General features: G+C 40.9%; 52 protein-coding genes and 1 pseudogene (1 of these 53 running past the window's edge). 8 read left to right on the top strand and 45 right to left on the bottom strand.

Going from position 1 to position 57,671, the window contains the following annotated elements:
• The 3 genes from RDN93_RS06495 to RDN93_RS06485 all read right to left on the bottom strand — a co-directional run.
• Positions 1-106, bottom strand: partial view of a histidine kinase gene (locus RDN93_RS06495; RefSeq protein ID WP_308744738.1) — the 5' end (the start) only. The gene continues 938 nt to the left of window position 1, outside the view; the window shows 106 of its 1,044 coding nt (coding positions 1-106); the start codon lies at positions 104-106; its stop codon lies off the left edge, out of view.
• Positions 103-1,182: a histidine kinase gene (locus tag RDN93_RS06490; RefSeq protein WP_308744755.1), complete on the bottom strand. Its 1,080-nt coding sequence runs from the start codon at positions 1,180-1,182 to the stop codon at positions 103-105. Before RDN93_RS06490 ends, RDN93_RS06495 begins: the two co-directional genes overlap by 4 nt.
• Positions 1,183-1,317: 135 nt before the next feature.
• Positions 1,318-3,795 carry a TonB-dependent receptor gene (locus tag RDN93_RS06485; RefSeq protein WP_308744737.1) on the bottom strand — a complete coding sequence of 826 codons (2,478 nt, stop codon included), beginning with the start codon at positions 3,793-3,795 and terminating at the stop codon, positions 1,318-1,320.
• Between the two features lie 270 nt (positions 3,796-4,065).
• Here RDN93_RS06485 and RDN93_RS06480 point away from each other — a divergent pair, with 270 nt between their 5' ends.
• On the top strand, positions 4,066-4,287 hold the full coding sequence (locus RDN93_RS06480; protein WP_308744736.1) for a hypothetical protein: 222 nt from the start codon (positions 4,066-4,068) through the stop codon (positions 4,285-4,287).
• A gap of 180 nt (positions 4,288-4,467) precedes the next feature.
• Here RDN93_RS06480 and RDN93_RS06475 read toward each other — a convergent pair whose 3' ends face one another.
• The 19 genes and pseudogenes from RDN93_RS06475 to RDN93_RS06385 form a co-directional block, all read right to left on the bottom strand.
• Positions 4,468-4,899 carry a hypothetical protein gene (locus tag RDN93_RS06475; protein ID WP_308744735.1) on the bottom strand — a complete coding sequence of 144 codons (432 nt, stop codon included), beginning with the start codon at positions 4,897-4,899 and terminating at the stop codon, positions 4,468-4,470.
• A 61-nt stretch (positions 4,900-4,960) separates the two neighbouring features.
• Positions 4,961-5,362, bottom strand: coding sequence for a hypothetical protein (locus RDN93_RS06470; RefSeq protein ID WP_308744734.1), 402 nt, complete (start codon positions 5,360-5,362; stop codon positions 4,961-4,963).
• Positions 5,363-5,671: 309 nt separating this feature from the next.
• Positions 5,672-6,115 carry a hypothetical protein gene (locus RDN93_RS06465; protein WP_308744733.1) on the bottom strand — a complete coding sequence of 148 codons (444 nt, stop codon included), beginning with the start codon at positions 6,113-6,115 and terminating at the stop codon, positions 5,672-5,674.
• A gap of 85 nt (positions 6,116-6,200) precedes the next feature.
• A complete protein-coding gene (locus tag RDN93_RS06460; protein WP_308744732.1) occupies positions 6,201-6,950 on the bottom strand; it encodes a hypothetical protein in 750 nt (249 codons plus the stop codon).
• A 76-nt stretch (positions 6,951-7,026) separates the two neighbouring features.
• Positions 7,027-7,722: an Imm19 family immunity protein gene (locus RDN93_RS06455; RefSeq protein ID WP_308744731.1), complete on the bottom strand. Its 696-nt coding sequence runs from the start codon at positions 7,720-7,722 to the stop codon at positions 7,027-7,029.
• 61 nt (positions 7,723-7,783) lie between these two features.
• Entirely contained in the window at positions 7,784-8,323 is a 540-nt protein-coding gene (locus tag RDN93_RS06450; protein WP_308744730.1) for an Imm42 family immunity protein, read from the bottom strand.
• A gap of 19 nt (positions 8,324-8,342) precedes the next feature.
• Complete coding sequence (locus RDN93_RS06445) at positions 8,343-8,936, bottom strand: DUF4304 domain-containing protein (protein WP_308744729.1); 594 nt, start codon at positions 8,934-8,936, stop codon at positions 8,343-8,345.
• Positions 8,937-9,004: 68 nt separating this feature from the next.
• Positions 9,005-9,268: a hypothetical protein gene (locus tag RDN93_RS06440; RefSeq protein ID WP_065739937.1), complete on the bottom strand. Its 264-nt coding sequence runs from the start codon at positions 9,266-9,268 to the stop codon at positions 9,005-9,007.
• Positions 9,269-9,299: 31 nt separating this feature from the next.
• Entirely contained in the window at positions 9,300-9,638 is a 339-nt protein-coding gene (locus RDN93_RS06435; RefSeq protein WP_195473254.1) for a hypothetical protein, read from the bottom strand.
• A 79-nt stretch (positions 9,639-9,717) separates the two neighbouring features.
• A complete protein-coding gene (locus RDN93_RS06430; protein ID WP_032536038.1) occupies positions 9,718-10,062 on the bottom strand; it encodes a hypothetical protein in 345 nt (114 codons plus the stop codon).
• Between the two features lie 75 nt (positions 10,063-10,137).
• Positions 10,138-10,665 carry a hypothetical protein gene (locus tag RDN93_RS06425; protein WP_195473252.1) on the bottom strand — a complete coding sequence of 176 codons (528 nt, stop codon included), beginning with the start codon at positions 10,663-10,665 and terminating at the stop codon, positions 10,138-10,140.
• A gap of 71 nt (positions 10,666-10,736) precedes the next feature.
• Entirely contained in the window at positions 10,737-11,663 is a 927-nt protein-coding gene (locus RDN93_RS06420) for a tetratricopeptide repeat protein (protein WP_308744728.1), read from the bottom strand.
• Positions 11,664-11,729: 66 nt separating this feature from the next.
• Positions 11,730-12,683, bottom strand: a complete 954-nt coding sequence (locus RDN93_RS06415; protein ID WP_308744727.1) for a hypothetical protein — start codon at positions 12,681-12,683, stop codon at positions 11,730-11,732.
• An 84-nt stretch (positions 12,684-12,767) separates the two neighbouring features.
• Positions 12,768-13,364, bottom strand: a complete 597-nt coding sequence (locus tag RDN93_RS06410; protein WP_308744726.1) for a hypothetical protein — start codon at positions 13,362-13,364, stop codon at positions 12,768-12,770.
• 79 nt (positions 13,365-13,443) lie between these two features.
• Positions 13,444-14,163, bottom strand: a pseudogene (locus RDN93_RS06405) (tyrosine-type recombinase/integrase); the annotation flags it as partial.
• 989 nt (positions 14,164-15,152) lie between these two features.
• Positions 15,153-16,049, bottom strand: a complete 897-nt coding sequence (locus RDN93_RS06400) for a hypothetical protein (RefSeq protein WP_308744725.1) — start codon at positions 16,047-16,049, stop codon at positions 15,153-15,155.
• Positions 16,050-16,508: 459 nt separating this feature from the next.
• Positions 16,509-17,474: a sialidase family protein gene (locus RDN93_RS06395; protein WP_308744724.1), complete on the bottom strand. Its 966-nt coding sequence runs from the start codon at positions 17,472-17,474 to the stop codon at positions 16,509-16,511.
• 110 nt (positions 17,475-17,584) lie between these two features.
• Positions 17,585-17,806 carry a hypothetical protein gene (locus tag RDN93_RS06390; RefSeq protein ID WP_308744723.1) on the bottom strand — a complete coding sequence of 74 codons (222 nt, stop codon included), beginning with the start codon at positions 17,804-17,806 and terminating at the stop codon, positions 17,585-17,587.
• A 445-nt stretch (positions 17,807-18,251) separates the two neighbouring features.
• Positions 18,252-19,187, bottom strand: coding sequence for an IS1595 family transposase (locus RDN93_RS06385; protein ID WP_308744722.1), 936 nt, complete (start codon positions 19,185-19,187; stop codon positions 18,252-18,254).
• 159 nt (positions 19,188-19,346) lie between these two features.
• Here RDN93_RS06385 and RDN93_RS06380 point away from each other — a divergent pair, with 159 nt between their 5' ends.
• From RDN93_RS06380 to RDN93_RS06370, 3 genes are all read left to right on the top strand, one after another.
• Positions 19,347-19,475, top strand: coding sequence for a hypothetical protein (locus RDN93_RS06380; RefSeq protein ID WP_308744721.1), 129 nt, complete (start codon positions 19,347-19,349; stop codon positions 19,473-19,475).
• A gap of 182 nt (positions 19,476-19,657) precedes the next feature.
• Entirely contained in the window at positions 19,658-20,518 is an 861-nt protein-coding gene (locus RDN93_RS06375; protein ID WP_308744720.1) for a serine dehydrogenasease, read from the top strand.
• Between the two features lies 1 nt (position 20,519).
• On the top strand, positions 20,520-20,726 hold the full coding sequence (locus RDN93_RS06370) for a hypothetical protein (RefSeq protein WP_308744719.1): 207 nt from the start codon (positions 20,520-20,522) through the stop codon (positions 20,724-20,726).
• Between the two features lie 490 nt (positions 20,727-21,216).
• On the opposite strand, the gene RDN93_RS06365 is transcribed toward RDN93_RS06370, so the two are convergent.
• The 21 genes from RDN93_RS06365 to RDN93_RS06265 all read right to left on the bottom strand — a co-directional run bounded on the left by RDN93_RS06365 (position 21,217) and on the right by RDN93_RS06265 (position 49,890).
• Entirely contained in the window at positions 21,217-21,705 is a 489-nt protein-coding gene (locus RDN93_RS06365; RefSeq protein WP_308744718.1) for a hypothetical protein, read from the bottom strand.
• A gap of 55 nt (positions 21,706-21,760) precedes the next feature.
• Positions 21,761-22,351, bottom strand: coding sequence for a sugar O-acetyltransferase (locus RDN93_RS06360; protein WP_308744717.1), 591 nt, complete (start codon positions 22,349-22,351; stop codon positions 21,761-21,763).
• A gap of 18 nt (positions 22,352-22,369) precedes the next feature.
• Positions 22,370-22,912: a hypothetical protein gene (locus RDN93_RS06355; protein WP_308744716.1), complete on the bottom strand. Its 543-nt coding sequence runs from the start codon at positions 22,910-22,912 to the stop codon at positions 22,370-22,372.
• A gap of 34 nt (positions 22,913-22,946) precedes the next feature.
• Positions 22,947-25,139 carry a glycosyltransferase gene (locus tag RDN93_RS06350; protein WP_308744715.1) on the bottom strand — a complete coding sequence of 731 codons (2,193 nt, stop codon included), beginning with the start codon at positions 25,137-25,139 and terminating at the stop codon, positions 22,947-22,949.
• On the bottom strand, positions 25,136-26,167 hold the full coding sequence (locus RDN93_RS06345) for a pesticidal protein Cry7Aa (protein ID WP_308744714.1): 1,032 nt from the start codon (positions 26,165-26,167) through the stop codon (positions 25,136-25,138). The genes RDN93_RS06350 and RDN93_RS06345 overlap by 4 nt, the downstream gene beginning before the upstream one ends.
• Positions 26,167-26,298: a hypothetical protein gene (locus RDN93_RS06340; protein WP_308744713.1), complete on the bottom strand. Its 132-nt coding sequence runs from the start codon at positions 26,296-26,298 to the stop codon at positions 26,167-26,169. The genes RDN93_RS06345 and RDN93_RS06340 overlap by 1 nt, the downstream gene beginning before the upstream one ends.
• A gap of 224 nt (positions 26,299-26,522) precedes the next feature.
• A complete protein-coding gene (locus RDN93_RS06335) occupies positions 26,523-28,067 on the bottom strand; it encodes a PKD domain-containing protein (protein ID WP_308744712.1) in 1,545 nt (514 codons plus the stop codon).
• A gap of 31 nt (positions 28,068-28,098) precedes the next feature.
• Positions 28,099-29,208, bottom strand: a complete 1,110-nt coding sequence (locus RDN93_RS06330; protein ID WP_308744711.1) for a sialidase family protein — start codon at positions 29,206-29,208, stop codon at positions 28,099-28,101.
• A gap of 12 nt (positions 29,209-29,220) precedes the next feature.
• Positions 29,221-30,648 carry a RagB/SusD family nutrient uptake outer membrane protein gene (locus RDN93_RS06325; protein WP_308744754.1) on the bottom strand — a complete coding sequence of 476 codons (1,428 nt, stop codon included), beginning with the start codon at positions 30,646-30,648 and terminating at the stop codon, positions 29,221-29,223.
• A 47-nt stretch (positions 30,649-30,695) separates the two neighbouring features.
• On the bottom strand, positions 30,696-33,920 hold the full coding sequence (locus RDN93_RS06320; protein WP_308744710.1) for a TonB-dependent receptor: 3,225 nt from the start codon (positions 33,918-33,920) through the stop codon (positions 30,696-30,698).
• Between the two features lie 109 nt (positions 33,921-34,029).
• Complete coding sequence (locus tag RDN93_RS06315) at positions 34,030-35,454, bottom strand: sialate O-acetylesterase (protein WP_308744709.1); 1,425 nt, start codon at positions 35,452-35,454, stop codon at positions 34,030-34,032.
• A 19-nt stretch (positions 35,455-35,473) separates the two neighbouring features.
• On the bottom strand, positions 35,474-36,709 hold the full coding sequence (locus tag RDN93_RS06310; RefSeq protein WP_308744708.1) for an MFS transporter: 1,236 nt from the start codon (positions 36,707-36,709) through the stop codon (positions 35,474-35,476).
• A 3-nt stretch (positions 36,710-36,712) separates the two neighbouring features.
• Positions 36,713-38,353, bottom strand: a complete 1,641-nt coding sequence (locus RDN93_RS06305) for an exo-alpha-sialidase (protein WP_308744707.1) — start codon at positions 38,351-38,353, stop codon at positions 36,713-36,715.
• 117 nt (positions 38,354-38,470) lie between these two features.
• Positions 38,471-39,382: a dihydrodipicolinate synthase family protein gene (locus tag RDN93_RS06300; RefSeq protein ID WP_308744706.1), complete on the bottom strand. Its 912-nt coding sequence runs from the start codon at positions 39,380-39,382 to the stop codon at positions 38,471-38,473.
• A 26-nt stretch (positions 39,383-39,408) separates the two neighbouring features.
• On the bottom strand, positions 39,409-40,431 hold the full coding sequence (locus RDN93_RS06295; protein WP_055256265.1) for a hypothetical protein: 1,023 nt from the start codon (positions 40,429-40,431) through the stop codon (positions 39,409-39,411).
• Positions 40,432-40,478: 47 nt separating this feature from the next.
• Positions 40,479-41,231: a FadR/GntR family transcriptional regulator gene (locus RDN93_RS06290; protein ID WP_005677981.1), complete on the bottom strand. Its 753-nt coding sequence runs from the start codon at positions 41,229-41,231 to the stop codon at positions 40,479-40,481.
• Between the two features lie 417 nt (positions 41,232-41,648).
• Positions 41,649-44,069 carry an ABC transporter permease gene (locus RDN93_RS06285; RefSeq protein WP_308744705.1) on the bottom strand — a complete coding sequence of 807 codons (2,421 nt, stop codon included), beginning with the start codon at positions 44,067-44,069 and terminating at the stop codon, positions 41,649-41,651.
• Positions 44,066-44,782: an ABC transporter ATP-binding protein gene (locus RDN93_RS06280; RefSeq protein ID WP_308744704.1), complete on the bottom strand. Its 717-nt coding sequence runs from the start codon at positions 44,780-44,782 to the stop codon at positions 44,066-44,068. Before RDN93_RS06280 ends, RDN93_RS06285 begins: the two co-directional genes overlap by 4 nt.
• Before the next feature lie 21 nt (positions 44,783-44,803).
• Positions 44,804-47,209, bottom strand: a complete 2,406-nt coding sequence (locus tag RDN93_RS06275) for an ABC transporter permease (RefSeq protein WP_308744753.1) — start codon at positions 47,207-47,209, stop codon at positions 44,804-44,806.
• 12 nt (positions 47,210-47,221) lie between these two features.
• Positions 47,222-48,469 carry an efflux RND transporter periplasmic adaptor subunit gene (locus tag RDN93_RS06270; protein ID WP_308744703.1) on the bottom strand — a complete coding sequence of 416 codons (1,248 nt, stop codon included), beginning with the start codon at positions 48,467-48,469 and terminating at the stop codon, positions 47,222-47,224.
• A gap of 119 nt (positions 48,470-48,588) precedes the next feature.
• The gene (locus RDN93_RS06265; protein ID WP_308744702.1) at positions 48,589-49,890 is read right to left on the bottom strand and encodes a TolC family protein; all 1,302 of its coding nucleotides are present in this window, start codon (positions 49,888-49,890) and stop codon (positions 48,589-48,591) included.
• A gap of 376 nt (positions 49,891-50,266) precedes the next feature.
• Between RDN93_RS06265 and RDN93_RS06260 the strand changes: the two genes are divergently transcribed.
• Genes RDN93_RS06260 through RDN93_RS06245 form a run of 4 tightly spaced genes read left to right on the top strand, consistent with a single transcriptional unit; the run spans position 50,267 to position 55,196 of the window.
• Positions 50,267-51,625: a sigma-54 dependent transcriptional regulator gene (locus RDN93_RS06260; RefSeq protein WP_308744701.1), complete on the top strand. Its 1,359-nt coding sequence runs from the start codon at positions 50,267-50,269 to the stop codon at positions 51,623-51,625.
• 7 nt (positions 51,626-51,632) lie between these two features.
• The gene (locus RDN93_RS06255; protein WP_308744700.1) at positions 51,633-52,886 is read left to right on the top strand and encodes a HAMP domain-containing sensor histidine kinase; all 1,254 of its coding nucleotides are present in this window, start codon (positions 51,633-51,635) and stop codon (positions 52,884-52,886) included.
• 56 nt (positions 52,887-52,942) lie between these two features.
• Positions 52,943-53,968, top strand: a complete 1,026-nt coding sequence (locus tag RDN93_RS06250) for an AI-2E family transporter (protein WP_308744699.1) — start codon at positions 52,943-52,945, stop codon at positions 53,966-53,968.
• 55 nt (positions 53,969-54,023) lie between these two features.
• Positions 54,024-55,196 carry a glycosyltransferase gene (locus RDN93_RS06245; protein WP_308744698.1) on the top strand — a complete coding sequence of 391 codons (1,173 nt, stop codon included), beginning with the start codon at positions 54,024-54,026 and terminating at the stop codon, positions 55,194-55,196.
• Positions 55,197-55,233: 37 nt separating this feature from the next.
• Here the strand turns inward: RDN93_RS06245 and RDN93_RS06240 are convergent, their stop codons facing one another.
• Complete coding sequence (locus tag RDN93_RS06240; protein WP_308744697.1) at positions 55,234-56,478, bottom strand: FtsX-like permease family protein; 1,245 nt, start codon at positions 56,476-56,478, stop codon at positions 55,234-55,236.
• A gap of 30 nt (positions 56,479-56,508) precedes the next feature.
• Positions 56,509-57,671, bottom strand: a 1,163-nt coding sequence (locus RDN93_RS06235) for a pyridoxal phosphate-dependent aminotransferase (protein ID WP_302323865.1), incomplete at its 5' end; no start/stop codon positions are given.

The raw sequence follows: 57,671 nt of genomic DNA, 5'->3' as shown, positions 1-57,671 counted from the left end.
GCTCGTACCAAAATACATTGATTGTAATCAGCAGGACAGCCGATTGCAACAGGAGATGCCTGTGTATCCTGCAATGAGGACTTAGCAGAAAAGAATTGATTGTCATGCTTCAGCCCCTTTCAGTTCCAGTCGTATGCACTTCGTTGTCAATAACAGTTCGTAACGGTTGCCATACAGCAAGTTCAGTCTTTGCCTGATTCGCTCCAGTCCTTTGCCCGCAGAGAGGTCAAGTTCCGGGCAAAGGCAAGTGAATATAACCGTACCCCTCTCCGCTTGCAAATGGATTTTTAAGGAAACGGAAGCCGATAGCTGCCGTTCGTGCAGCAACTTTACGACATACTGCACAAAAGGGATGAAAAGCAAAGGCGGAACCAACATTCTGTTCACTTCTCCTTCCGAAGTAAGTTCATAGTTCAATCTCGCCGATGAACCCTGTTCCAATGTCAGATAATTGGTGAGAAAAGCGATTTCACTGCTAAGAAGCACTTTCTGCCGGCTACAATCATAGAGTTGGTAACGAAGCAACTGGCTCAACTTCATCAGCATTTTCGACGCCTTATCCGGCTCGCTTAATGTCAGTTCTCCCGAATGATGCAAGGTCTTGAAGAGGAGTTCCGGGCTGACTTGTTCTTTCAGTTGCTCCACTTCGGAAAGCACGTGGGCTTTCTCCATTTGCGAGACGCGCTGATGGTCTATCATCCATTCTTTCAGGAGCACGGTCATCGTTCCGCCTATCATGCAAAGCGTCGACAGTATAAAAGAAGAGATATAGTCCATTATCATGGGGACTGAAAAGTAGGCCCCCCGTGCATGGAGTTCCGGCCAGTGAGAATAAGCCAGATATTCTACTATCATCTGTATCAACAGCGCAATTACCATTGCAGCAGAGAGTAAGAATGAATAGGCGAGGTAACGCCTTTTCAGCAGGAATTTCGGGAACAGCCAAAAGAGGTTCAGACAGACGACAGCGACATAGGTGAGCAGGTAGATGAAAGTAAATATATAAATCCAGTCGCCCAATATCTCCCGGTAGTCCATAAAAAGAATAAAGACCTGATTGAAGGAAATAGTACCCAGCACCATAATGAGCACCAGATACCGTACCCACCGGAATTCCGGACTGACGAGTAATTTATATAAAAAGGCAGAGTCATTGCCTGTTGCGATATTGCTTGTTGCCATTGATTCGGTTGCCATACGCTTTATTAAGGGATTTATTAAGGAATACATTGTTACCGGAATCTGCTATTCCCAGCGTACACGGCTTCCCGGGCACGAAGATAAAGCTTTTTCCGGTAAGGCTTCTATACCCTTTGGCTAAAATTCAAGTTTATAACTCACATTTGTCAGTATCGTGGAACCGTTGCTGACATCAATCTTTCCGGTTTTCACGTTATATTCATGTCCGTAGTGCTCTTTCGCTCCGGTAAAGTTCAGTCCTTTTACGGCAAACTCATGGGATACTTTCTTCTTGTTGATACGGTAGCTGACGGTGTAGTTGCCGATAAACATGGGGGAATATTGTTTGGAGAATGCTCTTGTTTCGTCATACTGCACTTCTTTGTCGGGGTGGTTCATCGTCGCTTCCACGTTAATCGGGGAATAGCGGTCGCCGCCTTGTAAGGTCAGCTTCAGATTGACGCTAAGGATATTCTGCTTGTTGCGTCCCAACATCCATTCTTTGCCGACAAGTCCGTTGATGACATAGTTCCGGTTGAACTTCGTGTTGTACCATTTTCCGTCTCCACCACGGTAGCGGGAATCGAACAGGGAGCCGGAAATCATGTAATAGAATCCTTTCTCCAAGAAGCGTTCGAGGGTGATGTCGATTCCGATGTTACGGCCTTTTCCTTTGTTGACAAGGGCGTCTTCCACGTAGAAGTCAGAGCGGTTGAGCACGGAATAAGAGCTGTCCGCCATTACAGGAACGTCGTGCAGGAACTGGATATACGGTTCTATTTTCAGATTCATACGGTTGGAAATCTTGTAGCCGAAAGATAACATAATGTGCTGGGCTTTCGTGAAGTCGAGGTCTTTGTTGACGGACTTGTCGCCTGTGGTTTTCGTCTTTACAAAATAGACGTCCATTTTTTCCATGCGGCTGTACATTCCGTAAGCGATGGCAAAAGTAGCTTTCGGGGTGGCTTGCCATTTCAGACCGGCACGGGGTTCGACAGACCATTTATTGTTCAGGGTCAGAAATTGTCCGTAGATGCCGGCGTTGAGAGTCCAGCGGTCGCCCAGTCCGACAGAGGAACTGTTGTAGGCGGAAATCAGGCTCGTACTGCCGTCACCTTGTGAGACGGTTTCCAGCAGATGGGCTTCATAAGGGGCGATGGCGAGGTTCATATTATAGAACATGGCGTTGTAGGTGAAGCCTGTCTTATTGGTGAACCGGTTACTGAATTTACGGTTGAAGGTACTGGTCAGTATCAGGTTGGTATGTTTCGATTCCAAGTCCATATAGGGAGTGGATTCCAAAGCATGGTTGAACATGGACGCCCCGCCGTCCAGTTGCGAGTAGGTGGCGGCAACGGTTGTTTTCAGTGATGCGTCGCTATTGAAGAAATAGCGGTGGCTGATACCGCCGGCTGCCATATATTGCTTGTCGCGTGACTCGCTGCGGTCGCCAAGATACTCCCATTTTTCAGTATTCTTCTCCATGTCGCTTTTAAATTTGTCTATCAGGCTGGTTCCCCAGATGGAGAAAGTTCCGGCTTTCTGCGTCGGGAAGTTAAGTTTGAAGTTCAAGTCCTGATAGTCCATTGTTCCTCCGTCAAGATTGAGCAGTCCAGTGGTGGAGTAACGGTAGTTGAAGATATACGATGCTTTATGTTTCTTGCTCAAAGGACCTTCGGATGCGACGTCAATGCCCATGATTCCTACCTGGATGGTATTTTCATTCTTCTGGTTGTTTCCGTTGCGCAACTTCATGTCAAACACGCCGGATACAGCATTTCCATATTCCGCCGGGAAAGCTCCGGTGAAGAAATCGGAATTTCCGAGTACTTGCGAGCTAAGGGAAGAAAGGATTCCGCCGCCTAACGTGGCTATATCCGCAAAATGATTCGGATTAGGGATTTCTACGTCTTCCAGTCTCCATTGCAACAGATGGGGAGCATTGCCATGAATGGAAATCCCATTCGAGGAAACACTGGGAGCTACTCCGGCAAAAGCGGAAACCAGGCGTGCAGGGTCGTCAAATCCGCCCGCATAACGGCTTGCCTCTTCCACGCTCAACATACGTGCTCCGGTGGTAGCCATTTTGTTCATCGCTTCTTCTTTGTTCGTCCGGGCGCGAACTACTACTTCATTCAGTTCGTTCACACTCTCTTTCAGAGGTATCTCCAAGTAGATTTCTTTGGCGGAAGTCACTAGTATTTCCCTAAAAACACCGGTTTCATAGCCCATAAAGGCTGCCTCTACCGTATGCCGTCCGACAGGGACTTGCCGGATGGCGAAACGTCCGAGACTGTCCGTTGTCGTCCCCATTCCTTCTGTGCCTGCCAACTTCACCGTAGCATACGGTATAGGATACTTCGAGTCTCCGTCGACTACAATCCCGCGAATCGTCTGAACGGGGCGGCTTTTCCGTTCCGATGTCTGCCCGAAAGCAGCTACGGACACCAATAAAGCAATTAATAAGAGTATCCACCCCCCATAACGATACATCTTCCGTGTGAGTTCTTCGCTCAACACTCTTTCCAACGTTTTAAGCACTACCCCACATTCATCTACTGATACTCCCGAACGGGTTGCTATCTTCTCCAACAACATAGTTTTATTCATCTTCATGACTTATTCTGTTTTTTATTTCGACACGAAGATAAGGGACAGGACAGCATGCATTTTTCAAATGAGACGAACAGGCTTTGTTTGTAGACAAGATATGGGATTGGCAAGACATACTGCATATGGAAACCTCTATCCAAACAAACTTATTTGTAAGGTAAATCCAGAATATGTTATGTGCTTCAATACCATATTCTGATAATGTCCGGTAACTAATCAACCATTAGGGCGATTCATCCGCTTGTTTTCTGTATTATTTTATATCTAAACAATATGTATGACACCAATAAACAAAGTAAAAATGGTATTGTAGTATCATACAAGCACATTGTTCCAGAAAATAAAATCATCAAAATAGGAATAAGAAAAAATGATAGGGAACTATACAGTATGCTGTTTCTAACTCTTGCAAAGCAGTTCAAGAACAAAGTGATTGCTCCGGTAGATAATGCCAAAATTCCCAAAATTGACCAAACTAATGCCATGCCTCTATAAGAAGTTTCCATATCTGGTACAGGTTTTATATTTTGAGTCTTTAGCCAAATAATACCCGTAGTACACAATAGACTAATACATAATATTCCAAACCATATTTTCAATAAGAGTTTGATTATATAATATTTCTGTTTCATTTTTCGTTTATGTATTTACAAGTTAATGTTCGGTGGCAGCATTTTAATTCAAGCTATCTTTCATCATTATTCGTAGTTGTTTTTGTGTAGGTAATGTTTTCCATCCTTTATCCGGTGCTTTTAGAGTAAACCAAGATGGTACGCTGTCTAATATAAGATGTCGGTCGGGGGCTTTGGCTAAGAATGTTACAAAGTAACGGGTTCCGATTGGAGTGTTTTTACTCTCGGCAAATGATATAAAAAAACTTCCTTCATATAAAGTCTTATTATATATAAATTCATATTTTGCACTTTGCCCTCTATAAGCAGAACCGTATTTAATAAGAGTTACGATAGAATATATGCCATCCTTTCTTACATTGTTGTTTCTAATTGTTGAGACAGTATACAATAGAATGAATACTACAATAGGGATTATAAATTTTAAAATCTTGGTTTGCTTAATCATATTTATTGCTATTCTATATACTTTCATTTTTTTACTCTGTTGGTAATGGTTGCCAGCGTGCCGTATTAAGCGGTGTTGCTGTATGTTATCATTTTGTTTCCTCTTTATTTATTTCCCATTCTTGAATTTCTGTTCTGGCAAAGTCATAATCAGTATAGACATCCACTTCAACTTTAAGTATTCCTTTGTTTTCGTCCACTTCTAAAATCCGCCTTGCATACCCTTTTTCATACTCAATATCTGCGGCGTGACGTATGCTTATCAGATGTTCAACAAGCGATGCTTTTCTATACAGATAAAACCTTTCATTATTGTCGGTATAATTTACATCCTCCCATTTGCGAATAACATAAGTAGCGTTCTCGCACTCTATCGGTTTGGGTATCAGAGCTTGCACAAAACAATCCTCTACCACCCACAAACGCCACCCTTCGGGTACAAATGCAGCCATTATAAACAAGATAACTATTGCCAATGGATATAATGCCATAAAGCATGTATTAAAAAGATAAACCCCAAAATACCGTTTAATCCACTTTCGCAAAGATATTGTTTGAGGTACACAGAAAAAGGCAAGAACAGCAGTTATAACGATTATCCAACATACTGTATGCCCGATACCATATCGTAAATGGTTTTCGAATGGGACGAAGCATAATCTCAATATGGCTAATGCCATCCCTATCAAATGTATTGTTGCCAATATTCTAAATTTCATTAGTATTAGTGTTTATGATAATGTTTGGCAGCTTGCCGCTTTAGACGGTGTGCTGTTTGTTAGCATCATATTTTTTATCCCTTATTTAATAGCTGGCATTTTGAAACTCTTAAGAATAGTATTGATATTGTCATCAGTCAATTCTACACTTTTTAGAATTTCTATGATTCTCAATGTGTCTTTGTTGTCTATTGCGTTATCAAATTCATCCATTTTGTTAGCAATAACAAGACGTTCATTGACGGTCATACCACCATATCTGTTTTGCGGTACGAGAACTTTTTCTAATTGAGTAATTAGAATATCTGCTTGTACTTTACAATCTGAACTTAAAGTATCAGCATTCTTGAATATTAACTCCTTAAACAAATTTAGGAAGTCATACCAACCATCAGTCAAGCCATTGACATGTAATTTTGCATTTATAAGTTGTTCTGCCAACTGATTATTTTCAGACTTTATATTACTACATAGGGTATCATACCTTTGCCAATATTCAGACCTGCTATTTATTCTTTTGTTCATAATTCATTCATTGATGCTAATGGCTGGCGGATAATCGACCTTTAGGGGAGATTCATCCGTTTGTTACCGACGTTTTTGTTACTGATTATCTTTTATTCTCCTTGTCGTAATAGTATGTACTACAATACCGTTCATATGAAATATTATTCTTATTCAAATAATCTTCAAAATCGGCATACCGTTCCAGTTGTTGTAGATATTCTCTATATGCGGCATAAAATTTTCGGCAATCTTCTATAAGGATTTTGTCATTGTCAATTTTTAGTTTGTTTGAAATGGTTTGGAATCTATCAACAGAACTTAGCATATCCGGTATATCCGAAATATTTGCTCCATTCACACCATTCAAAACGCCATATGGAATTTCATGTATTGAATACCATAAAATCTCTTTCCCAATGAAATATTTTACTTTTAACGCATCTTCATTATCCGGCTCTTTTTCAAGCACCATATCAGCTAACTGAAATGGGCTGTATTTATAATTCCTCTCATTAGAAAAGATAGATACGGGACTATCAGATGACCTATATAAAAACGCATCCTTACCACGCAGACAGTAGAATAGGAATTTCAATCCTTCAATGCCTTCATTTCCAATATCAACATTAACTGCTGGGACTATTACCTTCTCGATAAAAACTTTATTATAGCTTACATCTTTGTGATTATCCCAAAATTCATATAATTCAGGGATAGTTGGATTGCCGTCCGCATATTGAGCCTTATCCCATTCCGTTAAAAGAATGTGCCGCTGCTTCCGTTCTGGCTTGCTAAGATATTCCTTTCGGAATTTCAAGCATATATCAAGATAATCAGTTAATATTTGTTTCATTATTTTTGTTTTCTCGTCGGTAATGAGATGCAGCTTGCCACTGTTTAGGTGGCACAGGTGCTTGTTAGTTGCATATTTACAATTTTGACAAAAGTATATTTAATTCTTTAATTTCCTGTTTATCATCATCGTATTTCAAAGCATTCCTATAAGAATGATTACTTGTACATATAGTTCCAATTTCGGGAATATCTTGTATATCAGAGTTGGGTATTAACAACCCATTCAAGACACATTTGCTAATATACCCGGAATGTTTTTGAAATAATGGAACTTGCTGCAATCTTTGGACTATTTCATTAAGTGCTATGTCTTTTTCCTGTTCTCTGATTGCAGACAAAGGCAAAAGTAGATGAAATAGTATATCTCCATATTTTAACTTTGTAATCCGCATTAGTTCTGGATATGTGAGATATTTTAAGTGATAATTGCCGCTAACCTCGCCAATCAGAACATCATTCAAAAAATAGTATGTACAACATGGATGATATTCTATTGTTAATGTAATATCATCTCCGATAGGAAGTATTAGGATATTCGGATTTTCTATCTCACCTTGATTTTCTGATGTTTCTAAATCCATTTGAGATAGCTTACTCCAATACTCCATAAATTCCTTTTTGTCTAATGATGCAGGTGCAAGTTTTTCATCCCACACTTCATCAAAATTTTCATTTCTTACCTTATCAAATGCTTGTATATGATGATGTAATATTACGTCCCAAAAGAGCGCATTTGAGAACGAATATTCTTTTTCCGGTATTACATTCATTTTTTCTTCATTTTTTTTATTGCAACTAATGTTTGGCAGATAATTGCCATTTAAGGGCGATTTATCTGTTTGTTATTGACGCTTTATCAATTCGTAATGCCAAGATTGTTGAATCTCTAATCCATTTTGAAAATTCTTCAAAATATGAATATATCATTCCTGCGGGCAACTTGATGTTATAATACCGATTATCTATGTTATCTTTTGTTAGTAGCCATTCATGACCTTGTTGTTCTACAAGAAACACAAAATAACCTTCAAAGCACTCTCCATGCTGCGAAAGTATGTCAAGATTAGCAAATGTTGGATTTTGCGTGAAATCACATTCGTTAAGCCAGATATTTTCAATTAATTTGTCTGTGAACGCATTTGCCGACAAATTATCAGAGGAAATATGGCGTTGTCCTTTTTGTTCAGTTACATTGAAGATACGATCCAATTCTGCTGACAACACAGCAGATTGTTTAATATTTCCGACCATATTGTTGCTTATCCATAAACAATAGTTTATGAATATAGGACTTTCATTAAGTTGCCATAGCTTTACTTCTATTGCGAACTTAGATTTGTTTCCGAATATATTTTCACATTCTTTTTTCATCGTCAATAATGGGTTGCAACTAATTGTTTTCAGCACTTAGTTGTTTGTTAGTCATTCTCATTATTACTTCTTGTGCCTTCTTCTTCCATACTTGATTATTGATTTTCTCTAATCGTATTAAAGCATCATTTTTTTTATTCATTACATATTCAATACAAGCAATATATATTTGATGCAATTCTTGTTGAATAGCCTTTTCTTCGTAGAAAAGCATTATTCTATATAGCTTTTCAAATGATTTTATTTTATTAAAGAAAGGAATAATATCTTTTTCAATTAAGAAATTTATTCTTTCTTGTAATTCCTTTACATCTACATCTTCATAAAATTCAATGTCGCCATTTTCTTGAAAGAAATCAGAAATTCTACCTCTCAAACAACAATCTGTATTTTTTACACTTTTACCCTTTGGCACTTTACCCCAACACAAAGCAAAAACATCTGAAGAATAGATTCCTATCTCCAAAGTATAATATTGCCAATTTTTATCACAATATTTGCCTGGATCAATTCTGAACATATAAACAAAAGGATCACATTGGCATAACCAAGTTAAGCTATTCTTTTTAAAACCTTTTATTTTTATTCCTTTCGATAGTTCTTTGATATACATATTGTTTTATAATGACTAATGGTTTGTGAATAACTGACCGTTAAGGCGGTTCATTCGCTTGTTATCTGTTATATTTCATCATTTTCTAATATTTTGTCATACCAATCTTCGGTGTGTACCTTATTCCAATCATTACCATATTGTTCTGCAATAATAATCAAGCCTAATAATGATAAGGGATTGAAGCCAATTATTTCTAAATCATGTTTTTGAGCAATCCAACGTTCTATTTCATTTTGGCTTTCATCCAGTCTGATTTTTATATTATATCCTCTTCTCTTTATTTCAGATAAAGCAGGATTATAAGTATTCATTGCTTCTGCTAATTTCATATTCTTTTTTATTACAGATAATTGTTTGCAGCTAATTGTTTGCAGCATTTAGTTGTTTGTTAGCGACCGTTCCTAACTTATCATGTAACCCTGTTTGTGATAATATTGAATAGAAATTATCAAATTTCCCGATCAGTTCATTAAAAGATGCGAACTCATATCTTTCGGAGAATAAACAATTTCCTGTTTCGATACTAAGGATTTCCATAACACAAGAATTATCATCCCATAGTGTTACACGACCTAAATTAGTATCATTATCTATATCAACATACATACTATGTACATAATCCGTATTTTCATGTATTGTGTATGTATATGACTGATTATTAATCTGTTCTTTTATATAGGAAATGAATTTTCGTATCATATTGTTTTAATCGGTTGCTAATGTCCGATAGCGTTCCGCTTTTCAGTCGGTAATGCTGTTTGTTATCGCGATTATTATACTATAAAATCAATTTGCCTGTTACCTCTCGCATTTTATCACAATAATCTGAAATTTCATCTTTTATATCGTTGTAATTTATAATAGAACATAGGTCATTTGGCGCTAAATGCCAATAAAAGCAACATAGAATATATTCAAACCTATCAATTATACCAGCCGCTATTTTTTTGTAATATTCAGTTCTACCATTGCTTATGTAATAGTTTGCCATTTTATTAACATTAACGATAAGCAATTGAAACTTCTCTCTATCAAAAAAATTCTTCTCATGAAATTGGTATAAGAATGTTGTTTCAATATTAGCTTCAATTTCTTCTATCAATAATTTTTCTAATTCTTCCATTTTTATAATTTTATTTGTCGCGATAATGTTTAACAGCGTGCCGCTTTAGGCGGTTTGCTGTTTGTTATCAGTCTTTCACTTCATTGCTTTTAAAATTATTTCAAGTATCTCTATTGGTGCAGCATCGTTATCACCAAAAGCATCAGTTCTTATATTAAAACTTTTAGGTAAATTCAAATTTTTCTCTAATAAAGGAAAATAGTACACACAGTTTAAAGGAATCCAAAACCATTCTTTGACCCATTCTTTAGGATATGGCATATCTTCATAGAGTTCAGGATAAGGTTCATATTTAGGTTCACATATTCTTTGAATGATTTCAAATAATTCCTGTTCTAATAAAGGTGATACAAGTGTTGGAGGCTCTGATAAACAAAATCGAAAAACGAGTTCTTCTGTTCCATCACCTTCCCAATGTTCAAATAAATCATTTTCAGTAATATGTTTACCTGTTAGTATTGAAAGCTGCTGAATAATTTCTGCACACTTTTCCTTATCCTCAATATAGCAAGCATTGTCGTATTTATCAATCAAGTCCAATACTTGTGGATAAATTTGTTTGGCTTTAATAATATTACATTCTATTTCATCTCTTAATTTCATGACATTTTTAGTTAATTTCTGACTGATAATGTCCAGTGGCTAACCGACTTTAAGGACGGTTGAGCCGCTTGTTAAACGCTGCCCTTGAATACCTTTTTATACTTATCTCCAAATAAAAGTTGGAAACATCGTCCTTTAGATTTTTTATTGGCAATGGAGAAATACTCCTGTGCTTTTTCAAATACTCCATTTTCATAATATGCAATGGCTACATAATAATCCTTTTCTCCGCTATCAATTCGACCGGTAGATGCAAAATCAAAAGTATCATAAACTTTTGCCCAGTGTAGAGCCATATCAAATTGCTCCATTTTTAAATACGTTATAGTTAATGTATTCACAAGATGATAGCTGAACTCAGTAGTCATTTTGGGTTCCGGGAGCATACCCCAATAATGTTTGCTAATCTTTAAAACTTCGTCATACTCTTGTTTCCGGGAAAATGGTACGACTTTATTCAGCCATTGGTTTTCCTGATTATTCAATTCATCTGATGATTCCATACATGCAGGTGTAACATCGTTATCTGGTGAACTCTGTTTGATGATTATTTCCTGTTGAGTGTTCTTTTTCCGAATTCTCTTTAATTCAACGTTATTCGATAGCCACTGAAGATATTTAGATTCATGTTTGAATATCTTTTTTCCTTCAAGCATATAAGCACGCAACAGAAACTCTTTTGCCATTTCACTATCGTTCAGTTCTAAAGAGTTTTCCCCTATACGTAGTAGAATAAAAGGATTATCGACATCGCCATTGTTGTAACATTTTCTGAAACATTCTAAAGACGATTGATATTTTTGTTTGGAGAAATAAGCATCTCCAATAGAAACCATTATCCAAGTATAGGCTTCCCATTCTTCTTTAGGGACAGGCAATAAGTTATAGGCTTGCTGGAAAAATGAAATGGCTTCATCATACCTTTCATTTTCCATTGCCTCATTTCCCTTTTCCGATAGGGATTCTATTTGGTTATACAAATTATCTTTCAATTCCATATTTTTATTATTGCGTTTAATGGGTTTCAGCTAACTGCGTTTAGCAGTTTAGGTGATTGTTACCTGCTATTCGTATTTCCAACAGGTTATTTTTTTAGGATTTTCTATGTTGTAGCTTAAAGCAACTCCTTTATCATCAAAGAGTTCTATAATTTGTTCTCCCTTGTTTATAGTCAACGTATCAACAATTTTCTTTTCTTTTAGTGAGTAAATTGATATTTGATTTCTATTTATAAAATTAATATTATTAAGATACATTAATTCCTCATTTTCAGAAATCCAAAATTTACGATATTCGGCGTCAAGTATGATCTCATTCGTGAGATTCGGTTGATTCGCTGAAATTGTAATAATCTTATTTGTTGGCACAATGTGTTCATGCGTATTAGACGTTGCTTCTACAATTTTGCCCAAATGAAAATAAAATGTATCGGAGTTACCTTTCCATGCTGAATAATATATATCTGTTCTGATAATTTCCTCTAATTTATTTTCCATCAAATAATACTTCAAGACCGTTCCCGTTTTGGGACAAAAAATCAGGAAAGTATCGGGAGTTTCTCCTTGAATGATACCTTTACAGGATTTAAGTTTTTTCTTTAGTCCTTTTTCTGTCAGATAATTATACACACATAGATAATCACTATTGTAATTCATCAACAAAAGAGAATCTTTATTATTTGAGGAAATATAATCACTGTACCGCTGTATGCCTTTATCAAACTTTTTTATAATGGATAAGTTTATTCTGTCTATTTGAAATATTTTGTTGTCGGATACGGCAAACATATTCCTTCCATCAGAATTAAAATACAGACACCTTACAATATTTTTTATTGATACAGAATTTAATTCTTTTCCGTCAGAGAAAGAGAGTTGGCGCAATTTTATGGAAGGGAAAGCCGATCCCCAGCCATCGGAAAGATAAAATCTATTTTTGTCAAAAGGATCAATAATAGGCTTTAATCCACCATAGGCTCCATTTTTCAGTTCAATCGTCCAAGCTTCTTTTATTTTCATTTCTTCTAATATTTTTAATTGCAGGTAATGAGATGTGGCTAATCACTCTTAAAAGAGATTTAGCCACGTGTTATCAACCTTTTTTTATGTCGATTGCCAATAACCAGCAATAATGTTTTCTACAATGCTATTGTTTTGCTTGGCATACAGATATAATGCACCATAGCAGAAAGGATAATTGCCTTTCAATAATCCATCAAGCGGATAGCCATCTTCGTCTATTTGCATATAAAAAGAATAGCCATCTTTTTCCAACTGATCATAATAGAATTTTTTATTTTGAACTAAGCGAGGTTTACCACCCAGCTTTACCAAGAAGGGTTCACTTTCGGTTTCAGTGTCACAACACTCTTTGTAAAGAATAATATTATGCTTTATTATTACTGGATTTTGTAGCTCTATTGTTATACCTTCCAAAGAAACATCATGTTCAATTACCTTGATTGCACAATCGGGATACCTATCCTTATTTAGATAGATTTCCCAATCTTCAGGTAAAAAAATAGAAATCTGTCTTTGCTTATTAGGCAATATGAAAGTCATATAAAAAAGATAACCCATTAAAGAAGTATCCTCTTTATCAAAGCATGCAGGCGGACAACCACCAATCCAACCAAAAAACGGTTCGCCTGTATTGGTGGTGGGGATTGCTTTATATAGAAAACATTTTTTCAGTTCCATATTCTTTGTTTATTGGTTGATAACGTTATGCTAACAGCGGTCATTTAATGTTTCGCTGTTATTTTCTCTAAGTATTTTATTAAATCTCTTCTTCTAAAATATCGTCCAACGGACTTTTAATTTTGCTTTTGTAAGTGTCTGCAATATGAACGTACATCTCGGTGGTTTTAATATTTTCATGCCCCAACAGTTCTTTTATGATTTTCAAGTCTGTTCCTTGTTCTATCAAATGTGTAGCGAACGAATGGCGGAACAAATGGGGATATACTCTTTTTGTTATTCCTGCTTCATGGGCTATCTCTTTCAGTTTTTTGGCAACGATACTTTCAGAGAATTGTACTCCGGCTTCACGTTCAAAAAGCCACTTTTCCGGCTGATATGCTATCCTATATTCTTCCAGTTTATTGATAAACGGTTTGGATAGCAGCGTATATCGGTCTTTCTTCCCTTTTCCCTGTCGCACATGTATCAGTGAACGGGAAATGTTTATATCATCCGGTTTTAAATTCAGCAATTCGCTGATACGAAGCCCTGCCGAATACAGCAGCGAATACATGCAATAAAACCGCAAATTTTCTTTAGCTACTGTTAGAAAGTCTTTCACTTCTTCCTTGCTCAATACATCCGGCAGTGTCTTCTCACGTTTTGCACGGTTTACCTTGTAGCAGTGACGTTCGTTGCCCAGCACCTTTTCATAATAGAACTTGATCGCGTTGATACGTTGGTTCTGCTGGCAGGAAGAGATATTTTTCTTGTCTATCAGTTGAAGCAGGTAGGCATTTATTTCGTCAGGCATAATGTCTTATGTTAATTCATTTTCTTATCTACTTAATGACAATATTGGGCAAATTTACGCTATTTCCTTCTATTCTCTATTCTGATTTTTATCACATACATTCTGATAACTCATCAATATCGGTATAACGTCCCTAAAATACGGTTTTATTTCATCACCCACAAAAAAAGCTGTTAGTTTTTTCCTCTATCCTATAAAATAGTCTCTCTTGACTGGCAATTGCACAATGATCTGTTACATAATTCATAACTATGCAATGATCAGTCTCCTATTCTCAGCATTTATAAATGCCACTATGAGATCATTGCCGTTCATCGATTTCACCTGATTGTCGAAATACCGATGAATAAGGAGATAGCGGGTGAAAGCAAGTGGTAAATTCAAGTAAAACTGAACATCAGCGGTTTCACCCTGTCTTTTCAAAATATCCCTTGAGCTAAAACAAATATCATTATAGCTAATCCGGATATGCTTATAGCTAATCGAAATATGCTAATAGCAAATCCGCTGTCAGGTATTAATAGATAACCCATCAGGTATTAACAGCCTGTATATAAAGCATTAACATCTTGAGTGTCATCTACTAACACTTGAGTTGGTAGATCTATATATCCAACACATTGTATCTATATACTTACCGCATTGAATCTATATATTCAGCACGGTGGCTCTATATGTCCAGCAATCGGTATAAATAAATTTGAAAGGTGAAAGCAATAACGGGAGATTTCATCTTAATTTTCTCAACGCTTTCACCCGCTATCTCCTTATTCATCGATATTTCAGAGATAAGGTGAAACAGGTGGAATTTATGAGTCAAAAGTTCATGTTATACTTATGTGAATCAGTAATTAATTTGCGCGTCTATATACTTGACTGTACCAACGATTGTGTATAATGAATGGTTGGACTTTAATGTGCCAATCTGCGACCTAGCAGATTAGAATTGTAAAAAACGCACATCAGTCATCATTGCATTTATCATTTTTAGACTATGCGTCTTCATCTGATTCATTCCTCACTTTTATTTTTGTACTTAGCTCTCGGAATGATAACATTTCGTTATCTGTAAAGAGTAATTTTAATCCTTTTTCTGCTTCCAATAAATCTTCAAAAATAGTATCAGTTTTATCCATTTCTTTAAAAGATATATGACTTTCTCTCTTTTTTTGTTTAAATAGACCCTTATCACTTAATCTCATGAAGTTATTTGTTGCCATAGTTAAGATATCCAAGGCATCATCTATATCTTTTTGTGAGTCCTTCAACACTCCACTAGGTATGCCCGACATAAAGCTATAAAAAATAAATTCCTTAAGGTCATCAATATTGGAAATATTGCTTCTATTGGTGAATGCTTTATTGATAATATTTTTATAAATATTTTCATCTCTAACTATGTTTTTCGTAATATCTGTTGTGCGAGAAAATATATAATTAACAGTCTCATATACTCGATATAGACTAGGGTAGCTAGTATATATTTTAGAAGACTCTTGAGTGTTTCCTTTCAATGTTTGCTCATATTGTGACAATAGTTCAGTATGAATTGAAGTTGTTATAGGAGCAAAATCTTCAAGTGCCTTATCTAACATTTCTTCTGTTGTTGAACTATTAAAATTAGCTGTATATATTTTAGTTAATATCCTATTCATTTGTGAAGAATAAACAACATGATACACAAGTTCATGAACAATCTCATAATTAATGAGTTGATTTAAATTTTTGCAATTGTATTGGAATGTAATTAGTGTATTACGAATCTCACGTATATAGCTATCTCTTTTTCCTAACCGATAGAGATTATACGCATTATACAATGTCAATGCAGAAATAATAATTCCTACAATCGTGACGATATCTTTTACTAAATTTAGATTAACATCCATTGCTTTTTATATAATATATTACTAAATAATGTAAACCATAGCTATAAAAAGGCAATGGTTAACTACAAAATTAATATTTTTTTCGGAGACAGACCATGTTATCTGTAATTTTTCATATTCTTATTGTGGATATTTAATGTTTCTTTGCAAGAATGACTCAACATTGATATACACCTTTAAAGTAAATTAAAAAAACAAGTCGTTTTTTTGTCTCATCTTCTGTTATGAGAAATGTTTTCGAGAAACAGGCTCCTTTTTATTTGCCCATACGGTATAAATGCTTTATTTCAAATATCCATTTTTTTTATTGAAAAATATCAAATTATTGGCTACACCAAAATTGTTATAATTCAAAAGTAACTTTTACTTTCTTATTGCCAAAGTGGCAATTTCTAAGACAAAATAGGGCATGCCAGTTTCCCAGCTTGCCCTATTAAATGTTGATATGTAATTCGAGAACTATGGCATAGCACAAACGCCATTGAGTTGCGCTGTGACTACATTACCCGATTCATCTTTTAGGGCTTCTAGAGTTTTCCAAGTTATGCCATCGGTAGATGTAGTGACATACCCATCAACACTTATTGCAATAAACTTTCCGTTGCTAAAGATAACCCCTCTCCAATTTTTCTTGGATACAAAGATAGATGGGACTTCCCAAGTCTCACCCCCATCTGTTGAACGTGCTGTTATCCCCTTTGTGCCAACCATTACAAATTTTCCATTACCAAATGCTATTCCATAAATATAATATCCTCCAATAAGACATTGATGCTGTTTCATCGCCCACGTAATGCCATCACTAGATGTAAGCACATTTCCTCCTCCTACTCCTGTTACATATTTACCGTTCCCGTAAGTTATATCTTGTGGCTCGTAAATATATGAGTTTTGCCATCTTCTCGTCCATGTTGTACCATTAGTAGATGTTGAAATCTGCGCAGTACCAACCGCTATAAACATTCCATTGCAAAATCTGATCGCATTATAATATCTATTATCTATATGAGGAAGTTTGTCACTTTGCTTTGTCCAGTTAATACCATCTGTAGAAGTCATGACATTACTGGGTGCATGCCAATCTATTGCTACAAATTTATCTTTCCCAAATGCAACAGACAACCAATTATTCGCACCTGTAATAGTTTTGGGTGAATCCCAAGTAATTCCGTCAACTGACGAAGTTACATAACCACTATCACCTACGACTGCATATCTTCCGTTACCATAGGTAATTCCATTCCATGTATTTGTTCCTATTATCATACTTGTATCTCCTATTTTAAAACTAATAATATCATTAGTTGATGGTGGACTAACAGGTTCATTAGGTTCTTCCGGTTGTGAAGTTGGAGGTTTGATGGGTTTGTATTCATCCTGTTCTTTATCACAGCCAACTAATAATCCAGTACATAGTACCATCATACAAAAGACTTTTATTTTCATAATACTTCTTTATATATCCCGCAACCAATGGGATGAGATATTTCCAAGAATGTGAGTTGTTTCCTTAAAAGGCACTTTCTTGCTTTCGATTATACTTGACTTTTAATAATATTACCACTAGTGCCAACAACAATGAATCTGAAAAGCGCTATTATATTTTCTTCCATTACCATCTGATTAGTAGCATAGGTTCCAGTAACTTTTAAACCGATAGCTTCTATTTCACTTCTTGTCGGACACCGAGTCAATTCCGAACTAAATGCACCCGATTTGAGCGTATTACAAAACGCTCTTGTTGCAATTTTACCCATAGGTTTCTCCTTTCTTTAATGATTAATATTTGATATATGTATTACAAGCACTTTTGAAGAGAAAAAAGAGATTGTCGAGGTCTATTGCTTGTCTTTAGAAGAGGAATCGTTCCAATCGTTCAGAAACAAAGAAAGGACACGAACGTCACTTTTTTCTCATTGATTGGTAAGGCTCTGGTAAGCCCGAAGTTCAAATAAGAAAAAGCAGTCCGTGCCCTTAGATAAGGGTATAAACTATGCCTAGACTCATTATTTTGAACTTCTTTTTAAAATTTACCAGATTTTACCAAGTCAAATAATTGTCTGCAAGTTATGCAATATGTCTTTTAGAAATAATGTCTGTTCTTATACCTCCTTTTGTTAGTTTGTGACAAAAAAAACAAAAAAGGAGGAAACGGACAAACATCTATCAGACTATATCACGGGCTGCTTATATAATTGTCTCTTATTTAGATTCCCAAATCCATTCTGGTTTCATTAGTAATTCTCCATAGTACATTCTTTCAGTACTACTGCCCAAGAACTCGTTGAATCGCTCACCATCGGTCATCTTTCTGGTGTTGTAACGGAATACGAACTCCTTACAATACTTTGGAAGATGCTTACGACTTACTAAATGGTATATACCAATAATCCCACGTTTGAGTTGGCTCCAAAATCCTTCTATGCTATTTGTATGGAAACCTTTCTTATTTACGTACTCATGAATTTTGTGTTTTACAACTTCGTGGATATATTTTTTCTCTACATCATTGTAACCTCCCCATTCATCAGAAATAATCATTGAACCGGGACGAACGAGTTCATCAATAATAGCTTGAAGGATTTTCTTGGTCGTATTAGGTACAACACGTGCATGAACAAGCCCCTCTGATAATAATCCCATAACAGGAGTTTTCTGTTTTGTACTACGTCCTTGATTTTTCTGACCCTTTTTACCTTTTCCACCAACGTAAGTTTCATCAACTTGTGTCATATCATCAAAGTTAGCATCATCATCCTTTAAATTTACCCTTATACGGGACAGCATAAACCATGCAGTTTTTTGAGTTACATCTATATCTTTAGCTAACTGCACACTACTTATACCTTTCTTGTGAGCCAAAAAAAGATATATAGCATAGAACCATTTCTTCAAAGGAACATGAGAACCCTCAAACATTGTACCTTGCGTTGCTGTAAAGCGTTCTCTACAATCTTTGCACTTATGCAAACCTTTAAACTTGCCATTTTGGGTTAGCTTATAGTGATTTTTAGATATGGAACCGCAATGTGGACACACAGGCTCACCACCCCATCGCATATCTTCAAGATACTGTCTGCAATCCTCTTCGGTATGCAGAGTATCTATCATATGGAGTAGTGAGAGGAATGTTTTCATATACGTGTATTTTAAATTATAGAGAAATTGTACACGCAGATGAAAGATAATTTCACTTCGAGAGAATTATTTTAAGAAAAAGTGAAAAATAATTTGTGAAAGCCTATAAATAGGGATATTAATACATATTTATATTAATCAAAAAAAACAGATAAGAATATGAAAACTTTAAGCCAAAAATTAAACGAATCACTGAGTAGCAATTCATTGAAAGAAGCATTAGAAAAGTTATTGAAAACAACAATAGAAGATAGCAAAAAAAAGATTAGAAAACGAGAAAGCCAATGATTAGCATTGTTTTTTACTACTCGCAGATCTAATCTTGTAAGAAGCTAGGGTATTATCACAATTAACTATATGGAAATTATCTAAATTATGCCATATAATGTTTATTTGGAAGTATGGATGTTCATTTTTTGAATTTATTTTCTTAGCTTTGTTTTATAAAACAAAGCTAAGAAAAACAAAATATGGAACCTCCTGTAAATAAAGCTTTAAAAGCACTGTTAAATTCGACTTTAGCCGAATTGGAAAGTAAAATAGATTCTGATGTTCTAACATACTATGGACCTATTGTAGATGGCAACGAGAATGTCTTATTGGACATCGTTGAGGATTTAGCAAAAGATGTGAATAAAAAAGAGCAACTTGCAATAGTTTTAACAACTACTGGCGGAAGTGCTATGGCTGTAGAAAGATATGTTAATATTATAAGAAAGCATTACCAGAAGATTATTTTCATCATTCCAGATTACGCATATAGTGCTGGTACTATTTTCAGTATGAGTGGTGACGAAATATGGATGGATTATTTTTCGGTATTAGGTCCTATTGACCCCCAAGTTAAAAACAAGGAAGGAAACTTTGTACCAGCATTAGGATATTTAGATAAAGTTAATGAGTTAATCAAAAAAGCTCAAGATAATAAACTAACAAATGCTGAATTTCTCATATTAAAAGATTTTGATTTAGCAGAATTAAGAGCATATGAGCAAGCCAAAGAATTAACAATATCGCTTTTGAAAAAATGGCTAGTTAAATATAAATTCAAAAACTGGAGTACACATGAATCGAACGGTGCACCTGTTACACTTAAAGAGAAAGAAAAAAGAGCGGAAGAAATTGCTGCTGCTTTAGGAGATAACAAGAAGTGGAAGTCACATGGTAGACCTATTAATATTGAGGAATTAGAAGAGTTGAAACTCAAGATAGAAGACTTTAGTGATAATGATGAACTAAGGAATGTGATACGTAATTACTACAAGCTACTTCAGAATTATACTAAAACATATAATTTCAATCTGTTTATTCACACACGTAAATTTGTATAATATGGGAACTGTAGAAAAAAAACTTTCAGAATTGATTAAACAAGAGAAAAAGAAGTTATCTAATGATGCTTGTTTAAAAGAGTTGGAAAAATCTACTAAAGAATTCCAAAAGCTTATTGATGATGGTATTGTAAAACCTCGTGGATATAATTTACAAACAATAGAGGATTCGTATAATTCTTCAATTCAGTTTAATATGTCGTTTTAAAATAGTAATTGGATTATTTCTATCCCTATTGATGTGGTCCACTTAATAAAAAGCTATGAGAAAAATCTCATGGCTTTTTTTACTAATTAGACACAGCTACAACCATTCATTATACACAATCGTTGGTACAGTTAAGTATATAGACGCGTTAATTTGATACCTTCGGTTTACCTCTACTGATTATTAAAGATAAAACAACTTTTGTTTCTTCTCTCATTCCCCTGCATTTTCACAATTCCGCGACAAAGAACAAACTCATTTTCTTCTTGGTTTATCATGGATATTGAATAAGAAAAACATAACAGAATAAGCAATAATTCATAATTAGCCTATCCAAATGAGAAATATAAACGATAAATGATTACTATTTACTCTACAAATCCACTCATTTCCTACTATAAAACCAGAGTAATCGCAACAAAACAGATTTCGATATATAGGTCAAAAAAAATCCTTTTTAGTTAGCTATACAAAATTATCTTCAACAAGACTACAAGAAGATAATCAATCCTATGACAGTCAATGCCGTATATACACAGTTGATATAAAAGGCAACCATTAATAGCCGAGGGACATATTCCGGATTCTTGAATAAAGATGAAGCCTGACTGACCAACAAAGAAAGGAAAAGTACAAGACTAAAAATGACCTGGCTTATCAGCAACCATACCGGATATTCCGGTATAGAAGATACTGCCCATGTCTGAAGCAAAGGAGTAATGTTTTGCAAAAAAACATGGGCGGCAAAATAACTCAAAGAAGACACAACTTCCTTTTTCTGCCGCAGAAGTGCATTTATTGCATAAATACCCATTCGAATTTGTCCCACCAGTATGGAAAGTTGAAAAAAGTAGAAAATCCAAGATATTGGATTTTCCGTGATTCTATCGGTTACGAAGTAATCATAAAAACAGAGTGAGGACACGCAGCTTATTGCTATAAGTCCGGCACAAATAAATGAAGCACTTCTTTTATTCATAACTTGCAGTATTCATCTCTACTTTACAATATATCTCCCCAAACAAGCTTAACCGTTAAGGCAAAAATCCGGTTTTGTCTTTATCGGTTATTTCCCGAATTACCTTACAGGGGACTCCTGCGGCAATTACATTTTCCGGAATATCCTTGGTTATCACACTCCCTGCACCAATCACCGAATTCTGTCCGATAGTAACGCCACCCATAATATGAACTCCGGCACCAATCCATACATTATCTCCAATAGTTATCGGACGGGCATAACATCCGCCCATGACACGTTCCTGCGGGTCGAGTGCATGATTTGCCGTGTACAGCCCTACTCGTGGACCAAACAACACATTATCGCCTATCGTAATATGATTCCCGTCCAACATGATACAATCAAAATTAGCGAAGAAATTATTCCCGATACTTATATTAAATCCGAATTCACACCGGAAGTTGGGTTCAAAGTGAACACTATCGCCGATATGCTTCAACAGTTTTCCCAATAACGCTTCACGAATTTCTTTAGGTTTCCCATATGTAGCATTGTATTCATTAGTCAGAAAGACTGCCTGCTCCCTTCTCTGAACCAGTTCCGCAGACAAATCATTATACATTTCTCCTGAAAGCATTCTTTCACTCAATTTTTTATTTTCCATATATGTCATGGCGTTTTCTTAAAGTCCCTTTGTTATCACCGGAAGTCCGAAGAAGCCTTTCTGTAAAGTCAGTGTCTTTGTTTTGCCTGTCCGTGTCTTATTATAAGTAGAAAGTGATACGTGCAACGTTTCCACCGTCCCATTCTCAAAAGCCACTTGCAGATAGTATTCCTTACGCACACCATCCGACACATAACGCCGTCTACCTACCCTGCGTGTTTTCTTATGCGTCTCCTGATACTTCTTCTGCACAATAACTTTTTCTTCCTGCGTCGAAGCAGGATCCGCCAGGCAATAATTGCCCACAAGGAACAGTGCATAACTGACAGCTCCCACACAAATCACATGAGAAAGCAGATTGAGTATTTTATCTTCCCCCGCCGTCAGCCATGCCCACTTTTTATAAAGGGGAATTGTAAGAGCAGCTATCATCAAAGCCACTCCGACAGGTATCCACCAATCGGCCAACGTATCTTCATAAACAATATAGCCGACGGCACACGAAATAATAACTATAAAAAGCATCAGTACACGAAGTACCTTAATAAATACAGATTTCATGATATTGCAGTATTAACTCTGCAAATATACGGAATTAGTCAGATAAAAGAGAAAGTCGCGCCATCAAATAGCAAACGGTGGATTCCGCTCCCTGGTTCAAATTGATATTATTTTCTTCCAGTCCGTCATAACATCCACCGGTAGCCGGATTGTAAACAATCTGGTGCAAATGATTATTTCCCAGAAACCAGTTGAAAGCATCTCTTTGCATACGAAGATATTTTTCTTCCTTAAAAAACTGATAAAACGTTTTCAAAGCAATCACCATCCCCGCCACATCCACGGGCTGTTCGCCAAATCCATGGCTGCTCTTCCCTTTATGCATCCATCCCTGATTGGAAACCACCTGAATACGATTCCCTACAAATACTTTCTTCAACAGGAACTCGAAAGATTCATGAGCTATTTCTTTATACTCTTCCCTGCCGATAGCCAAATGAGCCAATAACATAGCTTCCGGCAAGATAGCGTTATCATAAGTAAGATACGTCTCAAACCATCGCCAATGGGCTTCCGCCGTCCGACGATATATCTGAGCCAGTTTGTTAGCCAACAGCCAAATGCACGCATCAGTCTGCGCCGAAGGACATTCGCGGCTATAATAATAGAAGCCTTTAAGCATAAAAGCGATACTGCGGGGAGACTCTATCCGGTCGAACCGTTGGAAGGTACGTTTGAGAACAGCTTCAGCCTCTTCCTTCCACGGAGCGGGAAAATGTCCGGCACAAGAAATAAAACATCCCAAAGCACAAACAGCACGTCCATTACTATCATCCAGCCCCACTTCCTGATTTTGTGAGGTGAATATTCCATCTTTATCTACATAATTCAGAAAAGAACCGTCCGGCTGCTGACAGTAACGGATAAAGTTCAGATAGGTCTTGACATATCGTTCCTTCACTTTTCCCTGTCCCGTAGCAACCATCTGGCACATCGCCATTAACGCACGTGCCGTATCATCCAATGTATATCCGGTGGAACTGTCCGGACGATTTCCCTTCGAAAACTGGATAATACCCCACTGCCGGCTCATGCGCCGGATATGATAGGTGTCTATGGGAGGCAGGGAGTAAATCAGTTCGTCTTCGACCCTACCTGTTTTCTGGAAAAGACAGGCATAGGCAATAGCCACATTCTCCCAAGCTGTAGCTGCTGTCTTCTGCAAGCCGACAAGCTTCATCTTAGTCCGTAGCTTTTCATCGGCAAGCAGATGATTGGCAGCTTCGGACAATTGCGCAGAATTCTTAAAGTCGAAGATAATACCGGAATCATCACTCAACAATTCCAACGCATGGGGAATAGGAGTAGCTATAATCGGACATCCGCAACTCAGCGCATATACAAATGTACCGCTCACGGCCTGATTCGGGTCGCTTGAAGTAAAAAGATACACATCCGTCAACTGCAAATATTCCAATAAGACAGGAAGTTCAAGATATTGATTGATAAAGAGCACATATTCTTCCAGATGCAACTCCTTTATTTTCGCTTCCAGGAAGTTACGATACTTCTCTCCTTCCTGTTTCAGCACTCCCGGATGCGTTTTGCCGATAATAAGAAATATCACGGAAGGATTGGCTTCCACAATAGCCGGTAAGGCATCCAAAGTGGTCTCAATACTTTTGCCGGGACTAAGCAGGCCAAAAGTGGAAAGCACGCGTCTGCCCGATAGTTGATAGAAATCTTTTAGTTTGCTTTTGTCTCTGAACGACACTAAATGGGTTCCGTGAGGAATCACCGTGATTTTATCTTCATCCACCTGATAATCCCGCAGGAGAATCTCGCGGGAGTTTTGCGTCATCACTACCAGATTGGCACAAGCCGCCATCATTCTTCCCACACTCCGGTACAGGGCGGGGGAAGGTTGCGATAGTACCGTATGAAAGACAAGAATCACAGGTTTGAGAAGTTGCTGCAACATTTGCAGAAAGGCTTCTTCCTGTGCTGCATATAGCCCGAATTCGTGCTGTACAAGCACCATTTTAACTTCAGAATTTTCATTCAATTGCCTGGTCAAAGCAGCATAGGCAGAAACATCCGAAGTATTAAGAACGTATTCCACATCTTCCGTATAGGTGTGTTGTTCCGTGTCGGACTCCACCGCACATATCTTTATAGAGTAAGAATCTCCAAACTTTGACAGGATAGCCCGGATTAAGTCCTGGGCAAAAGTGGCTATGCCACATTCACGAGGAGGATAAGTAGTAATACATATTATTTTTCTCATTTGATTTGTTTTATTAATTCATCCAATAACTCTGTCAGTTGTACTGACACGCAAGCCACATATTTGTCGGCTGCTCCATAATAGATGTAGAGAGTGTCGCCAAACAAGGCAGTGCCCGTGGGGAAACAAACTCTGTTGACTACACCGGACAGTTCATATTCTGTCGCAGGCGTGAACAACGGATAAGGCAAACGGGATATTTCAATAGCCGGATTGTCTATATCCAACAAAGCCGCGCAAGCGGAATAAACATAACCGGAAGGAGTATCATACACACTGTGATAAATCAGCAGCCACCCCACGCTCGTCTCTATCGGGGGACATCCGGCGCCGATGTAACTCGACTCATGGTCGTGATAGGGAGCCAGCAGGATACGTTTGGCAAAATTCTGATAGTATCTTTTCCAGAACTCTTTCGTCAGCATATCAAGACGTTCTACCGCCACATATTGGATATCAGGACGGATACGATGCATAAAATAGAACTTCCCATTGATTTTACGGGGAAAGAATACTACATTCTTATCCATCATATAAAGGGGATGTCCTTTCTCATTTGTCGCTTCCCGCTTATTGCCGGAACGGAAATACTTGCTGATGATAGCCTGTTGGGTACGAAGCATTTCCCGGAATTGCGGATAGGTTATCTGGGAAGTAATAATGCCCTTTTTCTCGAAATGCCTCAAATCGGAAGAAACTGCCAAGGCTCCCACAGCACTATATCCATCATAGGCTGTATAAGTGAGATAATAGAGGTCTTCTATTTTCACAATTCGGGGGTCTTCCACTCCTTGGCACTCATAATCAAACTCGGAAGCCAACAGGGGAACCGTATCCCTCTCTACTACAGTCAAAGGGCCTTCAAGCCGGCAATAACCGATGGATGAATAATTTCCTTTTTTTACTGCACGATAAAACATATGCACCGTATTTCCTTCGGCAATCACCGCCGGATTCATCACACCTTCGTTTTCAAACTCAAGTGAAGTACCTTCCAAAATAATACCTTCTCTTTTTACTCGCACCATTATGCCTTGGGTATTATGCTCATTCCTTTGTCACTCTTACTCTGCTTTTCTCTCTGATAATCAGTCAGTACTTTAATCTTCTTGTCCGATTTTCCTTTCTTTGCTTCTCTTTTTTTCTCTTGACCTTTCATAATTCATTTCTTTTTTAGGATAGTTTATATTCGGGGATAAAATAGACGGGATTTCCTTTCTTGCAAGTTACGGTATTAATTCCCGGAAATACGACAAACTTCTGATTATTATTCTTTTATAACAGTAAAGGACATTAAGCAGAAAGACAAGACATAGAAAAGGCAACTAATCCATAATTTGAAGTAGTTGCCTTTAATTAAAAATTGCAGAAGTATTATATTTCTTATTTCATACTATCATAAAGTGCTTTTGCTTCTGCTGCCGTGAATGCACGGTTATACACCAGATAATCATCTATATAGCCATCCATAAAGTTTTCATAAGAACGAGAACCCTCTGCTCCTCTATACATTGCACCGATAAAATAAGGTTTCCGGTCAATAGGTTTCAAGCCTTTATTGAGTGCTTCCGCTTCTTTTACCCCGTCAATATACAAATAAGTGCTTCCATTGGCATGCACACATACATAATGATGCCACTCTCCATCCGTCATAGCTTTTGTCTTATAATCGGTCCAGTTTCCGGAAAGACCTGTATACTCAATGACGTATCTTATGAACGGATTGGACTTCTGAAACCTGAACCAAGTCTGCTTATTCTTTCCATCTGCACTGGCATTAGGACCAGATCCATGCTGGAATACACCTATATTAGTAGCTGTCTTATTCGATGTTTTCACCCAGAAAGAGGTAGTCACCGGAGTGGCCTGGAAGTCTAATGCATCATTATCCGGCAACGACAAGAAAGCATAATTCTGATTATCCTTACTTCTGAACTCGGCACAAGTAAATCCTTCCTTACGGGCAGGTGCATTAAAGTTGACATCCATATTATCTCCCAGTTTAAGAACTTCCGGATGAATGCCATTAGGACCCATATCTTTACTGTCACCCTCAAACGGATAGAAAAGAACAATATCTTTACCAGGCAATACAGTGATATATCCTTCCTGCTCGGCTGTAGAAGTATTCATATCATTAGAAGCGACTAAAGTAACTTTATACCTACCGGCAGTTGAATAAGCGACAGTCGGATTCTGCTCATTGGAAGTAGAGGGCGTTCCACCTTCAAATGTCCAGTTCCAGTGAGTAGGACGTCCCAAGCTGGCATCTTTGAATGATACGGTTTCACCTTCTATAACCATACACCGGTCTGCCGTGACGTCTGCCGCTACTGAGTTCTTATCAATAATATTCAGATAGTTCTCTTTTGTAAGCGTAGCCGTCGTCTTGGGATTAGTAACGGTCAACTTCACAGAGTAGACTCCCGGTTCAAATACCAGACTCGGATTCTGTTCTGTCGATGTAACGGTACGACCTTCTGTAGGAATAAATTCCCACAACCAGGTAGACGGGAAGCCTATGGACAAATCCGTGAAACCAATAGTCTCATCACTCAATGCCTGGGTTTTATTGGATTTAAAAGCTACAGTAATTTCATCAGGATAGACAACAGTTATATATTGCTGTATCTCTGTTTCTGCATTGTCAGTCCCCCGGCCTACTCTTAATTTCACGGTATAAGTTCCCGGATAATTATATACAATTTCCGGGCTGAACAAGTTAGACACACTGGGTTCACCACCCTCAAAAGCCCAGTCCCATCGTACAGGCTCTCCGGCAGACTTATCCATAAAACAGACCTTCTCCCCGGCAGATATGGTTTGCTTGTCTGAAATAAAATCTGCATTCAACAGTACTTGTTCTTCGTCTTTGCAGGCATAAAAGACCCCTACACATACGAGCAAGAAATATATTATCTTTTTCATATCAATCTATTTTTTAATTCTATGCATTGTTTTATTGCAACTGTGACAACTCAACATTCTGAAAAGCAATACCACCGATATTCTTGAATCCATATTCATATAACACTCCAATCGTACCGTCAGGATAACGGGCAATATCAGAATATCCTCCATAATCACTGCCTGTATAGGAATATTGCTTCTTCCAGGTTACGCCGTCGTCCTCGCTCATCTTCAACGTATTATTATTGCGATTGGTCTGGCTATCCGGATTCGAGAACAAAATAATTCCTTTACCATCATCTCCCAAACCGTAAAAGAGTATGGAACCCTGACATATCGGCTCTTTCAATGTAGTGTACTTACACGGACTCCATGTCAGTCCACCATCCGTACTGGTAGAAACCATTCTATATTTCTCTGTATTGGACTGCTTACGCATATTCAGCATTAAATCACCGTTACTTAATTCGGTTACGGTACTTTCATTCGTATAGTCCACGTCCATGATACCACCCAAATGCCAGGTTTCCCCTTTATCATCCGAGTATATCACATGAGAACGCCCCGCACCGGAAGTAGTGGTATTGTGATTACACGGAACCACAATTCTCCCCTTATGAGGTTCAAACTGTTTTACTATTCCATGACAAGGTCCCGTAGCATACCATCTGTATTTGTCAGGGGTGACGGAAGCGGTTATGTCTTTTTCTTTTGCCCATGTCAATCCCTCATCATCCGAATAAGTCATAAATATAGAATTAGTCCCCGTTGCTCCCGGATTCCAGCAAGATAATAAAATGACGCGATTGATATCCGGAAGATAAATAGGCACTTGATTACGGCAACGATTTTCGCCATCATCCTTGACCGTTATCAACGGTCCCCAAGTCTTCCCTTTATCTGTAGAACGCTTTAATACGATGTCGATATCCCCTTCATCTTCAGGTCCATTACGACGTCCCTCGGCAAATGCCAATATCGTGCCACTATTAGTAATCACCATAGTGGGAATTCTGAAATAAGCATATCCTTCCCTATTGATAGAATAAGGCTTGCTTGTGGGAACCGGTAAAGAAGATATGCTCGGCTCCACATCATTGCATGCTGTCGATATAAACAACAGGCACACCCATACAAATATTAAGTTTAAATTCTTCATTGCTTCTACTTTTTAATAACCGTCAGTTTGTTCCAAATTAGGATTCAAGTCAATCATCTTCTTCAAAATCGGGAAATACAATGGAGTGGATTTACCAACCAGATTAGGTATATAACTATAAATATCAATAGTACCCGCATGGTGCGCCCGCATCAAGTCAGGCCAACGTTTCAACTCAAAACATAATTCCCTGCCCCGTTCGTCCAATATTTCTTTCTGCACCACTTTCTGATCCATGCTTTCGGTATAAGCTCCGATTCCGGCACGATTACGGGTAGAGAACATGGCATCAATAGCCTTTTGTACATTGTCACCACCCAGGTAACATAACAATTCCGCTTTCAGCAATTTGACTTCGCCCAAACGATAGACTACGATATCATTATCATAATAACGGTCGTCGGTATAAGCTGTCCCCCGAAATTTGTTCTGTGAAGTAAAGACTACTGCCCCTTTTGAATTTATGGCATTGATGTACGCTGACGAAGCCCGGTTGTCCTTATCACTAAAAAGTGAAATCAGACGAGGAGACGGAGCATACACATGGCGGGCTATTGTGGAATTAGTATACGGAATGTCTTCTTTGTTCACGATATCGTTAGTCAGCAGTCCGGCTGCGGCAGACATGGACAACGTAGACATATACATATTGTTATATTCATCTTTCTTCAGATAAATAGAGAAAATGATTTCGCTGTTCTTCTTGTTTGCCACATCGAAAATATCCGCATATTTATCCATCATACTCACTCCACACTTTTCCACTTCTTCCAATGCGGAAATTGCATCCGTCAAGTCATTCTTGTCATTACTCTTCTGAACTGTATATTTCCATGCCAGCGCTTCTGCTTTCAGACATAATGCAGCAGGTCTTGAAATCCGGTTCTTATCCAGAATATTCGTTTCCGGGAACAAGTCGATTGCAGTCCGGACGTCTGAAAGAATTTGCGTCATCACTTCAGAAGCCGCATTACGCGCCGGACGTGATTCCTTATCATAGGATTCCGTCGGATTTAAAACAATAGGCACGTCTCCCCACATCTGAGTTAAAGTGAGGTAAGCCTTTGCCCTGAAAGTATATGCCTGCGCCAAAATACGTTTCTTCTCATTTTCCAATGTAAAGTCAATTCCCGGAGCATATTTGATTATCATATTACAATGATGAATGTTCTCATAGAAAGTACGCCAGTCCAATCCATATTCTTCATTCAACTCATGCTGATGCGAACGCGAAACGCCGCCAATCACTCCCGATACCATAGCATCTCCACGGTCTTCTCCATACAGAGTGGTACTAGTCATTCCCCTATAATCCGAATAAAGACCATTCAGGTAACCTTTCACGTCAGATTCCGATTTCCAATAATTTGCCATAGTTATTTCAGAAATAGGCTCTATCTCCAAAATAGATTCACAACTACCCAAACTGCAGGCAGCCATTATACTAAACATTATTAATTTAGTTCTCATCATCGTTTACTTTAATGTTACATTGTAAATTTTACAGAGAATATAAACTGACGCGGACGGGAATATTTACCGGCATCAGCACCAATTACTTCAGGAGTAAGTCCGTCATAAGCAGTCCAATATCCTAAATTATAGACAGCTGCCGTCAAGTCCAGCGTTTCAATCTTAGCGGCACGCAGCCACTTGGTACGCAAGGGATATGATAGGGAGACTTCACGAAATGCCAGATAATCACCTTTCTTTATATACAAGGTGTTGGCACTGCCACCACTAAAACCAATGGTAGAACTGCTCGGACGACCATGATTACGCTTTCCGTTATCCCAGTCAGACTCTACATCATAACGGGGAATAGAAGCTATATCACCCGGTTTGTGCCACATCTTGCTACTGGCCACATCATGAATCGTTGCAAAGTTATTCCGTGAATTTGCGTTCGCCTGTGCCCTGAAATGGTTATCAATCACATTACCTAACGAGAAGTCCGTAGCAATCCGTAAAGTAAAATTCTTGTAAGTGAAAGTATTATTGAAAGACCCCATCTTATCTGGATGAATATAACCTACGAACACCATGTCTTTGGAGTTGATGATACCATTTCCATCCACATCACGCCAGATTGCATCACCGGCACATTTTCCTTTACCCAGCCATCCGGAAGATACTCCTTCATCATATGGAGCATTGGCCGCATCCTCATCCGTAGAATAAACTCCGTCCAACTGATAAGCAAAGCGGGAACCGAAGCGCTCTCCTTCCGCAAATCCGCCAACCTCAACATATTTTCCCAACTTCGGGTCGAAAATGATTCCGCCACCGGTACGATTCTTATCTGCACCATTATTGGGCAATTTACCGATTGTTGTTCTCCAAATCGAGAAGTTGGCATCTATATTCCAACGGAAATCATGAGTTTGTATCGGAATCGCATTGATAGCGATTTCCACCCCTTTCGTGTTCAAAGAACCGAAATTGGACTTGATGGAAGCAAATCCCGTTTCCGACCATAAGTTCTCGTTCAACAAACGGTTTGTTGTCTTTTTATAATAGGCATCGAAAGACAGATTGATGCGGTTATTCAGGAAACCGGCTTCAAGCCCCAAATCGGTTGAGGTTGTTTCTTCCCATAACAGATTACGGTTCATAAGCACCGTATTCAAGATACCTGCTTCGCCTGCATAGTTCTTACCGGCTTCATAAGAGCCTTCCGTATTTTCGAGCGCAAGATTGTCATATCCTGTTTTTCCCCAACTGGCTCTAAGTTTCAAATTGCTGACTACTTTCGACAAAGGTTCAAAGAAAGCCTCACGATGCATGTTCCATCCGGCAGATACACCCGGAAAAGCTGCAAACTTGTGATTGGCCGCAAAGTGGGAAGAACCGTCATAACGGATACTTGCAGAAAACAGGTATTTCATATCATAATTGTAATTGACACGCCCGAAGTAACTGTTCATCTTCTTCTCTTCAAAAGTGGAAGTGGTTTTGGCTGATTCAGCCGCAATACCGTTCAGTGTTTCAATATAATCCGATGTACCGCCATAACCGGAGCCGCTGAAACGATACCAGTTATCATAAATATAGTTGCCACCGGCCATCAAATCCAAATTATGCTTATCCTTTATTGTCTTCGTATAGTTCAAAATAAGGTCATACTGATAATGCAGGTCCATATTATGCGCTTCGGACACCGGTCTGTTCTTCACCACTTCATTGTATCTTTCGAAATTATGGTCTTTACCTTCATTATTGGTGTACGAGAACATGGGTTTGAGATGCAGTCCCGGAATAATTTCCCAATCCAGTTCGGCAGAAAGATTGATTCGGCTCACCCTGTTTTCCTTTTCCTGATAATAAACTTCATGCAGACGAGTACGGAATGAGCTTGTCAGCTCACCCGGAGCCGGAGTTCCGTCTTCATAATATTGGCGTACCGTAGGTGGCATCTTGGCAGCCCGCGACATTACATTGTTCTCGTTAATGCCCGCTGTTGTTCTCATGGAGTAGTTTACCATACCTCTTACTGTAAGGTTCTTGCGAATCTTGTACGAAGCATTTGTCAGAAAACTCCAACGATTGTAATTAGTACCTACAACAATACCGTCTTGAGTAAGATAACCCAGACTCATATAGTAAGTCGCTTTCTCGTTACCCCCGCTGAAGTTTATATTAAAATCATGATTGACCGGTGTCTGGAAGAGATTATCCTGAAAGTCCGTTTCCTTAAAAATCAACATCTTACCGGGATTGGCAGGGTCTTCCATCATCTCCCACCCCTGGTTATACAACAGATCTTCTACATACCCCTGACCATAATTAGTTATATAGTCATCCAGAAAAGCGGTCGTATTCAAAGCATTCCGTTTGTTGGCAGTGCTCATTGCAAACGTGCCTGACAGATATTTATCCGGGTCGGTTGCATGTAGCGCAGCCGTACGGGTTGCGGTAAGATACTCACGGGCACCGGACAGCGGCATTCTCTTCGGCTGGTGGTCTACAGACAATCCATAGCTGAAAGAGATGCTTCCTTTACCTGCTTTTCCCTGTTTGGTCGTAATCATAACGATACCACGGGAAGCCTTTGAACCATAAATAGCTGTCGAAGCTGCGTCTTTCAGTACTTGTATCGTTTCTATATCCGCATAATTAATATCCTTCATAGTACGAATCACACCATCAATGATTACCATAGGAGAATCACTTTCAGGTGCGGTAGTCGTTCCGCCGCGTACTATAATCTGAGGATCGGATCCCGGCTGGCCGGAATTTACACGGATTTCCATTCCCGGTACTTTACCCTGCAACATTGACATCGGATTTCCTGTCGGTGAAATTGCCATATCTTTTGAATCCACCTTAGTGATGGCACTCGTCAATGCTGCCTTAGACTGTTTACCATACCCGATAACAACAACATCCGACAAGGCAACCGAACTGCTTTTCATCGTCACCAGGATGTTGCTCCGCCCCTTCACCGGTATTTCCTGTTTTTCCATTCCTACAAATGAAAATACCAGAATACCATCTGCCGGAGCAATGATGGAATATTTCCCATCCAAATCTGTTACTGTTCCTTGTTGAGAACCTTTCACCAGAACCGAAACCCCTATTAACGGTTCGCGTGTATCGTCCAAAACAACTCCGTTCACAGTTACCTTCTTTTGTTCTATACCCGAAGCTTCGAGTGAAGCCGAAAATGCAGGCATGTAGAAAGAGAGGATAACCAGTAAGATACTCGGCATGCGGAATAGCTTACTCTTTAATAAAAATGCATTTAACATAAATTGTAGATTACAAGTTAATAACTCTAATTTCAGGTTTTTCTATTTTCTCGTCTCATATATTATAAAATTATTTGGCAACAAAAGGAGAAGCCGGCAATCCGAAGTTTGAAAATAAATTCAACGGCTGATAATTCCTGAACCCGTACTTAACCCCTACCGGTTCGGGAACTTGTTCGCTAGTCAGCACCACTTTGGTTTTATTATCAAAAAGAACAGCCTTCGCCGGATAATAAACACCATCTTTTCCGGCAATCTCAAATCCGACAATTTCCCGGTCATACGATGTCATCCCCATTTCCGCGTAATCGAACTCCACAATTATTTTTTCTTTATCTATTGCAAAAGACTTGTAAAGAGGACCGCTATAAGGTGTTCCGCTACGCTGGTAAGTTTTTGCCAATGCCCACAGGGCAAGCCGTTTCCCTACACTCTCCTTGTCAGAGGGATGTACACAGGTACGATTTCCAATATCCGCCGTGACAACCATACCTGCATTGGGAATCTCCTTCAAACATTCCAATTGTACTTGCCGGATTTCAGCAGCATCCGTCTTATCCGCATTTTTCCGCCCGTAATCATAGGGGGCTATCTGCACATAATAAAAAGGAAATTCGCCCTGGTTCCATTCTTTCCGCCAAGACTCTACCATCGCCGGAAACAACCGCTTATATACCTGCGGATTATTTAAGTTACTTTCTCCCTGATACCAGATAGTACCTTTAATGGTGAATTGCTTTATCGGATGAATCATCGCATTGTATAGTAACGTAGGTTCATCTTTCGGTCTGGCAATGTCTTTAGGGTCTTTGGTCAGTACTGATAAAGATATTTCCGGAAACTTTTCCGTATATACCTCTTTATTAATCCACGACTCAATCTTGGAACCGCCCCAACTGGAACAAATGACGCCTACCGGCACATTCAAAACTTTACGCAGATAACTTGCAAAGAAATAGGCAGTGGCACTGAAATCCGCAACATTAGCCGGAGTAGATTCCATCCAGGAAGTTGCCATACAATCATCCAGCAATGTCTGGCTACTATTTATTTTAAGCGTAACCATACGGATATTATCAGATGGCGAAGCTGTTGCAATTACGTCACATGAGCCTTTTACCGGTTGTCCCCTGAATCCCTTTACAGGCATTTCCATATTCGACTGTCCCGAACATAACCATACTTCTCCTATCAGGACATTGGTTAGTGCCACCGGTTCCCCGTCGGATATGGTAATAGTATAAGGGCCGCCGGCAGAAGGCGTCTGTACCTGTAGCTTCCATGTACCGTCCGATGCGGAAGTGGTTGTATAGGTTTTATTATCCCAAGATGTTTTAACTGTGATTTTCCGGGAACGGGCAGCCCATCCCCACAGATTAGCATTGGTATTCTGCTGCAATACCATATCATTCCCTATTATTGCCGGTAGCTTTACCTTTGCTACCAAAGGTAAAAGACAAAGCATACCGGCAATTATGCATAGTACCTTTTTCATGATTTATAGTTTTAAATGATTAATCTTTCATGTCAATGGTCTTAGGCCGCAGACATGTGACCAAAATGACCAGCATAATCAATACGAATATCGCCAGAAGCGCGAAATCGCGTCCCAAATGTCCGGCATCCGTAGATTCTCCCAAGATACCGGTTATTGCCGCTCCCGCAAATACTCCGCACATATTCATAATACCATAAGCCGTCGCCCTGTAACGGGCTGAAACAAACTGGCAAAGAATCGGCATATTATTTGCGTCGAACATTCCGAATCCCACTCCGAACAGAACTGTTCCCATCACCAATGCGAAAATGGAATGACCGAATCCGATGAACAATAAAGAGGGGATAATAAAAGCCAATCCCAAAGCTCCCGTATATACTCTTCCACGCACAGTTTTGAGCACCCATCGGTCAGATATATATCCACCGGCTAAAACTCCGAACAGTGAAGATAAAGCGATGGAGATGGTAGACATCGGTCCTGCCACAGAAATATCAATAGACAGGCTCTCAGAAAAGAGAGTCGGCAACCAGTTTTTTGCCGCCCATCCCGGAGTGCCCGGCACGCAGAAGTAAAACAAGATAATCCAGAAAAAGACATTGGAGAACAACATACCCAAGCTTTTCAGAACCGGTATCTTTTTCACTTTCTCTTGTATGGCAGAGACAGTCCCCCTTTCCTTATCCCGTAAGAAAAAAGCCAGAATGACGCCATATCCTATACCAATAATACCAAACCAGTGGAATGTACTATGCCAGGAATACATGGCGGCAAAAGTAGCTCCGAAACCACCTATTGCCTGCCCGACATAAAGTCCCGTCATATGTATTCCCACTGCCAGCGAACGTGTCTTGTCCTGATGAAAATCAGCTATCAGAGACAGTGCGGCGGGCAAGTATAGCGCTTCACTCACTCCCATAATTCCACGAAGCCAGTAAAGCTGGTCAAAAGTAGTGGCATACCCCATTAGGTAAGTAACTCCGGACCATATACACAAACTGCCTACAATCAACCATTTACGGCTCATACGGTCGCCGATAATCCCGGAAATGGGACTCATCAGTCCGTATATCCACAGGAAGACCGCCATCAATCTGCCGAAATTGGCTGCCGATTCCAGTTCACGGACATCTGTCATCATAGGAATCCGCATGGTAGAGAGCATCTGCCTGTCCATATAGTTGAGTAAAGCAACTCCCCATAACAATCCGACTACCACCCAAGGATATATATTTGAAGTTTTACTGTTCATGACCTACCTATTTAAAATTTCTGCCAAATCAATTTTAATAAAAGCCATATTTGCCTGACTGCTTTCATATAATATCCCTATTGAATTTTCATCTATTGAAGTGATGCTGGAATAACCGGCACTACGATATTGGTCAAACAGAATCCAGTATTTCTCAGGCCATGTCAGTCCGTCGTCAAAACTAACTTTCAAAGTCAATTTATCCCGTGTCTTATAATCACTGGGATTGGCAAATAATAGTATGCTTTTCTTTTCTCCATCCACAGTATAATCATGGCGATGTAAACTTGCCATACACGTCGGTTCCACCAATGCTTTCCGTGACGTGGGATGCTCTGTCCATGTTTCGCCCAAGTCTGTCGTCGTACAGATTCTCCGGCCATTCACTTCTTTATTACCCCGGTTTCTGTTATCGCGCATATTCAGCATTACAGTACCGTCACTTAATTGGGCTGCATTACATTCCGTCACATTCGAATAAGCCGGATTGCTGGTTGTCCATGTCTTTCCGTGGTCTTTACTATATGTAATATTGGAGAATGCTGCTCCTTTATCATCACGTCCTTGTGTAGGAAAGACCAGAGTACCATCCGCCAGTGTTATTCCTTGTCCGGGAGCCGGAGCAAACAACCACCATTCTGGGCGTTTGGTCTTACCAGTTATATTATCGGGGAAGCTCCATGTCAGTCCGTCATCCGTGCTTTTAGTTATCAGGAACTGACAGGTCTCTTTCAGACCAGTTCCGGGTTGCGAGCCTTTCTTTCGCCACTGGTGTATCCAGTAAGTACTGTTTTCATTCAAGCCCTCTATCCACTTGCCATTATCATCCAATGCACCGTGCATCCACAATCCGGCTATATAAATATCATTTGTGTGTTTATCCACAAGGATGCACGCATCACTCACTCCATTAAACTTTTGCGGCAGTCCTCCCCATTCTCCCATATCCAACACCGTCTGGATGGGTTGCCATGTCAGTCCTTTGTCAAAGCTACGATGAAGAGCGATATCTATGTTTCCCTGCAAATCGCGAGTCAAATCATAACGGGCATCAAATATAGCCAGCAGAGTTCCGTTGTTACTGGTAGCCAATCCCGGAATACGTGAAGAAACAATACCATCCTGTCCTTTCTGTCTTAATGCCACTCCCACTCTTAGGGGGATAGCCTCCTTATTCGAGACTTTCAGTTCTCCCCGACTGGTTTTTATCCGGCTGCAATTCACACTAATGCGGTGTGTCAATGGAACCGTATCCTTCAATGTCACTGCTATCCAAAACGACAAGGAATCATCTTTCACTTGTATATTATCTGTAAAAGATATCTTCCGTGTAGCGGGCATCGGTTTACATATCAGACGGGATTCATCTATCAGCCCGTTTTTATGAGTTCCATATACCGCAACAGAAAGGATATCAGACAAGTCCGTACTTCCTTGCAAATCGACATCAATCTGCCGGATAGTGTAAGGACGGCTGCCTGTTTGAATCAAAGTTGCCTTAATAGTCGGATTAATCTGCTTCTTGACCAAAACAGGGATGACAGGCCTTTCCAGTTCGAACCTTATATCTTTACCCAAAGATATATCCGGTATCCATAGCAAAATCATCGAAAATATGATAAATATTTTCTTACTTACTTTCATAGTATCTTTATTTTAGGTAATTTTGAACGCATTTAACTAGATTAGGGGGAGATAGACAGGAAGTAAAGTAGCTAACCCCAGCAATACACTTTTACTGTCATCTCCTCTTTCTTATCACTAGAACTCAAAGAATTTTATCGCATCCAAATCACTTTTTAGTTTTTCATACTCTTCCGCTGAAAAAGTTTTTATCGGCAACCGGCAACTGCCGCAATCAATACCTATCAGTTTCATGATAGCTTTACCGCCACGTACACCTCCACCATATTTTATAATAACTTCCACTGTACGTATCGACTTCATCTGCCAGGCACGTGCCGTTTCCACCTCATTTTTCTTCATAGACTCAAAAATGGCATGGTAGACATTAGGGATATAATTGTATGTACTTCCCACACCTGCCACTGCTCCCATAGACAAACCTGCAATCAGAATCTCGTCAAAGCCATGCAATACTTCAAATTTATGCTGCTCCAAGTCGATGCAAGCCCCCATCTCCATCAGGTTATTATGAGTAAATTTCGTACCTACCAAGTTGGGCATTTTCTTCTTACCCTCTACCAAAAATTTATCTACCGGCAAGTTAACTCCTGTGATTGACGGCATATTATAATAATAGAAAGGCAACTCACTGGCAACCTGACAAATCGGCGTAAAGAAATCGACCAGTTCATCTACTGTCCCCGGCTTGAAAAAAGAAGGGGCAATTGAAGCGATAGCATCAGCTCCCGTTTGTGCGGCATGACGTGCCAGTTCCATGGCATCCCGCTGACAGTTTGAACCGACATGTGCAATCACCTTGAAACGCTTGGCGGCAGAAGCTACCCATTTTTCAAGAATTGCCTTACGCTCGTCAATCGTCAACGAAGAAAATTCACCGGTTGTCCCGCACACAAATACCCCTTTCACGGGGGTGGATGCTATCCAGTCGGCATACTTATCAATAACAGATAAATTCACATCCCCATTTTCATCCATTGGGGTGAAGGTGGCCGCAACCATACCTTCCAGTCTTTCATAATTGTTCATAATGCATTTAATTAGATTATTATATTTCACTTTCGGAAAGTTCCTTTCAAAATTAACGGTGTCCGTATGCCGGGTTGTATCTCGCCACTTACTACAAATACCTGATTTCCAATAGAAACAGCATTCGTTGTAACGGGAATAGGGTATGAACAATCGAACAAAGCTACCAAAGCATTCATGTCCGTACTGACCACCCGAAGTTTACGGCTAAATCCCGGGTGCTTGGGAGATGTCGGCAAAATTTCCTCCACTCCTCCCAGTATCAAAATCTTGTCTTCTCCATAAGGTATGGCCGTACCCGCCATCACCGGGAAAGAACCGGTCATTTTATTCCATTTCCCAGTACCCGGTTCAAATACATATCCTTCCGTATATTCCGTCATCAACTCATCCGGTGCATAGCTTCTTCCACTAAAGAGGTAAAACCGTCCTCTTTGAGCGACGCCTACCGCATAAGAAAGAGAAGGACCATCCCAACCCGGCATTACCTGCCATCCTTGCTCCTTATGATGCAAATCAAGCATATAGAAATGATGAGTTGACCGTTCATTTACCATAGACTCCTGCCCCCCAGCAATATAAATGCAATTATCACAAATAGCCCCCGCTGCATTAGCCAATGGAACCGGTAAAGAAGGATAACTGACAGAATCTATCACAAATGAATCTATTTCTTTTTTTATCAGAAATACTTTATCGCTACACCGCGCATGGTCACATCCACCGATACACAATAAACCTTCCGGCAAACTTATTGAAACCCCATAAGCAAGCGGACGGTCAAGGAAATCATCATATACAGTCCATTCCTCTGTATCCAAGTCGTAGCTATATAAAGTAGCCCACCAAGTCTTAATACCTCCCTCCCAAGGATACTTATCAGGAAAGTTAGCTCCACCCAACACAAGCAACTTGCCTTCCACTATCCCGGAATATGCACCTGCTAATCCGATGTTCTCCGGCATGCCGGCACATCCCGGAAGCAACAATGTATTTTCCCATTGTGCCTCTATCCTCTTTTCTTCTTTTCTAAAACAAGATGTATTCATTAGCAATAAAATTAAGGATAAACATAAAATTATCAGATGCCGCCTTTTCATATACCTTCTACCTTTTCACTTTCTGCCTTCTCAGCCATCAATTCCTGACTTCGGTTTACCTTGAAAATTTTATAGACCTCAAAATGCCTTTCGATAGCATCCCGGTAACCCTTCTCGTCCCCTTTCTTGATAAAGTCCAGCAAATCAGCATGAGTAGCTATCCGACCGCTTTTGCTCATTTCTATATTTATAGGTTTCAAATAATCCTTGAATTTCTCTTTCACATAGACAAGTATAGGATGAATGATTTCCTGAAATTCAGATATGATTTTATTTCCGGTGATTTTATACAGTTTCGTATGAAAAGCCGATTCACTAATCAATGCATATTCGTTATTCTCAAAAACGATACCCATTTTTACGATTTCGCTCAGTTCCTCGATGTCCTTAGGAGTTATCTTACGGAAAATGTCAGTTGATATTCCTATTTCAAGTGCAATTCTGAAATCCAACAAGTCCAAAATTGTTTCTTCACTCAAGACACGGGGGTCTATCACTCTTTTCATTCCCCCCAAAATGGAAGGTTCAGTCAGAACCATTCCCTTGCGGGGACGCGCATGAATCAACCCCATCATTTTCAGACGGCTCAATGCCTCTCTGACAACACTCCTTGCAACTCCCAGTTCCGCCGCCAGACTATTCTCATTAGGAATAGAGTCTCCACGTCCTAAATCATTCTTTTTGAAGTAGGTAAGCAGACTGTCTTCTACCTGGTCGATTAACGTTGTTTGATTGATTTCTATCTTCATATCATTAGACTTTTGTTATTTGTATTATTTGTCAGACAAGTAATACAAATGCAATATTAAGGGATTTTTTTTAGAATACAAGAAGATAATAATAGAAAAATAAGCATATATGTTGAAAAACATACTTTAGGATATGGACGGAGAAGAATCAGGAAATGAGATATACTTGTGAGAAATAGAATGAAAAGAAAGGGCATAAAAAAAGGCTATCTATCCCAGACAGCCAATCCTTTTTGTTAACCTTAAATCTAATACTATGAAAAACACACTGCAAAGATACGGACTCTCCGCATATCTCCAAATTTTCGGAGTAAAGAGGCATATCTTATAACATGGTTTAATAAAAGCAATAGACTCGTTAACATTTAACATAAATATATCGGATATTAACGAATACCCGATGGAGTGATTCAGAGATTATTCATAACGTAAAGAACGGGCAGGTTTGCTCATAATTATCTTCATGGTCTGGAAAGCTACCGTTACGAATGAGATAAACAGCATCAGCAATATAGGCACAATAAAGAACCATGCTTTCAAATCCGTGTGGAAAGCATAATGGCTCAACCAGGCATTCATACTAAACCAGGCTATCGGCAAAGCAATGACAACCGCTATCAAAATCAACTGGAAGAATCCCTTGACCAACTGATAGAAGAGTGTCCGGCGGGAAGCTCCGAGGACTTTGCGTATTCCCATTTCTTTGGTACGTGTGGAACATGCAAACATGACCAATACCCAAAGCCCCAGACAGGAAATGAAAATTGCCAGTCCGGTGAAAGAGCCAATCATCACACCGAATACTTCATCCTGGCGATACTGGTGGTCGAAGAACCGATCGAGGAAGAAGTAGTCGAAACTGGAATCCACAAAATATTGGTTCCAAATCTCATGCACCTGCGATACCAATTCGCGAGGGTCGCCGGAAGTCATCACGATAGAGACATAACGTTGTGGCAACCAGCCAATCTTGTCTTTATGAATCAGCATGATAGGTGTGTAATTCTTGCTCAATGCCTGTTGATGATAATCTTTCACTACTCCGATAATCTGCATCGGAGCATCGGTACATTCAACAGTCACCAACTCCCCTATCGCCTCATCATTAGATGTGAAACCCAGGTTACGTACAGCCGTTTCGTTAATCACCAGTTTATCTACATCGTCTCCATAATCTTCCGAGAAACTTCTTCCGGCTACGACTTGCAATCCATAGGCATCCACATAATCGGGGTCACAGGCAAGCATCTCATACAGACGGTTTTGCTTCAAAGCATCATTGGTGCGGCGGTTGGAAAGGAAGGTCGCCACTTCCTCGCCCGGCACAGCACCGGAAAAGGTGACCCGATGTACCAACGGGAGACGTGCTATTGCTTTTTTCATCGCTTCCAGTTTCGTATTCAGTCCTTCGGTATGTCCGGGGAACTTGACCACTAATGTCTGATTGGTCTTAACTCCCAAAGACTGGCTGCGCATAAAGTTCAACTGCGCAAAGACAATCAATGTGCCGCAAAGCAATATCATCGAAGCTGTATATTGAATGATAACCAATACTTTCCGTATCCGTTCGCCGGATTTGCCATGCAGGAATTTTCCTTTCAATAACGTAATCGGTTTCCGGTTCAGCAAAGCCAGTGCCGGATAATATCCGGAAAGGAATATCCCGGCAAAGAAAACAAGAACCAGCAAAATCCACCAATAATCCATCAGCCAAACGGAGAAAGTAACGGTACGGCCTACCAGTTGGTTAAAATACGGAAGAATCAGTTCTATCAATCCTACCGCCAGTACAAAAGCTATCAAATTCATCACCAGTGCCTCAAACAGGAACTGGTGAATCAACTGCTTGCGGAAAGCTCCCACTACCCGCCGTACTCCCACTTCTTTGGCACGCTCCATCGAACGGGCTACAGTGAGGTTTATATAGTTTATCCAGGCAATAGCCAATATAGCAATGGCAGCGAAAATCAAGGCAAGCATAGAAGAACGGTTTCCCTTTGTCTCCGCTTCGTATCCTACTTGCGGAGTGAGATGTATATCCGCCAGAGGGACTAAAGAGACTCCCCATATCTTGTTTTTCAGTGCTTCATCCGTCTTGTACTTTTCCGCCATTACGGGAAATCCTTTCTCAATTTCCGCTTTCCTTTCGGGAGAGTCAAGCAGGACGTAGGTATAGGCCTCGTGCTTGTACCAATATTCCTGCATATATTCAGGAAGAGATTTGTATGAAATCAGAAAACTGTAATGTATATGCGAGTTGGAAGGCATTTCTTTCATCACTCCGGTCACTTCACACGATATCTTGTCGTATGCTCCGGTAAAGATGAATATCTTTCCGATAGGGTCTTCATCCTTGAAATATTTACGGGCGATGCGTTCGGTGATTACGACTTGTCCCGGCATGGAGAGACAGGTTTTCTTATCGCCTTTCAGAAGTTCGAAATCGAAAAGGCGGAAAAAGCCGGGTTCGGCATAGGCTATCTGATTCTCCCGCAAGGTCAGTTCACCGTATTTCACTATTTGTTCCGGTTGGAGCAGGGAGCCGATTCGGGTATAGTCCTCTATTCCGGCAAGATTCTCTTTCATTGCCGAACCATATCCGAAAGAGCTGCTTGCCCAGTAGTCGGTCAGCACTTCCCCCTCGTGGAACGTACTTTGTACACGGTAGATACGATCGTACTTCGTGTGCATTTTATCAAAGCTGAATTCAAAGGTCACGTAGGTAAGAATCAGCAGTGCCGACGCCATGCCAATCGCCAGTCCGAATATATTGATGAAGCTGAATCTTTTCCGTTTCATCAGATTCCGCCAGGCACTATTCCAGTAGTTTCCTATCATACGGTTTCGTTTTTAGCCGGCGTATTCCTTTCCAGCGGGCGGTTGATGTTTTCGGCTACAATTTGTCCGTCCAGCAATTGGATGACGCGATGTGCGTACATTGCATCCCGTTGGGAGTGGGTGACGGTGATGATGGTAGTTCCCTGACGGTTCAGTTCGCTCAACAGTTCCATTACTTCTATACCGTTCACCGAGTCCAGGTTTCCGGTAGGTTCATCGGCAAGAAGCAACTTACAATCCGTCACTACGGCACGGGCAATGGCTACACGCTGTTGCTGCCCGCCGGACAGTTGTTGGGGATAATGGTTGGCACGATGCTGCAGGTTCACTTTTTCGAGCACTTTATTCACTCTTTCTTTACGCTTGTCGGCTTTGACACCCATATAGACAAGGGGTAATTCCACATTCTCATATACGGTCAGTTCGTCAATCAGGTTGAAACTCTGGAAGATAAAGCCAAGATTGCCTTTTCGGAGAGCAGTCAGTTGGTTCTCGTTCATTTTATCCACCTGTTTCCCTTCAAAGAAATAAAAGCCGGAAGTAGGAGAATCGAGTGTACCCAAAATATTCAGCAACGTTGACTTACCGCATCCCGAAGGGCCCATTATGGCAACGAATTCCCCTTGTTCCACCTGTAAGGTGACTTCGTTCAATGCCTTTGTCTGCACTTCTTCGGTTGTGAAGAGTTTTGTCAGTTTTTCAGTTTTAATCATAATCAGTTCAATATTTATTAGTTATTCATATTTTAAGATACACATCGGTTTCAGGCAGATAATGCGCCACACTTGTTGAAAGACGGTAAGAAACGCAATCAGCATCAGCAGCACGAAAGCAGTTGCATATATCCACCAAGGCAACGAAACGTGGAAAGCATACGTTTCCAACCAACCGTTCATCAACACTGCCGACACGGGGATGCCGATTGCAGAAGCCAATACAGTGAGCAGCATCAGTTCCTTAGTCAAGATAAAGAACAGACTTCTTTTATTTGCACCGAGCACTTTCCGAATCCCCACTTCTTTCAAGCGCGACAAGGTTGAAAATAGTGTTACAATCCACAATCCAAGACATGCTACAAACACAGCAAGCAAAGAAGCACTGGCAAATATCCAACCAAAATTACGGTCTGACTTATATAGGAAAGTATTCAAATCATTCAAAAAGAAGTAAGAAAATAAAGAAGTCGGAAAGTATTCACGATACATCTGCTCAATCTCCGTCAAAGTGCTATCTCCTCCTCCGTCTGTCAGGCGGACTGAAATATAAGGGGTCGCAATAAACGGTACCCGTTCTTTCATAAAGAAGATAATAGGTTTGTAAGCCACGGAAAGTGACTGCTGGTGATAGTTTTTCACCACCCCGATAATTTCGAGCGGCTCGCCTACCACCTCCATCTTAACCTGCTGTCCCAATGCGGCTTCGGGCGACTCGTAGCCTAACAGCCTGACAGCTTCCTCGTTAAGCACTATCCGGTTGAGGTCACCGCCAAAATCCTCTGAGAAACATCGCCCACAAATCATAGCAGGCATATAGGCAGATAGATAATCATAATCTACGGCAAACATTTGTATCAACTTCACTTGTGAAGGGTCGCTTCCATAGGGACGGTTGGTGAAATAATTGGCTACCTCCACCCCGGGAACAGCTCCCGAAACTGTTACATGGCTTACGTCCGCCCGCTGCTTCAGACGCTTGGTGAAACTTTCCATACGCAATGCCAACCCCTCGGTAAATGAAGGATATTTAATGATCAACATACGTGAATGAGAATCGACGGAAGCCTCACTTTGCATATAGCATACCTGCCGAACCACTGTGAACGTACCAACAATCAAGACAAAAGAAGCCAGAAACTGAACCACAATCAGCACTTTCCTTATGCGGTTGCCGCGTTTACCGTGCAACAGTTTCCCCCTCATAATTTCCGACGGACGTATAGTAACCATCAGCCAGGAGGGATAGAGCCCTACGACAAACGTACCGATAACAACCACTCCGGCTACAACTCCCCAGAAAGCCGGTAACATAAGTATATCCGTCCCGAAACTTTGCCCTGCCCAGCGATAAACAAGGGGTAAAAGGAGTTCCAGCCAACCAAGAGCTATCAGCGTAGCCAGCAGATTCATGAAGCCAGACTCGAGAAGTCCCTGGATAATAATCTGACGGCGCGAAGCACCAAAAATCTTGCGCAACCCGAACTCACGTCCGCGTTCCAGGAAACGCGCTACGGTAAGATTCAAGGCATTTGCCCAACCTATCAATAGCAGGGAAACGGACATCACCAACAGTATAAGAACCGCTGTCCGGCTGCCTTTTATCTCTTTCTCGTAGGCTTTTTGCGGAGTGAGGTGAATATCTTTCAGCGGTATCAACTCTACCGCCCAAGTCTTATGTTTCAATGCATCGGTCTTATACTTATCGGATATATTGAGAAAAGCCGCTTCAATCTCTGCCGGAGACTTTCCGGACATCAGGCGGACATAGGTGTAAACCCCGTGAATGTACCAAATATCCTGCCGCTCTTTAGGAATCGTATTATATGAAAGTAAGAAATCATATTGCAGATGAGAGCGAACGGGCATATCTGCTATCACGCCGGTTACTTCAAAGTTTTGCTGCGATGAAGACGTACTGAAAGTCAGTATCTTGCCTATCGGGTCTTCTTCATCAAAATAACGGTTTGCCGCACTTTCGGTCAGCACCACCGTATTAGGACGCACCAGTTGCCCGCTCTTATCTCCTTTAATTATCGGGAAATTGAATATCTCAAAAAAAGCAGGTTCGGTGTAGCAGTAATGCTCTTCGGCAAACCTCTTTTCGAAGTAATTCACCACTTGTTCGCGGTCTTGTGCCGTCAAACGGACATATTTCTCAATGCCGGCAATTTCACGGCTCATAGTGGGCGCATGTCCGTAAGCTGTAGTCGCCCAGTTATCTGTCAGCGTCTCACCCTCATACAACCGGCTTTCGACACGATATACACGCCCGGTGTCGTGGAATGAATCGTAACTCAATTCCGACCAAACATAAAGTATGATGAGCAGTGCTGTTGCAATGCAGACAGACAGCCCCGCTATATTTATCAGTGTCAGAGATTTCTTAACCCGCTGACTACGTATCACTTGTGAAAAGTAATTTATCATATTACAGACTTATTTCAATATCAGTTTCTCATTATCGCCAAACAATTCATATCCCGACACAATCACCCGGTCGCCAGGCTTCAGTCCTTCGGTAACCTCATAGTACTGCGGATTTTGTCGTCCGATGCGAATGGGGCGGCGAATAGCAAATTTACCACTTTCATCGACAACATACATCCATCGTCCGCCGCTTATTTGAAAAAATCCGCCACGTGGTACCAAAATAGCCTGTGTAGGATCGCCCAACTGCAGATTGATATGATAGGTTTGCCCTGCACGTATATTCTCCGGTCGTCCGGCTGTAAACCGCAAGTCGGTACGGAACTGCCCGTCTTTTACTTCCGGATAGGGCTTTGTCACCTCCAGTTCATAGCTGGCACCGTCACGTGTAAAATCAGCCGGCAGTCCGGGCACAACACGCTCCACGTAATGTTCGTCAATCTGTGCCTGCACCTTCAAATCAGAAGTGATTATCTGACCGATATGCTCGCCCGCAGCTATTGATTGCCCTATCTGTGCGTCAAGGTTGCCCACCTGCCCGTCAATAGGCGCTTTCACCTTCAGGTTCTCAATCCGTTCGCGCACCAGTGCAAGACTCCGCTTCATATTACGTATGTTCTCGTCCAAGCTGCTTACCTGACTTTCACGAAAAATGTTATCCTGACGAATCCGCTCGTCAATGACATCCAACTGTTCTTGAGCCGCATCATACTCTTCCTTGGCAAGGAGGTAATCCTCTTTTGCAATGAGTTGCTCTTTTATCAAGCGACTGTATTGCTCGTAACGGCGCTGTTTCACTATCCTGTCTTTATTCAGCCCGATACGCTCTTGTTTCAAACGCAGGCGTTCCTGCTCCATGCTGATACGGGTATTACGGAGTTCGTTCTCCTGATAAGCCAAATCCGCTTCGCTCTGCATAATACCGATGTTTAGTAACGGATTGCTGAGACGCAGAATCACATCGCCTGCCTTCACCATGGCACCTTCTTCTTTCAGACGTTCTTCCACACGTCCGCCTTCCACAGCGTCCATATAAATAATGCGATTAGGCATTACCTGCCCGATGACACGAATATAGTCGTTAAACTCACCACGGTCAACGGTAGCAATCGTCAGACGTTCTTTCTCCACAGCCATGGTAGAGGCAGTATCCCTGAAAATGAAATATAAAATAACGGCAATGACAAAGGCTATGCCACCTATTATATATAGGTGTTTGCGGGTAATGCCGGGTTTGCGTTCAATAGGTGTATCCATAAGGAATCAATCAAAAATAGGGTTATTATAAATTAGTTATTCGGAAAACCATTATCCTGTTATTCGGGAAGCATCAACTCTGTTATTCAAGACATATTAATTCTGCCCTTATAAGAAACTTATAAGAAAGTTCCTTCCCGATAATATTTCTCCAGTCTCATCATCATTTCTACCTGCAAGCGTACACGAACCAGTTCAGCTTTAGCAGAGATAAAACGATTGCGGGCTTCCATTAACTGAAAGACAGAGATAAGTCCTTCTTCCCACTTTCGTTCGGATTCTTTCAAGACCAGAGTTTCCGCACTCAATTGCTGCAATGCCTGCTGATGTTCCATATAGCCGGCACGCAGGGAAAGAAGGGTCTGTTCAATGTCGGTATATAATTGTTGCTTCTCCAGTTCTTCTTCATTCTTCAGGCGATACAAGTTCAGCTTCAGCTTCCTCTGATTCGTCAGACGTTCAAAACCGCTCAACAAAGGGAAAGAGATACCGATGCCGATATATTTTCCTATATTATCCCGCAATTGCCTGGCAGAAAATGCTGTGTTGTAGAAATTGGAACCGACCGTAAAGCGAGCATAAACAGAAGGAGAAAAAGCTCCGCCCGCCATCGCATATTCTTTACGGGCGGCTTTCTGCTTCAAGTCAATCATACGCATGGCAGGAAGTGTTTCCAACGATTGCCCATACAATGTTTCCGTAGAGGGGAGTGAAAACAACGGGAGTTTATTCAATTCGGCAATCGTATCCTGAATGACAAGTGTATCGCCCCGCCGAAAGCTCATCAACTGTTCCAGATGCAGCAATGCCAACCGGCAACTATTGGCACGGGATTGGTAACGATATATATCGCCTTCCCTACGGGCTTTCACCTCTTGCAAGTCGGAGACGGATTTCAAACCCAGTTCCACAAATGCCTCGGTTTGTTTCATATATCGTTCGCTCAACCGGCTTTGCTCCAAAGCAAGATTCAGAAGTTTTCTTTCCAAAACCAGCTTGTAGTAAGCATCCGTCACTTGATAAGCGAGTTCATTCTGCCTGTCTTTCAGTTCCCATTCGCTACGCTCCCGGTTTATTTTCCGAAAACGTACCTGATTGATACGTGAGAAGCCTTCAAACAAAGATAAAGTCATATCAAGACCTACTGTTCCCTCTTCAAAAGTCTTTTCCGTATAACCATTGGTATCCGGGTCTATCGAACGCCCGAAACGCTTTCCTGTTTCTGCATTGGCTACTATGCGGGGAAGGAATGTACCGATAGCGGCGGTATAATCCGTTCGTGCTTCCTTTATGCCGATAGCACTATTCCGTACAGAGGGATTCTGTTTCCACGCCAGGCGGATACATTCGTCCAAACTCATTGCAGGTTGAGCATACGCAATTGCGGGTAATAAAAACAATAAAAAGAAAATGTTTCTCATTCTTCAGTATATATGCGATTGTGTTCTATACGAATAAAAAAGCAAACATAATGCCACAATATTTAAACTACTGATTACAAGACAGATGACACACACCGCACTCTCGTTCCCGTCCAATTATTACACACCATAACGTCTAAAAATTGGACGTTATCAATAAAGAGCCACCATAACCTGCATACAAACAACAATTATTCAGCGTTCAGGCCATAAGTCTTCCACAGACAGGACATAGAATAAAGCCATGTTTCAGGAAATGTATCATAAAACGTCTAATTATTGGACACTCCCTTGCAGGGAAAAGCAAAAACGAATATCTTTACCCGAAAACTTAAAGAATCATTCAACCCAGACAGATACCCCCAATCTTACATATATGGAAACCGGAACTATTTTAATAGTAGATGATAATAAAAGTGTGTTGACTTCTCTGGAGCTATTACTCGAAAATGAGTTCAGCACCGTCCGTACTGCTGCCAATCCGAATCAAATAACGACACTGCTCACTACCACTTCCATTGATATTGTAATCCTTGACATGAATTTCTCGGCAGGTATCAATAACGGCAACGAAGGATTGTACTGGCTGAAGCGTATTCACGAAATCCGCCCTACCCTCCCTGTGGTGATGCTGACTGCCTACGGAGATGTGGAACTGGCCGTAAAAGCCTTGAAGAACGGAGCCACCGATTTTCTTCTCAAACCCTGGGATAACCGGACACTGGTTCAGAAAATAAAGGAAGCATACAATCATAAATCGAACGGGAAAAGCTCCCCAAAACCAAAGAACCCAACCACCGGCTCCGGTAATCCGAACAAACCGGAAATGCTGATAGGACATTCTCCTGCCATGCTACAATTAATAAAGGTGGTCAATAAAGTAGCCAAGACCGATGCCAACGTCTTGATAACCGGAGAAAACGGAACCGGAAAGGAAATGCTGGCAAGGGAGATACACCGCCTGTCTCCACGCAATACCCGCTCCATGTCAAGTATTGATATGGGAGCCATCAGCGAATCCCTCTTCGAAAGCGAACTTTTCGGTCACGAGCGCGGAGCTTTTACGGACGCTTATGAAAGCCGTCCGGGAAAGTTCGAAGCAGCCAGCGGCAGTTCGCTTTTTATGGATGAGATTGGGAATCTTCCCCTTGCATTGCAGGCCAAACTACTGACCGTACTGCAAAACAGGAATATCACCCGAATCGGAAGCAACAAAGTCATCCCCGTTGATATCCGGCTCATTTCCGCCACCAATAAAGACATTCCGGAAATGGTGAAACAAGGAATATTCCGCGAAGACCTGTTCTACCGTATCAACACCATCCACCTGGAAATCCCTCCATTACGGGAACGGGGAGACGACATACTCCTGTTCATCGAAACTTTTCTCCACCGTTTCGCATCAAAATACCAACGTCCGGAAATGCGGATGCATGAGCAAACGATTGAGAAACTACGCTCCTACCACTGGCCGGGCAATATCCGGGAATTACAGCACACTATCGAGAAAGCCGTTATATTATGTGAAGGCAACGTGATACGTCCCAAAGATATTCTGGTAAAACAAACCTGGAAACCGCTGACCACCAGCACTGTCCCCAATCTGGAAGAAGTGGAAAGACAGGCCATTGAAACAGCTATTCTGCAAAATAACGGAAACCTGACTGCCGCTGCCGAGCAACTGGGAATCAGCCGTCAGACACTCTATAACAAACTAAAACGCTTCAAACCCTGAACAACACATGATATTCAGCCGACACATCTATTGGATTATATTGCTACACGTCATGCTCATTCTCGTCACCTCGGGAACAGGTGCCTGGCTTATCATCTCACAACGCGGATTTGTAACAGGCACATTATTGATTGTCTGTTCCCTCTTCCAAATCAGCGGACTGGTGAACAAGCTAAATTCATTCAATCAAAAGTTGCGTATCTTTTTCGATGCCATAGAAGATAAAGACAATATGCTCTACTTCCCCGAACACCACGTCAGCAAGGAACAGGAAAAGCTGAACCGTTCTCTCAACCGCATCAATCTACTGCTCGCCAAAACCCAATCTGAATATTCCAGACAGGAACACTTCTACCGCTCACTCCTGGAAGAAGTGCCCAGCGGGGTATTGGCATGGGATTCTACCGGAAAGATAATCATGGCAAACAGTGCCGCCCTCTCCTTGTTAGACTGCCAGCAATTAACCCGATACCGGCAATTGGAGTCCCTGTTGCAAGAAAAAGGGAGAAAGGAACATCTCAGCCTTTCGGAAAGCCGGATGAAACTACAAGATGAGACAATCACCCTCTTATCTATCAAGGATATCGGCGACGAACTTAGCGACAAGGAAAGTGAATCATGGAACAAACTAAGCCACGTGCTCACCCATGAAATAATGAACACCATTGCTCCCATTATCTCCCTGTCGCAAACACTATCCGCCTATCCGGACATCAACGAAAAAGCGGTTCGCGGGCTCCGCATCATTCAGGCGCAAAGCGAACGCCTGTTACAATTTACCGAATCATTCCGTCACCTCTCCTACCTGCCCCAACCCGAAAAGAGACTTTTCTCACTTTCGGCAACCCTGCAAAATCTCCGGGAACTCCTGTCCGGCGACTTCAAAGAAAACAATATCGCCTTCACACTGACCTGCCGTCCCGAAACAATTTATATGAAAGGCGATGAGAACCAACTCTCCCAAGTCCTGCTCAACCTTCTGAAAAACGCCATGCAAGCGCTGGAAGGAAAGAAAGAAGGAAGAATCAGTATCCGCGCACAGCAAGACGAACGCATATCCATCGACATTGAAGACAACGGCTCAGGGATTTCACCCGAGTTACAAGAAAAGATATTTATTCCTTTTTTTACTACCAAATCAGAAGGCAGCGGCATCGGATTAAATCTATGCAAACAAATCGTCCGCCTTCACGGCGGGCATCTCACCATTCAGGAAAGCAAACCCGGCAAAACAGTTTTTCATATTGATATGCCATTATAAAACAAACCTTTCCACCTCTTTGAGTGTTTATTGTGTAAACGAATTACTTACACGATATGAGCATCAAAGAACAATACTGGAAATATTCCCTCATTGTCATTATCCTGTTTATGGGAGTTATCATCTTCCGGCAAATCACTCCCTTTCTAGGGGGATTGCTGGGAGCACTTACCATCTATATACTGGTACGTACGCAAATGAACCACCTGACGGAAAAGCGGAAAATGAAACGCAGCGTCAGTGCGCTACTGATTACGGCAGAAACCATATTAGTGTTTCTTGTCCCTCTCGGATTGACAATATGGCTGGTAGTGAACAAACTTCAGGACATCAATCTGGCCCCGCAGACTCTCATCGAGCCTATCCAGCAAGTAGCGGAGTTTATCAAGGAAAAGACAGGATATGATGTACTGGGCAAAGATACATTGTCATTCATCGTCTCCATTCTCCCCCGCATCGGACAGATAATCATGGAAAGTGTCAGCAGCCTTGCCATCAATCTGTTCGTCATGGTATTTGTACTTTACTTTATGCTGATAGGCGGGAAAAAGATGGAAGCATATGTCAATGCCATTCTCCCGTTCAATGAGTCAAACACGCAGGAAGTGATTCACGAAATCAATATGATTGTACGTTCCAACGCTATCGGTATCCCTCTGCTGGCTATCATCCAGGGATGTGTTGCCATGATAGGCTATCTTATCTTCGGAGCGCCCAATATTTTACTATTAGGTTTCCTCACCTGTTTCGCTACCATCATTCCGATGGTGGGCACTGCCTTGGTATGGTTTCCCGTAGCCGCCTACCTTGCCATCAGCGGGGACTGGTTCAATGCCATCGGACTCACTGCATATGGAGCTATTGTCGTCTCACAGTCCGACAACCTGATTCGTTTTATCCTTCAAAAGAAAATGGCAGACACCCATCCGCTGATTACCATCTTCGGAGTAGTCATCGGTTTACCGATATTCGGATTTATGGGAGTTATCTTCGGCCCGCTATTACTCTCGCTATTCTTTCTTTTTGTCGATATGTTCAAGAAAGAATATCTGGATTTACGAAATAACCTGCCTTCGAGATGAGGGACTACCGAAAAAATGCGTACTTTTGCGGTCGTAAAAACGACACTATAATTCAATGGAAGCATTTACATTCAATACTGTCGAGCTGATTCTTTTATCGGCGGCAGGTATTCTTTTTATCATTCAGCTTATTTACTATTTCGGTTTGTACAACCGGATATACGTACGTAACAAAGCAGTGCGCAAAGAGGAAGTTCACTTCACACGGGAATTGCCGCCACTTTCCGTCATCATCTGCGCGCGCAACGAAGCTGATAACCTGCGTAAATTCCTTCCGGCTATCCTGGAACAGGATTACCCGCAGTTTGAAGTCATTGTCATCAACGACGCTTCCACCGACGAGACAGAAGATGTGCTGGGATATATGGAAGAGAAATATCCCCATCTCTATCATAGCTTTACACCGGACAGCGCCCGCTATATCAGCCACAAGAAACTGGCTCTGACCTTAGGCATCAAAGCCAGCAAACACGACTGGCTTGTATTCACGGAAACGAACTGCCTGCCCGCAAGCAACCAATGGCTGAAACTGATGGCACGCAACTTCACCTCGCAAACTCAAATCGTACTGGGATACAGCGGATACGACCGCACCAAAGGCTGGCTGCACAAACGTGTCGCATTCGACACTTTATTCCAGTCATTACGCTACCTAGGCTTCGCCCTGGCAGGAAAACCATACATGGGCATCGGGCGCAATATGGCTTACCGCAAAGAATTATTCTTCAAGCAAAAAGGATATTCCAAATATCTGAACCTGCAACGCGGAGAAGACGACCTGTTCGTCAACCAGATGGCAAACAACACCAATACCCGTGTGGAAACGGACTTCAACGCGACCATGCGGATACAACCCGTTTACCGTTATAAAGACTGGAAAGAAGAAAAAGTCAGCTATATAGCCACCTCACGCTTTTACCGCGGAGCACAACGCTACTTATTAGGTTTTGAAACCTTATCACGCCTGTTATTCTACGTTGCCTGCATCGCCGGTATCGTATTCGGCATCCTTAGCTTCCACTGGGTAGCGGCAGGCATTGCGTTATTACTCTGGCTGATTCGCTACACCGTGCAAGCCGTTATCATCAATCAGGCTGCCAAAGAAATGGGCGGCAACAGGAAATATTATTTCTCACTGCCTGTATTCGATATCCTGCAACCGATACAATCATTAAATTTCAAACTCTGCCGTTTCTTCCGAGGTAAGGGAGACTTTATGAGAAGGTGACAAACTCATTCACTTATATATAGAAAAGAAAAGGGATTTACTCATATCTCATGGAACTTGCCGGATTGATTTTAGTAATCAGGAACGAAGGGCCTATCAACATCAGGACGGCAGCCAGCAATGTGCCGATATTAATCAGAAGGAAAAGCAGGATATTGAAAGAAACCGGAACGGTATCCACATAATAGGTCTCCGGATCGAGCCTGAAAATACCGAACCGGGATTGAAGGATACAGAACGCCAGCCCGATAGCATTTCCCCAAAGCATACCTTTGCCAATCAGGAAAACAGCAAACCAGAGGAAGGTCTTACGAATCGTAAAATTGGTAGCTCCCAAAGCCTTCAAGATACCAATCATATTCGTACGTTCGATAATGATAATCAGCAACCCGGAAATCATGGTAAAACCGGCAACGCCTACCATCAGAATCAAAATCACCCACACATTCAAGTCCAACAAATCAAGCCATGCAAATATCTGAGGATTCAACTGTTCAATGTTACGCACATAATACACGCCGCCCAGTTCATCCTGTTGGTTGTCAGCATCGACCGCTATTTCATACGTCGTATCTTCGAGCTTATCATAATCTTTCACTTGAAGTTCCACCCCGGTCACCTGCTCCGGCTGCCAACCATTTAAGCGGTTCACCAGGTTCAGGTCAGTCAATAAAAAGAGATTATCGTATTCGGAAAAGTTCGTCTGATAAATCCCGGCAATAGTCAACCGACGCGCACGGACATCGTCCTGTATATAATAGGTATATATCTTATCCCCCAGCTTCAACTTCATCTTCGTAGCCAAAGCCTTGGAGATAAGCACTTGATTGCTGGAAACCGAATCACTGAAAACGGGAATCTCGCCTTCCAGCAGATACTCTTGCATGAAACGAGGGTCAAACTCCGGCCCGACACCTTTCAGCACCATTCCCTGAAAAGCATCATCCGTCTTTATCATGCCCGGCTTGGTAGAGAAACGCTGTACATGGCTTATTTCAGGATAGGCGGCAAGGGCTGCCATCATGCTATCCCCTACCATAATCGGATGAGTCTCATAAGAACTCGCCGCATCCAGATTGGTAATCTGGATATGCGAACCGAATCCTATGACTTTATTCCGCACTTCACCTTTAAACCCGATAACCACCGCCACGGCAATAATCATCACAGCCAGCCCGATAGCAATACCCGCCATGGCAATGAGGACCGCAGGACGTGACACCTGCTTTCCGCCATCGCTTTCACGATAGATACGCCGGGCTATGAAAAGTGATAGAGACAATTTTCAGTGATTAACGGTTAGTGATTAAGATTAATCCACTCTTCCCGGATACGCTTCCAAAGCCTTCTGCAAGACAAAAAGCGCACGGGTTAAATCTTCTTTCTTCAACACATAGGCAATACGGACTTCGTTGATACCGGAACCCGGAGTTGTATAGAAACCGGAAGCCGGAGCCATGAATACCGTCTGTCCTTCGTATTCGAAGTCCGAAAGACACCAAGCACAGAACTTGTCCGAATCGTCTACCGGAAGTTTTGCCACCGTATAGAAAGCACCCATCGGAATCGGAGAATAAACACCCGGAATACGGTTCAAGCCGTCAATCAGGCATTTACGACGTTCCACGTATTCGTCATACGTCTCGCGATAGTATTCTTCCGGAGCATCCAGTGAAGCCTCAGCAGCAATCTGTCCAATCAAAGGGGGGCTCAGACGAGCCTGGCAGAACTTCATAACAGCGTCACGTATCTCTTTGTTCTTGGTAATCAGCGCACCGATACGGATTCCACATTCCGAATAACGTTTTGAAACGGAGTCAATCAGTACCACATTATTCTCGATGCCTTCCAAATGGCAGGCAGAGATATAAGGAGAACCGGTATAGATAAACTCACGATATACTTCATCGGAGAAGAGGAACAAATCATACTTCTTCACCAAGTCACGAATCTGATTCATCTCGCGACGGGTGTACAGATAACCGGTCGGGTTATTCGGATTACAAATCAGTATCGCTTTGGTGCGTTCATTTATCAGCTCTTCAAATTTCTCCACTTTCGGAAGCGAGAAACCTTCTTCGATAGTCGTGGCAATGGTGCGAATTTTCGCTCCGGCAGAGATGGCGAATGCCATATAATTGGCATAAGCCGGTTCCGGAACAATAATCTCGTCCCCCGGATTCAGGCAGGAAAGGAAAGAAAACAATACCGCTTCCGAACCACCCGATGTAATGATTATATCGTCTGCCGTCAGGTTGATATTGAACTTTGCATAATATCCTACCAGTTTCTCGCGATAGCTACGGTAACCTGCGCTGGGACTGTATTCCAGCACTTTGCGGTCAATGTTGCGTATCGCGTCAATCGCGGCCTGAGGAGTGGGCAGGTCAGGCTGTCCGATGTTCAGGTGAAATACATGGACTCCGCGTTGCTTGGCAGCGTCTGCCAAAGGAGCCAGTTTTCTGATAGGAGATG

It is taken from the genome of uncultured Bacteroides sp., from assembly GCF_902491285.1.
Taxonomy (GTDB): Bacteria; Bacteroidota; Bacteroidia; order Bacteroidales; family Bacteroidaceae; genus Bacteroides.
This window is presented reverse-complemented; position numbering and strand designations above follow the sequence as displayed.

Excerpts from the sequence above, each read along its gene's own strand:
- RDN93_RS06360 (WP_308744717.1), bottom strand. The coding sequence starts at position 22,351 with ATGGAAAATAAAAAATTGAGTGAAAGAATGCTTTCAGGAGAAATGTAT.
- RDN93_RS06400 (WP_308744725.1), bottom strand. The coding sequence starts at position 16,049 with ATGGATGTTAATCTAAATTTAGTAAAAGATATCGTCACGATTGTAGGA.
- RDN93_RS06370 (WP_308744719.1), top strand. The coding sequence starts at position 20,520 with ATGGGAACTGTAGAAAAAAAACTTTCAGAATTGATTAAACAAGAGAAA.
- RDN93_RS06410 (WP_308744726.1), bottom strand. The coding sequence starts at position 13,364 with ATGGAACTGAAAAAATGTTTTCTATATAAAGCAATCCCCACCACCAAT.
- RDN93_RS06475 (WP_308744735.1), bottom strand. The coding sequence starts at position 4,899 with ATGAAAGTATATAGAATAGCAATAAATATGATTAAGCAAACCAAGATT.
- RDN93_RS06340 (WP_308744713.1), bottom strand. The coding sequence starts at position 26,298 with ATGAAAGGTCAAGAGAAAAAAAGAGAAGCAAAGAAAGGAAAATCGGAC.
- RDN93_RS06380 (WP_308744721.1), top strand. The coding sequence starts at position 19,347 with ATGAAAACTTTAAGCCAAAAATTAAACGAATCACTGAGTAGCAATTCA.
- RDN93_RS06420 (WP_308744728.1), bottom strand. The coding sequence starts at position 11,663 with ATGGAATTGAAAGATAATTTGTATAACCAAATAGAATCCCTATCGGAA.
- RDN93_RS06350 (WP_308744715.1), bottom strand. The coding sequence starts at position 25,139 with ATGAGAAAAATAATATGTATTACTACTTATCCTCCTCGTGAATGTGGC.
- RDN93_RS06325 (WP_308744754.1), bottom strand. The coding sequence starts at position 30,648 with ATGGCTGCCTGCAGTTTGGGTAGTTGTGAATCTATTTTGGAGATAGAG.
- RDN93_RS06270 (WP_308744703.1), bottom strand. The coding sequence starts at position 48,469 with ATGGATACACCTATTGAACGCAAACCCGGCATTACCCGCAAACACCTA.
- RDN93_RS06365 (WP_308744718.1), bottom strand. The coding sequence starts at position 21,705 with ATGAATAAAAGAAGTGCTTCATTTATTTGTGCCGGACTTATAGCAATA.
- RDN93_RS06290 (WP_005677981.1), bottom strand. The coding sequence starts at position 41,231 with ATGAAGATAGAAATCAATCAAACAACGTTAATCGACCAGGTAGAAGAC.
- RDN93_RS06465 (WP_308744733.1), bottom strand. The coding sequence starts at position 6,115 with ATGAACAAAAGAATAAATAGCAGGTCTGAATATTGGCAAAGGTATGAT.
- RDN93_RS06415 (WP_308744727.1), bottom strand. The coding sequence starts at position 12,683 with ATGAAAATAAAAGAAGCTTGGACGATTGAACTGAAAAATGGAGCCTAT.
- RDN93_RS06280 (WP_308744704.1), bottom strand. The coding sequence starts at position 44,782 with ATGATTAAAACTGAAAAACTGACAAAACTCTTCACAACCGAAGAAGTG.
- RDN93_RS06285 (WP_308744705.1), bottom strand. The coding sequence starts at position 44,069 with ATGATAGGAAACTACTGGAATAGTGCCTGGCGGAATCTGATGAAACGG.
- RDN93_RS06460 (WP_308744732.1), bottom strand. The coding sequence starts at position 6,950 with ATGAAACAAATATTAACTGATTATCTTGATATATGCTTGAAATTCCGA.
- RDN93_RS06265 (WP_308744702.1), bottom strand. The coding sequence starts at position 49,890 with ATGAGAAACATTTTCTTTTTATTGTTTTTATTACCCGCAATTGCGTAT.
- RDN93_RS06375 (WP_308744720.1), top strand. The coding sequence starts at position 19,658 with ATGGAACCTCCTGTAAATAAAGCTTTAAAAGCACTGTTAAATTCGACT.
- RDN93_RS06310 (WP_308744708.1), bottom strand. The coding sequence starts at position 36,709 with ATGAACAGTAAAACTTCAAATATATATCCTTGGGTGGTAGTCGGATTG.
- RDN93_RS06450 (WP_308744730.1), bottom strand. The coding sequence starts at position 8,323 with ATGAAAAAAGAATGTGAAAATATATTCGGAAACAAATCTAAGTTCGCA.
- RDN93_RS06485 (WP_308744737.1), bottom strand. The coding sequence starts at position 3,795 with ATGAAGATGAATAAAACTATGTTGTTGGAGAAGATAGCAACCCGTTCG.
- RDN93_RS06395 (WP_308744724.1), bottom strand. The coding sequence starts at position 17,474 with ATGATGGTACTATGTACTGGATTATTAGTTGGCTGTGATAAAGAACAG.
- RDN93_RS06390 (WP_308744723.1), bottom strand. The coding sequence starts at position 17,806 with ATGGGTAAAATTGCAACAAGAGCGTTTTGTAATACGCTCAAATCGGGT.
- RDN93_RS06445 (WP_308744729.1), bottom strand. The coding sequence starts at position 8,936 with ATGTATATCAAAGAACTATCGAAAGGAATAAAAATAAAAGGTTTTAAA.
- RDN93_RS06250 (WP_308744699.1), top strand. The coding sequence starts at position 52,943 with ATGAGCATCAAAGAACAATACTGGAAATATTCCCTCATTGTCATTATC.
- RDN93_RS06470 (WP_308744734.1), bottom strand. The coding sequence starts at position 5,362 with ATGGCATTATATCCATTGGCAATAGTTATCTTGTTTATAATGGCTGCA.
- RDN93_RS06255 (WP_308744700.1), top strand. The coding sequence starts at position 51,633 with ATGATATTCAGCCGACACATCTATTGGATTATATTGCTACACGTCATG.
- RDN93_RS06490 (WP_308744755.1), bottom strand. The coding sequence starts at position 1,182 with ATGGCAACAAGCAATATCGCAACAGGCAATGACTCTGCCTTTTTATAT.
- RDN93_RS06330 (WP_308744711.1), bottom strand. The coding sequence starts at position 29,208 with ATGAAGAATTTAAACTTAATATTTGTATGGGTGTGCCTGTTGTTTATA.
- RDN93_RS06455 (WP_308744731.1), bottom strand. The coding sequence starts at position 7,722 with ATGAATGTAATACCGGAAAAAGAATATTCGTTCTCAAATGCGCTCTTT.
- RDN93_RS06435 (WP_195473254.1), bottom strand. The coding sequence starts at position 9,638 with ATGATACGAAAATTCATTTCCTATATAAAAGAACAGATTAATAATCAG.
- RDN93_RS06345 (WP_308744714.1), bottom strand. The coding sequence starts at position 26,167 with ATGGTGCGAGTAAAAAGAGAAGGTATTATTTTGGAAGGTACTTCACTT.
- RDN93_RS06355 (WP_308744716.1), bottom strand. The coding sequence starts at position 22,912 with ATGAAATCTGTATTTATTAAGGTACTTCGTGTACTGATGCTTTTTATA.
- RDN93_RS06315 (WP_308744709.1), bottom strand. The coding sequence starts at position 35,454 with ATGAAAAAGGTACTATGCATAATTGCCGGTATGCTTTGTCTTTTACCT.
- RDN93_RS06320 (WP_308744710.1), bottom strand. The coding sequence starts at position 33,920 with ATGCCGAGTATCTTACTGGTTATCCTCTCTTTCTACATGCCTGCATTT.
- RDN93_RS06245 (WP_308744698.1), top strand. The coding sequence starts at position 54,024 with ATGGAAGCATTTACATTCAATACTGTCGAGCTGATTCTTTTATCGGCG.
- RDN93_RS06300 (WP_308744706.1), bottom strand. The coding sequence starts at position 39,382 with ATGAACAATTATGAAAGACTGGAAGGTATGGTTGCGGCCACCTTCACC.
- RDN93_RS06335 (WP_308744712.1), bottom strand. The coding sequence starts at position 28,067 with ATGAAAAAGATAATATATTTCTTGCTCGTATGTGTAGGGGTCTTTTAT.
- RDN93_RS06305 (WP_308744707.1), bottom strand. The coding sequence starts at position 38,353 with ATGAAAGTAAGTAAGAAAATATTTATCATATTTTCGATGATTTTGCTA.
- RDN93_RS06440 (WP_065739937.1), bottom strand. The coding sequence starts at position 9,268 with ATGAAATTAGCAGAAGCAATGAATACTTATAATCCTGCTTTATCTGAA.
- RDN93_RS06480 (WP_308744736.1), top strand. The coding sequence starts at position 4,066 with ATGTATGACACCAATAAACAAAGTAAAAATGGTATTGTAGTATCATAC.
- RDN93_RS06425 (WP_195473252.1), bottom strand. The coding sequence starts at position 10,665 with ATGAAATTAAGAGATGAAATAGAATGTAATATTATTAAAGCCAAACAA.
- RDN93_RS06430 (WP_032536038.1), bottom strand. The coding sequence starts at position 10,062 with ATGGAAGAATTAGAAAAATTATTGATAGAAGAAATTGAAGCTAATATT.
- RDN93_RS06260 (WP_308744701.1), top strand. The coding sequence starts at position 50,267 with ATGGAAACCGGAACTATTTTAATAGTAGATGATAATAAAAGTGTGTTG.
- RDN93_RS06295 (WP_055256265.1), bottom strand. The coding sequence starts at position 40,431 with ATGAATACATCTTGTTTTAGAAAAGAAGAAAAGAGGATAGAGGCACAA.
- RDN93_RS06385 (WP_308744722.1), bottom strand. The coding sequence starts at position 19,187 with ATGAAAACATTCCTCTCACTACTCCATATGATAGATACTCTGCATACC.